General features: G+C 33.2%; 32 protein-coding genes (1 of these 32 cut by a window edge). 15 read left to right on the top strand and 17 right to left on the bottom strand.

The features are described from left to right. Nucleotides 1-283: 283 nt before the first annotated feature. The 5 genes from ACSVH2_RS13890 to ACSVH2_RS13870 are packed head-to-tail and all read right to left on the bottom strand — an operon-like array spanning nt 284 to nt 2,445. Nucleotides 284-553: an endonuclease III domain-containing protein gene (locus ACSVH2_RS13890; protein WP_438093785.1), complete on the bottom strand. Its 270-nt coding sequence runs from the start codon at nt 551-553 to the stop codon at nt 284-286. Then, the gene (locus ACSVH2_RS13885; protein ID WP_438093784.1) at nt 550-735 is read right to left on the bottom strand and encodes a hypothetical protein; all 186 of its coding nucleotides are present in this window, start codon (nt 733-735) and stop codon (nt 550-552) included. Before ACSVH2_RS13885 ends, ACSVH2_RS13890 begins: the two co-directional genes overlap by 4 nt. 18 nt (nt 736-753) lie before the next feature. Next, nucleotides 754-927 (bottom strand): hypothetical protein, encoded by a 174-nt coding sequence (locus ACSVH2_RS13880; RefSeq protein ID WP_438093783.1) that lies wholly within the window; start codon nt 925-927, stop codon nt 754-756. Between the two features lie 9 nt (nt 928-936). Beyond that, a complete protein-coding gene (locus tag ACSVH2_RS13875) occupies nt 937-1,572 on the bottom strand; it encodes a hypothetical protein (RefSeq protein ID WP_438093782.1) in 636 nt (211 codons plus the stop codon). Nucleotides 1,573-1,581: 9 nt separating this feature from the next. Beyond that, on the bottom strand, nt 1,582-2,445 hold the full coding sequence (locus tag ACSVH2_RS13870) for an alpha/beta fold hydrolase (protein WP_438093781.1): 864 nt from the start codon (nt 2,443-2,445) through the stop codon (nt 1,582-1,584). A gap of 74 nt (nt 2,446-2,519) precedes the next feature. Between ACSVH2_RS13870 and ACSVH2_RS13865 the strand changes: the two genes are divergently transcribed. From ACSVH2_RS13865 to ACSVH2_RS13810, 12 genes are all read left to right on the top strand, one after another. Continuing rightward, nucleotides 2,520-4,460 carry an alpha-1,4-glucan--maltose-1-phosphate maltosyltransferase gene (locus tag ACSVH2_RS13865; RefSeq protein ID WP_438093780.1) on the top strand — a complete coding sequence of 647 codons (1,941 nt, stop codon included), beginning with the start codon at nt 2,520-2,522 and terminating at the stop codon, nt 4,458-4,460. Nucleotides 4,461-4,483: 23 nt separating this feature from the next. Further along, complete coding sequence (locus tag ACSVH2_RS13860; protein WP_438093779.1) at nt 4,484-6,106, top strand: maltokinase N-terminal cap-like domain-containing protein; 1,623 nt, start codon at nt 4,484-4,486, stop codon at nt 6,104-6,106. Nucleotides 6,107-6,246: 140 nt separating this feature from the next. Next, nucleotides 6,247-6,558 (top strand): GIY-YIG nuclease family protein, encoded by a 312-nt coding sequence (locus ACSVH2_RS13855; protein ID WP_438093778.1) that lies wholly within the window; start codon nt 6,247-6,249, stop codon nt 6,556-6,558. Between the two features lie 121 nt (nt 6,559-6,679). Beyond that, nucleotides 6,680-8,584, top strand: a complete 1,905-nt coding sequence (gene glgB / locus ACSVH2_RS13850; protein ID WP_438093777.1) for a 1,4-alpha-glucan branching protein GlgB — start codon at nt 6,680-6,682, stop codon at nt 8,582-8,584. Between the two features lie 168 nt (nt 8,585-8,752). Further along, nucleotides 8,753-11,152 carry a glycoside hydrolase family 31 protein gene (locus ACSVH2_RS13845; RefSeq protein WP_438093776.1) on the top strand — a complete coding sequence of 800 codons (2,400 nt, stop codon included), beginning with the start codon at nt 8,753-8,755 and terminating at the stop codon, nt 11,150-11,152. 78 nt (nt 11,153-11,230) lie between these two features. Continuing rightward, nucleotides 11,231-12,049 carry a M48 family metallopeptidase gene (locus ACSVH2_RS13840; protein WP_438093775.1) on the top strand — a complete coding sequence of 273 codons (819 nt, stop codon included), beginning with the start codon at nt 11,231-11,233 and terminating at the stop codon, nt 12,047-12,049. 71 nt (nt 12,050-12,120) lie between these two features. Continuing rightward, nucleotides 12,121-13,440, top strand: a complete 1,320-nt coding sequence (locus ACSVH2_RS13835; protein WP_438093774.1) for an MFS transporter — start codon at nt 12,121-12,123, stop codon at nt 13,438-13,440. A gap of 41 nt (nt 13,441-13,481) precedes the next feature. Beyond that, nucleotides 13,482-14,375 (top strand): DUF6252 family protein, encoded by an 894-nt coding sequence (locus ACSVH2_RS13830; RefSeq protein WP_438093773.1) that lies wholly within the window; start codon nt 13,482-13,484, stop codon nt 14,373-14,375. 215 nt (nt 14,376-14,590) lie between these two features. Next, nucleotides 14,591-17,041, top strand: a complete 2,451-nt coding sequence (gene lon / locus ACSVH2_RS13825) for an endopeptidase La (RefSeq protein WP_438093772.1) — start codon at nt 14,591-14,593, stop codon at nt 17,039-17,041. A gap of 130 nt (nt 17,042-17,171) precedes the next feature. Further along, nucleotides 17,172-18,203 carry a type IX secretion system protein PorQ gene (porQ, locus tag ACSVH2_RS13820; protein ID WP_438093771.1) on the top strand — a complete coding sequence of 344 codons (1,032 nt, stop codon included), beginning with the start codon at nt 17,172-17,174 and terminating at the stop codon, nt 18,201-18,203. A gap of 18 nt (nt 18,204-18,221) precedes the next feature. After that, nucleotides 18,222-18,914, top strand: coding sequence for a (d)CMP kinase (gene cmk / locus ACSVH2_RS13815; RefSeq protein ID WP_438093770.1), 693 nt, complete (start codon nt 18,222-18,224; stop codon nt 18,912-18,914). A gap of 68 nt (nt 18,915-18,982) precedes the next feature. Further along, the gene (locus ACSVH2_RS13810) at nt 18,983-20,236 is read left to right on the top strand and encodes a nucleoside permease (protein WP_438093769.1); all 1,254 of its coding nucleotides are present in this window, start codon (nt 18,983-18,985) and stop codon (nt 20,234-20,236) included. A gap of 65 nt (nt 20,237-20,301) precedes the next feature. On the opposite strand, the gene ACSVH2_RS13805 is transcribed toward ACSVH2_RS13810, so the two are convergent. Then, a complete protein-coding gene (locus tag ACSVH2_RS13805) occupies nt 20,302-20,739 on the bottom strand; it encodes a hypothetical protein (protein ID WP_438093768.1) in 438 nt (145 codons plus the stop codon). 320 nt (nt 20,740-21,059) lie between these two features. Between ACSVH2_RS13805 and rpsA the strand changes: the two genes are divergently transcribed. Next, a complete protein-coding gene (gene rpsA, locus ACSVH2_RS13800) occupies nt 21,060-22,835 on the top strand; it encodes a 30S ribosomal protein S1 (RefSeq protein WP_438093767.1) in 1,776 nt (591 codons plus the stop codon). A gap of 59 nt (nt 22,836-22,894) precedes the next feature. Here rpsA and ACSVH2_RS13795 read toward each other — a convergent pair whose 3' ends face one another. From ACSVH2_RS13795 to ACSVH2_RS13760, 8 genes are all read right to left on the bottom strand, one after another. Next, nucleotides 22,895-23,467: a hypothetical protein gene (locus tag ACSVH2_RS13795; RefSeq protein WP_438093766.1), complete on the bottom strand. Its 573-nt coding sequence runs from the start codon at nt 23,465-23,467 to the stop codon at nt 22,895-22,897. 131 nt (nt 23,468-23,598) lie between these two features. Next, a complete protein-coding gene (locus tag ACSVH2_RS13790; protein WP_438093765.1) occupies nt 23,599-24,309 on the bottom strand; it encodes a hypothetical protein in 711 nt (236 codons plus the stop codon). Nucleotides 24,310-24,473: 164 nt separating this feature from the next. Further along, on the bottom strand, nt 24,474-26,894 hold the full coding sequence (pheT, locus tag ACSVH2_RS13785; protein ID WP_438093764.1) for a phenylalanine--tRNA ligase subunit beta: 2,421 nt from the start codon (nt 26,892-26,894) through the stop codon (nt 24,474-24,476). 80 nt (nt 26,895-26,974) lie between these two features. Further along, nucleotides 26,975-27,838, bottom strand: coding sequence for a bestrophin family protein (locus ACSVH2_RS13780; protein ID WP_438093763.1), 864 nt, complete (start codon nt 27,836-27,838; stop codon nt 26,975-26,977). A gap of 21 nt (nt 27,839-27,859) precedes the next feature. Then, nucleotides 27,860-29,170 carry a TolC family protein gene (locus ACSVH2_RS13775; protein WP_438093762.1) on the bottom strand — a complete coding sequence of 437 codons (1,311 nt, stop codon included), beginning with the start codon at nt 29,168-29,170 and terminating at the stop codon, nt 27,860-27,862. Between the two features lie 47 nt (nt 29,171-29,217). Continuing rightward, nucleotides 29,218-32,313 (bottom strand): efflux RND transporter permease subunit, encoded by a 3,096-nt coding sequence (locus ACSVH2_RS13770; RefSeq protein ID WP_438093761.1) that lies wholly within the window; start codon nt 32,311-32,313, stop codon nt 29,218-29,220. A gap of 47 nt (nt 32,314-32,360) precedes the next feature. Continuing rightward, nucleotides 32,361-33,419 (bottom strand): efflux RND transporter periplasmic adaptor subunit, encoded by a 1,059-nt coding sequence (locus tag ACSVH2_RS13765; RefSeq protein ID WP_438093760.1) that lies wholly within the window; start codon nt 33,417-33,419, stop codon nt 32,361-32,363. Nucleotides 33,420-33,545: 126 nt separating this feature from the next. Beyond that, nucleotides 33,546-36,092, bottom strand: a complete 2,547-nt coding sequence (locus ACSVH2_RS13760) for a DUF559 domain-containing protein (protein ID WP_438093759.1) — start codon at nt 36,090-36,092, stop codon at nt 33,546-33,548. A gap of 84 nt (nt 36,093-36,176) precedes the next feature. Here ACSVH2_RS13760 and ACSVH2_RS13755 point away from each other — a divergent pair, with 84 nt between their 5' ends. After that, nucleotides 36,177-38,252, top strand: a complete 2,076-nt coding sequence (locus ACSVH2_RS13755; RefSeq protein WP_438093758.1) for a M1 family metallopeptidase — start codon at nt 36,177-36,179, stop codon at nt 38,250-38,252. 39 nt (nt 38,253-38,291) lie between these two features. Further along, nucleotides 38,292-39,827, top strand: coding sequence for a YifB family Mg chelatase-like AAA ATPase (locus ACSVH2_RS13750; RefSeq protein WP_438093757.1), 1,536 nt, complete (start codon nt 38,292-38,294; stop codon nt 39,825-39,827). Here the strand turns inward: ACSVH2_RS13750 and ACSVH2_RS13745 are convergent. The 3 genes from ACSVH2_RS13745 to ACSVH2_RS13735 all read right to left on the bottom strand — a co-directional run. Further along, a complete protein-coding gene (locus ACSVH2_RS13745; protein WP_438093756.1) occupies nt 39,824-41,176 on the bottom strand; it encodes a hydroxymethylglutaryl-CoA synthase family protein in 1,353 nt (450 codons plus the stop codon). The two genes, ACSVH2_RS13750 and ACSVH2_RS13745, sit on opposite strands and share 4 nt — an antisense overlap. Nucleotides 41,177-41,332: 156 nt before the next feature. Next, nucleotides 41,333-42,190 carry a KPN_02809 family neutral zinc metallopeptidase gene (gene ypfJ / locus ACSVH2_RS13740; RefSeq protein ID WP_438093755.1) on the bottom strand — a complete coding sequence of 286 codons (858 nt, stop codon included), beginning with the start codon at nt 42,188-42,190 and terminating at the stop codon, nt 41,333-41,335. A gap of 5 nt (nt 42,191-42,195) precedes the next feature. Beyond that, on the bottom strand, nt 42,196-44,340 hold the 3' portion of the coding sequence (locus ACSVH2_RS13735; RefSeq protein ID WP_438093754.1) for a PAS domain S-box protein. The gene runs 1,818 nt beyond the window's last position; 2,145 of the gene's 3,963 nt are visible here — the last part of the coding sequence; its start codon lies beyond the right edge, outside the window; the stop codon is at nt 42,196-42,198.

Raw genomic sequence — 44,340 nt, 5'->3', positions numbered from 1 at the left:
GTTTGACTTGAATGGACGCGTGTTTGTCTCGAAAGGATGGCGATTCGGTTTTTTTGTTGGGTTGATTGGGTTATGTTTAATTAACCTGTGTAGGTCATAAAAAAAACTCCTCGTTGTTGGAGGAGTTTTGGTTTTAGATGCGGGAGAATTTTATTTTTGCTATTGTTTTGTATTGTGTGGAATTGACATCAAGGATGGTGAAGATGGAGTCTTTTGCGGTGTAGGTAGGAACTACAAAACTCATTGTGAGTGATTTTGTACTTTAATAATTACTGTTTTTATATTAGTTATTGCCTTTATAATATTGGCAAAATTGGTTTATTGGGCAGATTTCGCATTTTGGATTTGTAGGTCTGCATATTTCTCTTCCTAGGAATGATATTGCCATTCCGATTTCTCCCCATATTTCTTTTGGGAGTACTTGCATCAGTTGTTTTTCTATTTTGTTTCTATCTTTTGTTTCTGTAATTATTCCTATTCTTGGCGCTACTCGGATAACATGTAAATCAGCGATGATGCCTTCAGCGGGTTTATTTGCTTCTCGCAGGATCACATTTGCTGATTTTCTTCTATTCCTTTTAGGCTTATTAATTCATCCATTGTAAGTGGAATGTTTTTATCGTCTTGAATTGTTTTTGCGATTTCGATTATCCAACTTGCTTTTGTTCCAAAGTTTCTAACTTTTATGATATGTGGTATTAGTGACTCTATGTTGGAAACGGAAAGGCTTTGCATATTGGGGTAGATTTCGAATTAAGCTGGGGCTATTTTATTAATATTGTCATCGGAATCTTCTGCAGAGAGGATTACCATTATCATTAGTTGATAAATATTATTGTATTCTAAAGGGTGTTTTTTGCCTTTGTATTTTTCGATTAGTGGGTTTAAATTTTCTGACCAACTGTCACTAGTTTCGAATATATTCATAATTATGATTTAGATGTTTGTTAAATTAGGTATATTTTTATTTAATTCATTTATACTAAAATGGTAGTTTACTAAAACACCTTTGTGTTCTCCGTTTACAACATCTCCTAATCCTGTAGCCCTTTTGAATTTTCTTGAGTTATTACTATCTTCTTTTCTGATTCTTTCTAGCTCTATTATATTTTGATAGCAATAAAAATTTTCATTAGTGCTATTTATACAAGGTCTGTTTTTTAAACACCAAAGAATAAAAGTAGGTATTTTTTCTAATTCATAAACTTTGAAATATCTTTCTAAATCGCTTAGGTTTAAGGCTAAAGTTTCAGAGGGTTTTAAATTACTATTAGGTAAGAGCTTTTCAACGGACATAAAGGTTCTTGATTGCACTTTGATTTCAATAAAAGCAATTGGTCTTGTGATACTTGTTTTTGATATGATTTCAATATCGGGGTAACCTTCTCTTTTAGTTTTGAAAGCGAATAAATTAGAATAAGTGTTGTTTATTTCACGAATGATTTCGTCTTCGATAGTTTCTGAAAAGGAAACATCTTTTTCAAAATCATAAACACCTTTTGAAATTCCATCGCATCTTGTTGGGCAAGTTGCACAATCATAAATATTGGATGCTAATTTATTGTAAATCATGCTGTAAATTTAGTTGCTTATAAACTCTTTTATTTTTTTAATTACATTTACATCGCCTAATATTTTGCGATGTCCTAATCCTTCGGTGATTAATAGTTCGCTATTTTCCATGTATTTGTGGATATTATAAGCTGCTTTTACAGCTACATCTGTATCATTTTCATCATGAATGATGAGGACTGGAATTTTCACTGATTGTGCTGCAACGCTTGCGGCATAATTTTCCATAGGTTCTCCATATTTTTTCTCAAAATACATTTTCATCATTTGGGAAATTCTGGGTTGAAGTTCTAATTTCAATACAAAATCATCTAAAATATCTTGAATCATATCGCCACTGCCAATGATTACGGCTTTTTTAATATTCATTTTTTGTTTTATTGCATTTAAAATCGACATGCCACCTAGGGAATGGCCGATTGCAAATTCAAATGGACCAAATAGTAATTCAATCTCTAAAATTGAAGTAATAAATTCGGTCATTATGGTTGTTTTTCCTTTAGATTTTCCATGAGATGGAGCATCAAAACTTATTACTTGATACCCTAAATCTACAAATTCATCTGCAATTTTAAATAATTGTGTTCCACGACCAGACCAACCATGAACTAAGAGAACTTTTTTTGTGCCTGTTCCATAACAATAAACTTGAATCTCTTTTTTTATGCTTGGTACCCAAACTGTTTGTTTGTCGCTTTTGGAATCCATGTGCCATTCTCGCTTTGGAATTTTATGTTTTATAGGTGTTGTAAATAATTTGGCAGCAAATAAAGTAGCTAGTTTTGGTGAAATTGCCTCTAATAATTTAGCTGTAAAGAGAATTGACTTAGGAATTTTCAATGATTGTGTCTTTATTTGGGTTTTTTTTGTCATTTCAATAATTTTTATTTCTAATAGAAAGTTAAATTATTTTTTTTTAAATTTCAACATCATAAATATAAGTCAAAATGCAAAATCAAACCAGAATAATTATTGAAAATGTTAGACCACAATTGGATGGTGGTACTTTTTTTATAAAGCGAATTGTTGGACAAACTGTGGTTGTAAAAGCAAATGTGTTTGCTGATGGTCACGATGTGATTGCTTGTTGTGTGAAGTTCAAACATGAGTCGGCAAAAAAATGGCAAGAAACTAGATTGCAATCTTTAGGAAATGACGAGTGGATATCTGAATTTATAGTTGAAAAACAAGGATTTTATTCCTATTTCATTGAAGGATGGGTAGATTATGCCTTGAATTGGCAACACGGAACAGAGCGTAAAATTCAAGACAATCAATATGTGAAGTCTGAGTTATTGGAAGGAGCAGAATATTGTCAAGCTATCCTGAAGGAAGTTGATAAAGACGAAAAAGTTTTTTTGACAGCTGCGATAAAAGCTTTTCAAGACGAAAAGGCCTATGATAAAGCTATTGCTATTGCATTATCTCCAGAATTACATCATATTTTTTTAAAATATCCAACTCGAACTTTAGCCAATACATCCGCTGAATTAAAAGTGTATGTGGATAGAAAGAAAGCGTTATTTAGTACTTGGTATGAATTTTTCCCACGTTCGGCTTCGCAAGAAAAAGGGAAACATGGCACATTTAAAGATTGTGAAAAATTGTTACCAAGAGTAGCCGCTATGGGATTTGACACACTATATTTTCCACCAATACATCCTATTGGAGAAGTGAATAGAAAAGGCAAAAACAATGCTACTAATGCACAACCAGGCGATGTTGGTTCGCCATGGGGAATTGGTTCTAAACATGGTGGGCATAAATCCATACATCCAGAATTGGGTACTATAGATGATTTTAAATCATTGGTTAAAAAAGCAAAAGATTTAGGAATTGAAGTGGCGATGGATTATGCTTTGCAAGCAGCACCAGACCATCCTTATGTAAAGGATTTTCCACAATGGTTTAAATGGCGTCCTGATGGTACTGTTCAATACGCCGAAAATCCACCAAAAAAATACCAAGACATTCAACCCATTTATTTTGAAAGTGGTGACTGGAAAAATCTTTGGAAAGAATTACTAGATGTTGCTTTGTTTTGGATTGAAGAATGTGATATAAAGGTATTCAGAGTAGATAATCCACATACCAAACCGTTTTATTTTTGGGGTTGGTTGATAGCTGAAATCAAGAAAAAACATCCTGATGTCTTGTTTTTGGCAGAAGCTTTTACGGCACCAAAAGTAATGCACGAATTGGCTAAACAAGGATTTTCTCAATCGTATACTTATTTTACTTGGCGTAATACTAAAGCGGAATTGATTGAATATGTTGAGGAATTGACAAAAACAGAACAATCTGAATTTTATAGACCTAACTTCTGGCCAAATACGCCAGACATTTTACCTTATGCTCTACAAAGTGGTCACGAAAGTGTTTACCTTCACAAATATTTCTTAGCGGCAACTTTGAGTTCGAGTGTTGGGATTTATGGTCCAGTGTATGAATATATGATTTCGGAGTCGATGCCTGGCAAAGAGGAATATTTCAATTCAGAGAAATATGAATTCTATAATTGGGATTGGTCTGTTGAAAATAAATTGATTGCTGTGATTTCCCGATTAAATAAAATTAGAAAAGAACATGCTTCTCTGCAACAAACCAATAACATTGTATTTTGTGCAACGGATAGTGATCAAGTTTTGGCTTATTATAAATTTGATGATACTAGACAAGACGAAACGTTGATGATTTGCAGCATTGATCCTCATTATATGAAACAAGCTTGGGTTCAATTGCCTCTGAAATCTTTGGGAATTAATGCTGGACAACCCATAAGAGTTATAGAATTAATTACTGGCAACAGTTATATTTGGGACAAAGAATGGAATTATGTTGAACTTCATCCTTCCTTACCTTTCCATATATTTAAAATTCAGAAATAGTATTGAAAAAATACCCAGACATTATGGAAAATTCTAACCAAGATAATTATGCTAAACCATTTGTTTTTTCAACAGATTGGAAAACTGCTTTTGAAGATGAAGAGTTCGTTAAAGTATTCTCATCGGATATATTAGAAAATTATATCATCAACAAAAGATGGTATGGTGGTAAAGCGAGCACGCTAAAATATATTGAAGTTGTAGATTATTTTAAAATTTCTTCCAAAAAAAATGTCTATTATGGTGTATTGCTAGAGGTGAATTTTAAAGAAGCGTTTTATCAACACTATTTTATGCCTTTGGCCTTTATGGCTGCTGAGGAATTAGATACCAATACCGTTATTGCTCCTGTAAAAATGGGTAAGCAAAGTGGATTTCTGGTTGATGCGTTACATCAGGAAGATTTTAGAAAATTATTGTTTGACAATATTGTTCATTCAAAAAGAAATCAAGAGCATAAATTGGTTTTTCATAAAGGTTCAAATTTTGAAGATAAAGAATACAAGTCGTCAAAATTTATGGGAGTAGAACAGAGTAATACTTCTATTGTTTATAACGATGCCTATGTTTTAAAGATTTTCAGAAGAATATATGTGAGTACGAATCCCGATTATGAAATCAGTCGTTTTTTGACAGAACGTATGCATTTTGAAAATACGCCAGCTTATGTAGGAAGTATCAATTTGGCTTTGCCTGAAGGAAATATTACCCTTGGATTAATGCAGGAATTGGTTCCTAACCAAGGCGATGCGTGGCAGTTTATGTTGGAAGAAATTGATGTAGTTTTTAGTAATTTGAAAACTAAGAAGATTAAGATTGACAAGTTGCCCAACATTCCTTTGTTTAAGCGAATGAAGATTAACGAAATTCCGCCCGAGATTATCGATTGGGTTGGTTTGGGACTATTTCTTCGCATTCAAACTATGGCAAAACGAACGGCAGAAATGCACATTGCACTTGGTGGCGACATACACGATACTGCTTTTACACCCACAACTTATAACGGCGATTATACCGTTTGGTTGAAAAACAGAATGTTATATCAGTTTCAAAACCGGTTGAATATTATAGAAAATAGTTTGCATAAACTTGACGGATTGGCATTAGAGTTGGCACATCAGTTTATGGAAAATAAGAAGCTTGTTCGTAAACATTTTGTTGATTTTGATTGGACTAAAATGAAGAGCGAACGCATCCGAATTCACGGCGATTATCATTTGGGACAAATCTTGGTGAATGGAGATGATTTTTACATTCTCGATTTTGAGGGTGAACCTGAGAGTACAATTCGAGATAGAAAAGTAAAACAACCACCATTGAAGGATGTTGCAGGGTTGTTTCGTTCTTTTCATTACGCCATTTATGCTACCATTTTCAACAACAAAGACAAATATCCTTTTGACCAAGAACACCTTTTTAAAGCGGCAGAAATTCTTTTCAACTACTTTGTGGGAGCGTTTCTAGAAACCTATGTTGAGAAAGCCCAATCGGGTAATTTAAACATTGGCTATAGCCATGAGATTGAGTTTTTATTGAAATATTGTTTGCTCGAAAAAGCCGTTTATGAGTTGGGTTATGAACTCAATTCTCGACCACGCTGGGCAGTTATTCCTTTGAGAGGAATTCAGAGTATAATGGGGTATTGATAATTGAATTAGAAATTATTAATTATGAGTGTGCCCTTCGACTGTGCTCAGGGTGACAAATCGTGCTAAAAAAGACAATTGTCGTTTGAACTACTTTTTGTCATCCCGAGCGCAGTCGAGGGAACATAAACTTGATAAAAATGAAATTTTACTATGTTTATATATTAAGATGCAGTGATAATTCTCTTTATACAGGGATTACTAATGATTTGGAGAGAAGAGTAAATGAACATAATGATGGGAGATTGCCCGATGCTTATACTTTCAAAAGAAGGCCAGTAGTATTGGAATGGTATCAGGATTTTATGGAGCCAAACCAAGCTATTTATTTTGAAAAGAAATTGAAAGGATGGTCGAAAGCAAAGAAAGAAGCATTGATAATAGGAGATTTTGATATGATTGAAACATTGGCTGAGTGTAGAAATGCAACACATCATAAATATAAACCATAATTAATGAAAAGCCCTTCGACTGCGCTCAGGTGACGAGAAATAAAAAATAATAACTAACTAATATGAGGATGAGATTGATTTGCTTCGAAGCTCGCAACTCCTCGCAATGACAACAAAACTAATGAACCAAGTACAAGTACATTCGCTTTTAACCGATTTTGATATCGATTTATTCAAAGCAGGAAAACATTTTAGATTATATGAAAAACTAGGTGCACACATCATTGAAGTAAATGGTGTGAAAGGCGTTTACTTTGCCGTTTGGGCACCATCGGCGCGTTCTGTTTCGGTTGTAGGCGATTTTAATTATTGGATACAAGGCGAGCATTTGCTTAATGTTCGTTGGGATAGTTCCGGAATTTGGGAAGGATTTATTCCTGGAGTTGATAAAGGAACTCGCTATAAATATAAAATTCAGTCCAATAATGGTGGGATTATCACCGAGAAAGCTGACCCTTTTGCACTTTTTTGTGAACATCCACCAGAAACGGCTTCCATCATTTGGGATCTTGACTATAAATGGAAAGACAAAAAATGGATGGACAATCGTAAGGATAAAAACGGATTAGACAAACCCTATTCTGTTTATGAAGTGCATCTGGGTTCGTGGCGAAGAAATGCCCAAGGGAAGTTTTTGACGTATCTTGAATTGGCCGAAGACTTAGTGAACTATGTAAAAGAAACTGGGTTTACCCATGTGGAGTTTATGCCCATTATGGAATTTCCCTATGATCCATCTTGGGGTTATCAGTTGGTAGGTTATTTTGCACCAACATCGCGTTTTGGAAAGCCACAAGATTTCATGGTTTTGGTAGATAAATTGCATCAAGCTGGCATAGGAGTTATCTTGGATTGGGTTCCATCACATTTTCCTGATGATGCTCATGGACTAGGATTTTTTGATGGTTCCAACTTATACGAGCATCCAGACAGGCGAAAAGGATATCATCCCGATTGGAAGAGTTTGGTGTTTAACTACGGAAGGAATGAAGTGCGTTCTTTCTTAATTAGCAATGCCATTTTTTGGTTGAAAAATTACCATGCCGATGGTTTGCGAGTAGATGCTGTGGCTTCAATGTTATACTTGGATTATTCGAGAAAAGAGGGCGAATGGGAACCAAATATTTATGGAGGAAGAGAAAACCTAGATACCATAAGTTTCTTAAAAGATTTTAATGAAGCGGTATATACTGACTTTCCAGATACGCAAACTATTGCTGAAGAAAGCACAAGTTTTCCAATGGTTTCGAGACCTACATTTATTGGAGGTTTGGGATTTGGCATGAAATGGATGATGGGTTGGATGCACGATACACTAAAATATTTTCAAAAAGAACCTATTTACAGACGTTTTCATCAAAACGATTTAACGTTTTCAATGACGTATGCGTTTACAGAAAACTTTATGCTGCCGTTATCTCATGATGAAGTGGTGTATGGAAAAAAATCTATTCTTGGCAGAATGCCAGGAGATGAATGGCAGAAATTTGCGAACCTTCGTTTGCTGTATGGCTATATGTTTACACATCCTGGTGGAAAATTATTGTTTCAAGGTGCAGAATTTGGACAAAGTAGCGAATGGAATTTTGAAGGAAGTCTCGATTGGCATTTGTTGCAATTTGGTTTCCATAATGGCATCAAAAAATGCATCACCGATTTAAATGCTTTGTATAAAAATAACCCAGCGTTATATGAAAAACAATTTCATGTTGACGGCTTTGAATGGATTAATTATTCTGATAGTGAAAATGCAGTTTTGAGTTATATCCGTAAAGGCTTAAACCCAAAAGACGATTTGATTGTAGTGGCGAATTTCACTCCGGTTGTGAGACAAAACTATAGAATTGGTTTACCAAGTAAAGGAAAGTTAACACAAATTTTCAACTCTGATTCTGTGGAATATGGTGGAAGTGGAGTAGTAATGACTAAACCAATTAAAATCGATAAAACCTCATGGAATTACAGAGAATATTCAGCTGAAATTGTTTTGCCACCATTGGGTGTTACAGCGTATAGCATTTCATAAAAACAATATATTTTAATTTACCAAACCTGTCAGATTATTAAAATCTGACAGGTTTCATTTTACACTATCATCATCCGAAAACGTTGTAGTTAAAAACTACTTTCTTAAGTTGTTAAAAAATCAGTGTCATCTTTGTAAATTTGGCAACCTGACAAATAAAAAATCATTATGATTACTAATACCGAACTAGAGTATAAAGGCGATTTATTTCCTTCCAAAATAATTTCATTTCATCAAGAGGTTGATAGCATTTTTTTCAACACAGATAATAATATGATATTGAAAATCACGATACTTCGTGATAGTCTTATTCGTTTCAGATATACCACCAAAGGATACTTCAGTAACGACTTTTCTTATGCCATTGATAAAACACAATCTCACGGATACAATCAACTGGAAGTGTTTGAAGAAAGCACTCATTTTTTGATAAAAACCAGCAAAGTATATTGCAAAGTCAATAAAAAAGATGCCAAAGTATCTATTCACGATATAGATGGTTTTGCCATTTTGGAAGATGAAATTGGGTTTCACTGGGAAGAAAGTTATGAACATGGTGGCAATATTGTAAAAATGAGTAAACAGTCCAAAGACGGTGAAAGTTTTTATGGTCTTGGTGATAAAGCCACTCATTTAAATTTGAAAGGAAAACGATTAGAAAATTGGGCTACAGACCAATATGCTTTTCATAAAGACCAAGAGCCATTATACAAAGTGGTTCCATTTTATATTGGGTTACATCATCACAAAGCCTATGGCGTTTTCTTTGATAACACGTTTAGAACTTTTTTCGACTTTTGTCATGAACGACGAAATGTAACAAGTTTTTGGGCCGAAGGTGGTGAAATGAATTACTATTTTATTTATGGTCCAAAAATGAGTGATGTAGTAACTACTTATACTCATTTGACAGGAAAACCCGAAATGCCACCAATGTGGGCTTTGGGCTACCATCAATGTAAATGGAGTTATTATCCAGAAAGTAAAGTAAAAGAAGTGGCAAACACTTTTAGAGAATTGAAAATTCCTTGTGATGCCATTTATTTAGACATCGATTACATGGAAGGATTTCGTTGCTTCACTTGGAGTAAAGAATATTTCCCTGAACCTAAAAGAATGGTGGCTGAATTAGCTAAAGATGGTTTCAAAACTGTAGTTATTATTGATCCAGGAATAAAAATCGACAAAGATTACTCGGTTTACAAAGAAGCTTTAGAAAAAGATTATTTCTGTAAGCGTGCCGATGGTCCTTATATGAAAGGAAAAGTATGGCCAGGAGAATGTAATTTCCCTGATTATACAAAACCAGAAGTTAGAGAATGGTGGGCTGGATTGTTTAAAGAATTGATTTCTGAAATAGGCGTAAAAGGGGTTTGGAACGACATGAACGAACCTGCAGTTATGGATGTTCCTGGAAAAACATTTCCTTATGACGTTCGTCATGATTATGATGGAAATCCTTGCAGTCATAGAAAAGCACACAATATTTATGGAACACAAATGGCGCGAGCAACCTATGAAGGTGTAAAGCGTTTTTCTTATCCAAAAAGACCTTTTATTATTACGCGTTCTGCTTATTCTGGTGCACAACGATATACGTCATCTTGGACAGGTGATAATGTAGCGAGTTGGGAACATTTATGGATTGCTAATATTCAAATGCAGCGAATGTCAATATCTGGAATGGGTTTTACCGGATCTGATATTGGTGGATTCGCAGAGCAACCTTCGGGCGAATTGTATGCAAGATGGATACAATTAGGTGTTTTTCATCCTTTCTGCAGAACACATTCCTCTGGCGATCACGGAGAACAAGAACCTTGGTCATTTGGAGAAGAAGTGATTGATATTACTCGAAAATTTGTAGAATTGCGTTATCAATTGTTACCGTATTTGTACACCATGTTTTGGCAATATGTCAATGAAGGAACACCAATGTTGAAACCTTTGGTATATTTTGACCAAGATGATTTTCACACACATTACAGAACAGATGAATTTATTTTTGGAAATCAAATAATGGTTTGCCCAATATTAGAACCAAATGCTCTAGGACGAAGAATGTATATTCCAAAAGGAAACTGGTATAACTATTGGACAAACGAAGTAGTTGAAGGTAAAAAAGAACTTTGGATAAAAACTGATTTTGATCAAATTCCAATTTTCATAAAAGAAGGTTCTATTATCCCAAAATATCCTGTTCAACAATATGTTGGAGAACTTCAGTTTGACCAAATTTCCTTAGATGTATATTTCAAATTAGGGAAAGAAAAATCAGTGGTATATGAAGATGCTCAAGACGGTTATGATTACAACAAAGGGCGTTTCTCTTTGCGAACTTTTAATGCAACTGGAAAAGAAAAGGAGCTTATCATTCAACAACATAGAGAAGGAACTTTTGAAACGGCCTATTCTAAATTCAAAGTCAACCTCAAAGGATTGCCATTTAAAGTGAAGAGAATTGAGCTAGATAATGAAAAAATAACTTTTGAACAAGTTCAATTTAACGGTGGCAACTTCTTAATTGTAGATAAAGATTTTACTGAGATACATTTGTTCGGGGCATAAATTATATAAATTCTTTAGTGTAATTATGTAAGTAATCAAAAACTATATTTTGTAATTTTGTAATTAAATTTTTAAGTTATGAAAAAAAGAATTTTATTATTTTCAATATTTGCAATCATGTTGAGTGTGTCATGTACTAAAAATCCGTTTACAGGAAAAAGTACTATGGCTTTGGTAGACAACAGTGAAATATTCCCATCAGCATTTCAACAGTATGGAACCTTTTTGAAAGAAAACAAAGTTATCGTTGGTACAACTGATGCCAAAAAAGTGGAAACAGTTGGGTTGAAAATTAAAGTTGCTGCCGAAAAATGGTTGAATGCCAATGGTTATACCGAATATTTGAAAGATTACAAATGGGAATATAAATTGGTAGAAAATAAAGAAGTAAATGCATGGTGTATGCCAGGCGGAAAAATTGTAGTTTATTCCGGGATTTTACCAATAACCAAAGATGAAGACGGATTAGCAACAGTTATGGGACATGAAGTATCACATGCTTTAGCCAATCACGGGCAACAACGAATGAGCGCTGGAATGCTTCAACAAGTTGGTGCTGCTGGTGTAGCTGTAGCAACTGGTGGATCAAGTGCCGAAACTCAGCAATTAGCCATGTTAGCTTATGGTGGAGTTTCACAATATGGTGGAATGATGCCATTTAGCAGAAGTCACGAAAGTGAAGCCGATATGATAGGATTAAAACTTATGGCCATCGCAGGATACAATCCAGAGCGAGCTGTAGAGTTTTGGGCAAGAATGTCAAAAGCCTCTGGAGGACAAAAACCACCAGAATTTATGAGTACGCACCCATCAGATGAGACAAGAATAGCAAATCTAAAAAAATTAATTCCAGAAGCAAAAGCAGAAGCAGCTAAATTTGGAGTGTTTTTTAAATAATAAAAATGTTTATATTTGAATTCCGTCTTGTTAAATAAACGAGACGGGATTTTTATTTTTAAACAAGGTCTATGTCAATACTTCCTAAAGGTCATCCTAAATTACTTAATGCTTGGGCTTTCTATGACTGGGCAAATTCAGTTTATAGTTTAGTAATTGCTTCGGCAATTTTCCCTATTTTTTATAACGCTTTGTTCGATAAAGGCAATCCTTATATTATCGTTTTTGGACATAATTTTAAAAATTCAGCATTAATAAGTTTTGTTACAGCCGCAGCGTTTTTATGCGTTGCTCTTTTTTCTCCTTTACTTTCCGGTATGGCAGATTATATGGGAAACAAGAAAATATTCATGCGTATTTTTAACTATATTGGTGCTTTATCCTGTATTGGTCTGTATTTTTTTGACTTGAATAATATCCTTTTAGGCTTAACATTTTATTTTTTTGGGTTAATAGGGTTTTGGGGAAGTTTAGTTTTTTATAACTCTTATTTACCTGACATAGCTTTTGTTGAGCAACAAGATAAAATAAGTGCTAAAGGATATTCCTTGGGTTATATTGGAAGTGTGATTTTATTGATATTCAATTTAGCAATGGTCATGAAACCTGAACTTTTTGGAATAACAGGTACTCCAGGCGAAGCCTCCATTAAAGCCATGAGATATTCTTTTGCTATGGTTGGTATTTGGTGGATAGTTTTTAGTCAATACACCTACTTTTATTTGCCAAAAGGAAATTCTAACAAACATAAAGTGAATTTAGCTATAATTTTTAATGGTTTCAGAGAGTTGAAAAAAGTTTGGAATTTACTGCAAACTGAAATTCCATTAAAAAGATATCTATTAAGTTTTTTTGTTTTCAGTATGGCAGTGCAAACTGTAATGCTTGTTGCGACCTATTTTGGTGCTCAAGAAATTTTATGGAAAGATGCTGAAGAAAGTCAAATCGGATTGATTACGTGTATTCTTTTAATTCAATTAATTGCTATTCTTGGTGCCTTTTTAACCTCGAGAGCTTCCGCCAAATATGGAAATATTAAAGTGTTGATTGTTTTGAATGCTTTTTGGTTGGGATTGTGTGGTTTTGCCTATTTCATTACATTGCCTATGGAATTTTACATTATGGCAAGTTTGGTTGGATTAGTAATGGGTGGAATTCAATCATTAGCGAGATCTACTTATTCTAAGTTTTTGCCCGAAACAGAAGACACTGCTTCCTTTTTCAGTTTCTATGATGTTTCCGAAAAAATTGGGATTGTAATAGGGATGATGGTTTATGGATTAATTGACCAAATAACGGGTAGTCCTAGATTTGCCATTGTCTTTTTGGGTGTATTTTTCCTTACAGGTTTATTGTTATTATTGAGAATACCAAAAAAAGCCTTGTCATAAGTTCAAAAAAAATTATATTTGAACTTTATTTATAAATTGTTATGAAAAACATTAAATTTTTTATCGGATTATTTTTGATTTTTACCGCTTTCACATTTACATCTTGTGAGAACGAACCCATTGATAGTGCTATTGATTTAGATGATTTTAATAATGGTGCAAATGGTCCAGCACTATTCAAAGCAGATTTTAGCGGCGCAACTTGGACAGCAACTTCAGTTCAGGCAGTTATTTCGGGTAATTTCATAACTATTTCTGGAGTTAAAGCAAACGGTGAAGGATTTGGTTTTCTAGTCGAAGCTACTACAACTGGAACTTATCCAGCGAATACTAATCTTTTAGCTTACACACCAGCAGGTTCTGAATATGGTTATTGGTCAACAAATTTTAATAATCCTGAAGAAAATACCGGTTCAATAACAATATCGAATATAAATACAACAAACAATACTTTGTCAGGAACATTTAATTTTAAAGGTTATTGGTCAGATACAACTGTTACTTCCATATTGCCGGTTCAATTTACGAATGGTGTTTTTCAAAACATTCCTTTTATAACTCAAGCGCAAACTGGAGACTCTTTCTTTGCAAAAATAGGCGGAACAGAATTTGTTGATGTTGATATTTTAGCAACTACCATTTCTGTTGGAAGTCAAGAATTTATTAGTATTGGAGCTCAAAATGCAGCTTTAAATTCTATTACAGTGTCTGTTAAAAGTTCTTTAGGAACTGGCACATATCCTATAACTGGTAACGCTACAACAGATGGTGTTCAAGCAATTTATGACTTTAATGACACCAATTACAATGCCGTTTCTGGCTCAATTACTGTTACTTCTAAGACGGCAACTAGAATCAAAGGAACTTTTAATTTTGTAACTTCAGGAGCAACACCTTTCACAGTAACAGAAGGAGCATTTGATGTGGAATATTAACAATCAATAATAGAATAGAATCCGTCAATTTGGCGGATTTTTTTTTGGCATAAAGATTGACTTAACTGTGTGCTAGTCGATATAAAAGGTATTTATATCGATTTTAGTCTAAATCAAATGCTATTTATCGATTTTAATTTATTTCTATTAAAAGTTGCCCTACATTTGTTTAGCATTATTAATAATTAATGTCAATTTGACGAAATCAAAATTACATGTCAAACCACAATATTTTATCTTTTGACAATCTGTCATTACAAGAATTCGATACAGAAACCGATTTAATTCCGCTTTTAACTCCAGAGGATGAAGAGGAAATGAATAAGGAAGAACTTCCAAGTTCGTTACCCATTTTGCCTTTGCGAAATACGGTACTTTTTCCTGGAGTAGTAATCCCAATTTCGGCAGGAAGAGATAAATCGATTAAATTAATCAACGATGCCAATGCTGGAAATAAAATTATTGGTGTTGTAGCTCAAAAAAATGAAGAGGATGAAGATCCAACAAAAAATGACATTTACACTGTTGGAACTGTAGCACAAATTCTGCGTGTACTCAAAATGCCCGATGGAAATATCACTGTAATCCTTCAAGGAAAAAAACGCTTTGCTATTGATGCCGTTACAAACGAAAAGCCATACTTAAAAGCAACAATCAAAGAAGTTGAAGAAATAAGACCTGGCAAACACGACACCGAATTCCAAGCTATTGTTGATTCTATTCGAGAATTAGCCATAGAAATAATTAAAGAAAGTCCTAATATCCCAACCGAAGCGACTTTTGCAATTAAAAACATAGAAAGCCAATCGTTTTTAATCAATTTTGTTTCTTCCAATATGAACCTTACGGTAAAGGAAAAACAAGACTTATTGATGATTAATGCTTTAAAAGAAAGAGCTCTTGAAACTTTACGTTTTATGAATGTGGAGTTGCAAAAACTGGAGTTAAAAAACGATATACAATCGAAAGTGCGTTTTGATTTAGATCAGCAACAACGTGAATATTTCTTGCACCAACAAATGAAAACCATTCAAGAAGAATTGGGTGGCGTTTCTAATGAACAAGAGATTGAAGAAATGCGTCAAAAAGCCAAAACTAAATCTTGGGACGAAAAAACAGCCAAACATTTTGAGAAAGAAATTTCCAAAATGCAACGAATGAATCCTCAAGCACCTGATTTTGGTATCCAACGAAATTACTTAGAATTATTTTTAGAATTGCCTTGGAATAAATTTTCCAAAGATATTTTTGATTTAAAACGCGCCCAAAAAATATTAGACAGAGACCATTTTGGTTTAGAAGATGTTAAAAAGAGAATCATAGAACATTTGGCAGTTTTAAAATTGCGAAATGATATGAAATCCCCAATTATTTGTTTAACTGGACCTCCAGGTGTTGGTAAAACATCTATTGGAAAATCAATTGCTGAAGCTTTAGGAAGAGAATATGTTCGAATTTCTCTTGGAGGTTTACGTGACGAAGCTGAAATTCGAGGACACCGAAAAACCTATATTGGTGCTATGCCAGGAAGAATTATTCAAAGTTTGAAAAAAGCGGGAACGTCAAATCCTGTTTTTGTTCTAGATGAAATTGACAAATTGTCTAATTCTCATCAAGGCGATCCATCATCTGCTTTACTAGAAGTTTTAGATCCAGAGCAAAACAATGATTTTTATGATAATTTCCTAGAAATGGGATATGATTTATCGAAAGTCATGTTTATTGCAACCTCTAATAACATGGCAACTATTCAGCCAGCATTATTAGATAGAATGGAAATTATAAGAATGACAGGTTATACTATTGAAGAAAAAATAGAAATAGCTCGTCAGCATTTATTGCCAAAACAATTAAAAGAACATGGCTTATCTTCGAAACACTTAACGATTGGAAAAAAACAATTGGAGAAAATTGTTGAGGGATATACTCGTGAATCTGGAGTTCGAAGTTTAGAACAAAAGATTGCTCAAGTGATTAGAAATGCTGCCAAATCGGTTGCAATGGAAGAAGAGTATAATAAAAAAGTAACCGATGAAGATATTGTTAAAATTCTTGGTGCACCAAAATTAGCCCGTGATAAATCAGAAAGTAATGATGTAGCTGGTGTAGTTACAGGTTTGGCATGGACTTCTGTTGGTGGTGATATTTTATTTATAGAATCTCTAATTTCTGCAGGAAAAGGAACATTAACCTTGACTGGAAATTTAGGCACGGTAATGAAAGAATCGGCTACAATCGCATTGGAATATATCAAATCAAATGCTGAAATTTTTGGTCTTGATCCAGAAATGATTTCCAAATATAATATTCACCTGCATGTTCCAGAAGGTGCCACTCCAAAAGACGGACCAAGTGCCGGAATTGCTATGTTAACCTCTCTAGTTTCGCTTTTTACTCAAAAGAAAATTAAGAAAAACCTAGCCATGACAGGCGAAATTACTCTTCGTGGAAAAGTATTGCCTGTAGGCGGAATAAAAGAAAAAATTTTAGCAGCCAAAAGAGCTAATATTAAAGAAATAATTTTGTGTCATGAAAACAAAAGTGACATCGAAGAAATTAAACCAGAATATATTGAAGGGTTGACTTTTCACTATGTAAAAGAAATGAGCGAAGTCATCGATTTTGCGCTGACAAATCAGAAAGTGAAAAACGCAAAAAAACTATAAATCCTTTGTTGTAGTTTTCTCAAAAGGCATGAGTAAATAACGCTTATGCCTTTTCTTTTTATCTTTTTTACTAGGATATAAAATAATATCTTCGCATTTCCGTTATAGTATCTAGTGTAAGCTATTTTAAATGTTTAAAAAAATACTTTGTATTGTTATTTGCCTCACCTGTTTGACAAGTTTTAGTCAAGTAGGAGGAAAGTCAGTATATCAGTTTTTAAACTTAGTCACTTCACCAAGACAAGCAGCAATAGGTGGAAAAGTAATTACTTTTTATGACAAAGATGTCAATCAAGCGCATTTTAATCCGGCCTGTATCAATGCAGAGATGGACAACAAACTTTCATTGAACTACGGAAGTTATTTTGGAGAAGTGACCTATGGAACAGCATCTTATGCTTATACTTATGATAGACACGTGCAAACTTTTTTTGCAGGTGTAAATTATGTCAACTATGGAAAATTTGACGGATATGATGAAAATGGTCAACAAACATCAAATTTTACCGGTAGCGAAATTGCGTTAACTTTTGGCTATGCTTATAATATTCCTTTTTCTGATTTTTATATTGGAGCCAATGCCAAGTTAATTTCTTCCACATTAGAAAGTTATAATTCTTTTGGAGCAGCCGTTGATTTAGGCGCTTTGTTTATTGATGAAAGAAACGATGTGAATTGGGCCATATCAATAAGGAATTTGGGAACTCAAATAACGCCTTATCAAGAAACCAGAGAAAAATTACCACTTGAGATACTTGTTGGAGTTTCGCAATTAATGGAAAACGTTCCCATTCGTTGGCATTTAACTTTGGAAAATATGCAACAATGGCAATTGGCATTTTCAAATCCAAACCGAGCAGAAGGTTCTTTAGATGGTAGTTCAACTCCTGAGAAAGTTTCTTTTTTCAATAATGCTTTGCGCCATGTGATTGTTGGCGCTGAATTGTTTCCCGACAAAGGGTTTAATATCAGATTGGGATACAATTTCAGAAGAGCCGAAGAATTACGTATCTTAGAGCAACGAAATTTCTCTGGAATTTCTGTTGGTTTTGGATTAAAAGTAAATAATCTAAAATTTAATTATTCCTATTCACGATATACCTTAGCGGCCAATACCAGTATGTTTGGTTTGACCATTGATTTTGCCGGAAATAGATATTAAAACAATTAGCATTTGCATATGAAAAAAATTACTATCGCCATTGACGGATTTTCTTCCACAGGAAAAAGCACCTTAGCAAAACAATTGGCCAATCACTTGGGTTACGTTTATGTTGATTCGGGTGCGATGTATCGTGCAGTAACATTATTTGCTATGCAAAACGGTTATATTGGAACTGATTTTTTTGACAAACAAACTTTAATCAATAGTTTACCTTATATAAAATTACATTTTCAATTTAATCCCGACTTAGGTTTTGCCGAAATGTATTTAAACGATGTCAATGTTGAAAAAGAAATCCGAACTATTGAAGTTTCTAATTTTGTTAGTAAAGTAGCTGAGGTTTCTGAAGTTCGCTCAAAATTAGTTGAACAACAACAAGAAATGGGTAAAAAAAGAGGCATTGTGATGGACGGTCGAGACATTGGAACCGTTGTTTTTCCTGATGCGGAACTTAAAATTTTCATGAATGCTAGTCCTGAAACTCGTGCTCGAAGACGTTATGATGAGTTGCAAAGCAAAGGACAAAATGTAACTTTTGAAGCCATATTAAAAAATGTAGAAGAAAGAGATCATATCGATACTCATCGTGACGACTCGCCTTTGCTAAAAGCAGATGATGCTATTGAAATGGACAATTCCGCACTTACTAGAGAAGAACAGTTTGAAGTAGTTTTAGAATTAGTTCTAAAGGTGACGAAATCGTTGTAACTTTTTGTTTATCTCAATTTAAATAGTAGATTTACGAGCTATTTTTTAACTAAATCAAAACTATTTTTATGAGTATAAAATTCAGATTAACATTAATGAGTTTCCTCCAATTCTTTGTTTGGGGTGCATGGTTGATTACTGTTGGAAATTATTGGTTTGCTACAAAACAATGGAGTGGAGAACAATTTGGAGCCATCTTTTCAACTCTTGGTATATCATCTATAGTTATGCCAGCGATTACAGGAATTATTGCTGATAAATTTATTAATGCGGAAAAACTGTATGGAATTTTACACATACTAGGAGGAATTGCGCTACTTTATATTCCTCAGGTTGATAATCCAACTACTTTTTATTGGGTGATTTTTGCAGCGATGCTTTGCTATATGCCAACAATATCATTATCTAATTCTGTTGCTTATACTATTTTAAAAAACAATGATTTTGATGTAGTAAAAGTATTTCCACCCATTAGAGTTTGGGGAACAATAGGTTTTATAGCTGCTATGTGGTTAACCAATTTGTCTGGAAATAAAGCATCTGCCAATATGTTTTATATATCTGCTATTTCAGCTGTATTACTTGGAATTTACTCTTTTACTTTACCGAAATGTCCACCACAAAAACTAATTTCTGAGAATGCTACTTTGGCACAAAAACTAGGATTAGATGCTTTCAAATTATTTGGAACCTATAAAATGGCATTATTCTTTTTGTTCTCTATGTTTTTAGGTGCAGCATTACAATTAACCAATATGTATGGTGATGTCTTCTTATCGGAATTTGGTAAAATGCCAGAATATGCTAATAGTATTATTGTAAAAAAGTCTACATTAATTATGTCTATTTCTCAAATATCGGAAACGGTATTTATTCTTGCAATACCGTTCTTCTTGAAACGATTTGGAATCAAACAAGTAATGCTAATTTCAATGTTTGCTTGGGTATTGCGTTTCGGGTTATTTGCTTACGGAAATCCTGCAGATGGATTGTGGATGATAATTATGTCTTGTATTGTATACGGAATGGCATTTGATTTTTTCAATATCTCAGGTTCATTATTTGTGGAAACTACAACTGATTCTAAAATTCGTTCTTCGGCTCAAGGATTATTCATGATGATGTCCAATGGTTTTGGAGCTTTCTTCGGAGGTCTAGTTAGCGGTTATGTTATAGACGAGTTTTTTACTAATCAAGGAACAAGAGATTGGCACAACATCTGGTTGGCATTTGCCGGATATGCTTTAGTCATCGCCATTGCTTTTGCTGTAATGTTCAAACACAAACATGATCCAAATGCTGTGGCGAATGTTAGTCATTAATTAATAATAAAAAAAAGAGCTTGTTAATAAAGCTCTTTTTTTTATAAATGTGATAATTTTTTTATTCATGAACTTATTCTTTCATGCAATATTTTTTCGCCTTCATTTAGAGTTAAAATTTCAATTTTTATTAGATTTAATATAAGAGGTTTCAATTCTTCTACCTGATTTTCATATTCAATCTTAAAAAATAATTTTATTTTCTCTCCATTTTTTAATTCCAAATCTAAAAGATTATTTGTTCCGTTGGACATTGGAATTGTGGTTGTTGTAAGACCTCTTTTTCTTCCAACAAAATCATTCACTCTTAAAAATATTTTTTTTATTTCAGCTATTTCAATTTTTCTTTCATTTATTAGGATTTCATTTTCATTAAATACTAAATTACCTGTAAATTTTCCATTTAAAAATTGATACCGAAAGCATTCTGTTAAATAATAAATAACATAAACAAGCATTGATAAGGCAGCTAAGTATTTGAAATAAATTATTTTATGTTCCAATAAGTAGTTTAAAGATATCATTATTAGCATAAATAGGAATAATACATTTCCTTTCGTTAAATGAAATGTTTTAGTATCTCGTTCAAAAATTTGAAATGAGTTGTACATCAATAGTTTTTTTCAAAAATAGCATTCTTTTTTCTTTCTTCTTTTCTCTATTTATGCAATTAATTATTTTGTAATTAAGAAATTATGATTACTTTTGCAATCCTTTTGGCGGTCAGTATTTCCTCTAGGGTTCAATTAATTATACAAACAACTTCTGTTTTTTTACCGCATAATGAAATACAGAGAAAACAGAATACAAATTTTTTATCAGCATGTCTGAATTAAACAAAGAACAACAAGCGTTTTTAAACGATTTTAACTGGCACAACTACGCAGAAGGAATTGATGCAGTAGACCAAAAAAACTTGCAAGAGTTTGAAGATTTAGTAACTAAAACTTTTATTTCAACAGATCAAGAAGAAGTAGTAGAAGGTGTAGTAGTAAGAATCACTGACAGAGACGCTATTGTTGACATTAATGCAAAATCGGAAGGTGTTATTTCATTAAACGAATTCCGTTACAACCCAGGATTAAAAGTGGGTGACAAAGTTGAAGTATTAATTGACGTTCGTGAGGACAAAACAGGTCAATTAGTATTATCACACAGAAAAGCTAGAACTATCAAATCATGGGATAGAGTTATTTCTGCAAACGAAACTGGAGAAATTGTTCAAGGTTTTGTTAAATGTAGAACTAAAGGAGGTATGATTGTAGATGTTTTCGGAATTGAAGCATTCTTACCAGGTTCACAAATTGATGTGAAACCAATCCGTGATTACGATGTATATGTAAACAAAATGATGGAATTTAAAGTTGTGAAAATTAATCACGAATTTAAAAACGTTGTTGTGTCTCACAAAGCGCTTATCGAAGCGGATATCGAAGTTCAGAAAAAAGAAATCATCGGTCAATTACAAAAAGGACAAGTATTAGAAGGTGTTGTTAAAAACATTACTTCTTATGGTGTGTTTATTGACTTAGGTGGTGTTGATGGATTAATTCACATTACTGACCTTTCTTGGTCAAGAATTAATCACCCAAGTGAAGTTCTTGAATTAGATCAAAAATTAAACGTTGTAATCCTTGATTTTGATGATGAGAAAACAAGAATTCAACTTGGTTTAAAACAATTAAATGCTCATCCTTGGGATGCTCTTGATGCTAAATTAGCAGTTGGAGATAAAGTAAAAGGTAAAGTAGTTGTAATCGCTGATTATGGTGCATTTATCGAAGTAGCTGAAGGTGTTGAAGGTTTAATCCACGTTTCAGAAATGTCATGGTCTACGCACTTGCGTTCGGCTCAAGATTTCGTAAAAGTGGGTGATGTTGTAGATGCAGTTATCTTAACTCTTGATAGAGAAGACAGAAAAATGTCACTAGGGATCAAACAATTAACTCAAGATCCATGGACTGATATTACGGCTAAATATCCTGTAGGTTCTAAACACACAGGTATCGTTAGAAACTTTACTAACTTCGGTATTTTTGTGGAATTAGAAGAAGGAATTGACGGTTTAGTATATATTTCTGATCTTTCTTGGACTAAGAAAATCAAACACCCATCAGAATTTGTTAACGTAGGTGACAAACTTGATGTAGTAGTATTAGAGTTGGATGTTGATGGACGTAAATTATCTTTAGGTCACAAACAAACTACTGACAATCCATGGGATAAGCATGAAGATGCTTTTGCTGTTGGAACTATCCACACAGGAACTATCGCTGAGATTGTTGACAAAGGTGCAACTGTAGATTTTGGAGATGATGTAGTTGCGTTTATTCCAACTCGTCATTTAGAAAAAGAAGACGGTAAAAAATTGAAAAAAGGTGAAGAAGCTGAATTCAAAGTAATTGAGTTCAACAAAGAATTCAAAAGAGTTGTTGCTTCTCACACTGCCATTTTCCGTGAAGAAGAAGAGAAAAATGTAAAAGCGGTTGCTGAAGCTGTAGCTTCTAATAACAATGCACCAGCTTCATCTCTTTTAGATGCAAATGATGTTCTTGCTGGTTTAAAAGCAAAAATGGAAAAAAGCGAGAAAAAGAAATAATTCTTTTATTGTTATAAATTTGAAAGTCCCGATATATATCGGGACTTTCTTTGTTTATATTAGTTCGTTGGTACTAATATTCCAAGTTTATATAGAAAATAAGTAACATTAAGCAATAAAATCCATAACCCGATAATAAATAAAAGAAGGGCAAAAATATAACTACTTGGCGAGGAGTATTCTTTTATGATAATAAATAGATTTTCTTTTGAAACTTCATTTTCTAGCAAAGAAATTAATTTTGATGTTGAATTTTTTACAACTATTTTTTCTGGGTGATTTATTATAATGGTATAATCACCAACTTTATTTATGCAAAAATTATAATAGTAAATCCCAAATTTTCCTTTTCTAAAAAATCTATGCTTAATAATATGTTCTGTAGTGGCAATGTTTTTATTTTCTATTTCAGAAAGGATGCTGACTGAAAAATTATTAATTAAACTACCTCCTACAATACCGATTGTATAATTACCTGCTTTTGCAAATAAAATTGATTTACTATTTTGGCTTAAAGGATACAAACAAATTTCTTTAGCGCTATTAAACTTTTTGTATTTATACCAACCTAAAACAATAAAGAATAATCCAATTATAAATATTAAAATAAACAATAAATAAATACCTGCCATGTGATTTGTTTTATCTAGCTAATATAAAAAAATGCCCGAATTTCTTCGAGCATTTCATATTTAATTTGTCATTCCGACGAAGGAGGAATCTAATTGTACAGATTATCATTAAATGATTCCTCAATTTTTATTTAATTGTTATAGTATTTACGTTGCCAAATTTCTTCATTAAAGTTTTTTCCTGCCATGAAAAAATAGTAGGCAAAAACAGCAACAATTGATTTAAAGGCAAAAAGGAACACAATCAATGGCGCCAAAGGAACCGATTTACTCAAGTTATTTTCGGGAACAAGTAGCGCAACAATTAGACTTATAAGAATACTAGTTATAGTAAAATTGCTCAAATTTTTAACTGGCCAAACCAGTAGTTTTCTATACCAATTAAACTCATCTCCCCATTTGTGAATTAAGTAATAGTAATCGTTCCCAATGGGAATAAATAGTAATGGATCATCATAATTTAAAAGATGAAAAGCTTTACTTGGAGCTACTATTTTAAAACCACTTAGTTTTGTGTTGTGCTCTTTTTGTAAATTTTTTATTTTACTGATAGCTTCCTCTGGAATGGAATTTTTAAATAAACTGCTATCTAGAAAACGAAGTCGGTAATCAATACAAATCTTTTCAATATGATTGAGATGAAAAATATTTTCAGTTTTAAGTAAATCGAAGACTAATGCATTTTTAGTTGTCTCTTCACTCTTGAGTGATAAAGCATTTGAAATCTCATTCCTAGAGATTTCATCTTCAAGAAGTATCTTTTCAACCTGCAACAACAAGTCACTATTTTTCTCTTTATCTCTAATAGTTCTAAGTTTCAATTCAAGATTTACATTTTTCATAATAGCTCTTTTTTTTCAAAATTAAAAAATTTTGAAATGATATAGTATTAAATTTCAATGTTTAACAATTGTTCAAATAAGAAATGCCCGAATTTCTTCGAGCATTTTTTTTAACTTGTAATTTTGAAACTTCAGTATCGGAAATAAAATAATAAATGAATTACTTACCTCAAACTCGCACCCAATTCATTTTCCATATTCTTTTGTAGCTTATTCATGATTTTATCAATTTGCTCATCAGTCAATGTTTTGGAAGTGTCTTGCAATGTGAAACTTACTGCATACGATTTTTTTCCTTCTGGAAGATTTTTTCCTTCGTAAACATCAAACAAATTAATGTCTTTCAATAACGATTTTTCAGTTTGACGCGCAATGTTATATATCGAGTCAAAAGCTACTGAATTATCGACCAATAAAGCTAAATCTCTGCGTACTTCAGGGTATTTAGGAATGTCAGTAAACTTAATTTTACTTCCAATTAATTTTAGAATTAAATTCCAATTGAAATCAGCAAAAAATACTTCTTGTTTGATGTCAAAATGTTTTAAAATCGATTTCTTCACTGTTCCAAATTCCACCAATGTATCGTTGCCACAAGCTATTGCCATTCCTTCTGCAAAAATGTCATTAGCAAACGGTTTGTTCTGAATTTTATTGATACCCAAACGTTCTAAAACGGAAGTTACATAACCTTTGAACAAAAAGAAATCAGAAGGTTTTTGAGCATTCGTCCAGCTTTCCTCACTTCTGTTTCCAGAAACGAAAAGGGTTAAATGTTTCGGTTCATCATAACCCGAAGGCAATTTGTGATAGGTTTTTCCAAACTCGAATAATTTTAAATCGCTATTTCTTCGATTGATATTATAGGAAACAGCTTCTAAACCAGAGAATAGTAACGACTGACGCATCGCCGATAAATCATTACTCAAAGGATTTAACATCATTACATTATATTCTTCTTTTAGCATTTCAGATAAGCCAATGTAATCAGGTGATGTTAAAGAATTCGCCATCATTTCATGGAAACCTAAACTATTCAATTGCGTAGCAATGATATTTTGTACTTTGTAATCTTCGGTTCTAGCAGAATTGGAAACCGTAGCGTTCAATTTTTTAGTAAAATTGATGTTGTTGTATCCATAAACTCTCAGGATTTCCTCAATCACATCAATCTCACGTTGTACATCGACACGATAGGAAGGAATAATTAATCCCAAACCTGCATCTGAAACAGTAGTTACTTTGATATCTAAAGAAGCTAATATTTTTTTGATGGTTTCTTTTGATAATTCTTGTCCAATTAATTTAGTGGTTTTATCAAAATTCAAGAAAACTGGAAAATCTTCAATCTTTTTTGGGTAAATATCTACAATATCAGAAGTGATTTCACCTCCAGCAACTTCTTTTATCAAAAGTGCTGCACGTTTCAGTGCAAATTCAGTAATATTTGGGTCAATTCCTCTTTCAAAACGGAACGAAGCATCCGTATTCAAAGCATGACGCTTGGCTGATTTTCTTATACTCACAGGATTAAAGTAAGCACTTTCTAAGAAAATTGAATTGGTAGTTTCACTAACTCCTGAACTTTTACCCCCAAAAACACCTGCAATACATAAAGGTCCTTTTTCGTCACAAATCATCAAGTCTTCTTCGTGTAACGTTCTTTCTACATCGTCAAGTGTGGTAAATTTTGTTCCTACAGCTACAGTTTTTACAATTATTTTTCCAGTAATTTTTGAAGCATCAAAAGCATGAAGCGGTTGACCTAAATCATGTAAAATATAATTAGTAACGTCTACAATATTGTTTTTTGGCGTAAGCCCAATAGCTTTCAAACGGTTTTGCAACCATTCAGGAGAAGGTTTAACAGTAATTCCAGAAAGTGTTACACCACAATATCTTGGCGCTAACTTGCTGTCTTTTACATCAACATCAATTTTCAAAGTTCTTTTGTCAATTCTGAACGTACTTACTGATGGCGTAATTAACTCGATATTACTATTTTTTTGCAATAAACTAGCACGTAAATCACGGGCAACGCCATAATGAGACATGGCATCAGCACGATTTGGCGTTAAACCAATTTCAAAAACTTCGTCATTTTCTATATTGAAAACTTTTGCCGCTGGAGTTCCTGGTTTTAAATTTGAATCTAAAACCATAATCCCATCGTGACTGGTTCCAAGACCTATTTCATCTTCGGCGCAAATCATTCCGTGACTTTCTTGTCCACGAATTTTTCCTTTTTTGATTTCAAATTCAACACCTGCTGCGTCAAATAATTTTGTACCAATGGTTGCTACAGGAACTTTTTGACCTGCAGCTACATTATTTGCCCCACAAACAATTTGTACCGGATTGCCATCGCCAAGATCAACTTTAGTCACTTTTAATCGATCTGCATCAGGATGTTTTTCACAACTTAAAACATGACCAACAACAATACCTTCCAAACCACCTTTTACTGATTGGTAGTTAGAAACCACTTCTACTTCCAAGCCTAAGTCTGTAAGTAGAGAAGCTGTTTCCTCCGATTTTAAATCTATTTTAATAAATTGCTTTAACCAATTGTAGGATATCTTCATTTTTAAATTTTTAATGAGGTCGCAAAGATAGGTATAATCAAAAAATATAACAATTTGAGAGTTGTAAAATGTAGATTTATTTACAACAATTCTTCTACATGTTTTTTTATATTTTCGGCAATTTTAAGGGTTGGTAAATCATTGGAATCAACACCAAATGGATCTTCAATTTCCTCGGCTATCAATTCCAAACTTGCCAACACATAAAAGATAAAAATTACCACAGGAATAACAAAATAACCCAAAGTAAAGACATAAGTAAAAGGCAGTGTCAGTACATAAATAAAAATAAATTTTTTAATAAATGCACTATAAGAATAGGGAATTGGTGTGTTTTTGATTCGTTCGCATGCACCACAAATATCTGTAAACGATTGAAGTTCGTTATTTATTATGATAAGTTGGTCACCTGTAATTTTTTTTGCAACATACAAATCATTTATTTTTTGAAACATCATTTTGGCTACATGATTCGGTTTATGTTTGTGATGGTCAATCTTCAAATCGACATCATCAAACAATTGTTTCGCAGTTTCATTATCCGTTAAATGTTTTTGTAAAATGGAAGCATAGGTTGGAATCATTTTTCTAAAATAGGCTCTATCATTTTCTGAAGTGATAATGGCAGATAACTTGATGGCTAAATTTCGGCTACTATTCACTAATCCACCCCATAATTTTCGTCCTTCCCACCAGCGGTCATAAGCAGTATTGGTTCTGTAAGCTAATAATAATGAAATCACAAAACCTAATAAACCGTGCATTACAGAAATATTTTTGACATGACTATCTTCAGGTAGATGCCAATATCCGATTTCCAAATAAGCAATAATTCCAGAGTATATTCCAATGAGAATCATTATCGGAATTAATTTTCGAAAAGTATCCGCTTTGCTTACGTTGAAGATAAAGCTAATCCAATCTTTTGGGTTGTATGAGGTCATAGTGTTTTTAACAAAAATAAACTAAAAACTCATATTTCCAGCCAATTCTTTTAAAGCAATTTCAGATAATTTGGCCTGAAATTGAGCATTGCTGTAGCGCACTTTGGCATTAATATAATTTAACTGTGCTGCTCTAAATTCAATTGTAGTAATAGTTCCAATACGAAATTTGTCCACCGTGATGTTTAAATTTTGTTTGGCAATTGTTTCGTTTGTTTCTTCCAATTGAATTAATTCTAAGTTGGTTAAATAGGTTTTAAAAGCAACGGTCAATTCTGAATTCAATAAAAGACTTTGCTCTTCGATGGCTATTTTGGAATTTTCAATTTGAATTTTAGCAATTTTTTCATTTCTGTTTTGGGAAAACCCGTCAAATACATTTAAGGATGCTCTAAATCCATAATTGAGACCTTGAGCCACAAATTGTGCGGTGAAACCTAAACTAGACTGATTATTTGTAAAGTTATATCCCGTATTCAAGTTGATGGTTGGATAACGATCTCCTTTGATTTGTTTTAATTCTAATTCAGAAACTCTTTTGTTTATAATTTCAGCTTCCAATTGTGGGTTTTGTTTTTCTGCCAAAGCAATTAATTCTGCTAAGATTAATTTATCATCGACCGAAACTACATCTACTACCTTGAAATCTATAGATGCGTCTCTAGCCAAAATTTGGTTTAAAGCTATCTTGCGGTTAGCATAGGATTCTTTTTGTCTCAAAAGTGCCACTTTATCAGTATTTAAATCGACTTGAGCATTCAAAACTTCCAATTTTGAAGCTTTACCAATGTTAAATCTATTTTGTGCCAATGTCAATCGCTGGGTTGATATAACGATTGTCGTATCCAAAGCCGCTAATTGCTGTTGTTGCTGCACTAGATCATAATACACTGCATTAACAGCACTTATTTTTAAAATAATAGTGCGTTTTAAATTAGCTTCCCCTAATTTTTGTAATTCTTTCAATTGGTCCAATCGAGCAAACATTCTGAAACCATCAAAAACAGTCCAATCAAGCCCAACACCATAGGATAAGGTATTATTTTTGGCATTGTCTAATTCGTTAACAGTACCATTTTGAAGGGTTTGTGAACTGTTTTGGATACTGTTTGCATCGGTTACTGTTGCATTAACTCTTGGTAACATTCCGGCATTTCCTATAGCAACATTGGTTTTGTCAATAGTCAAATTATTGGAAGCCATTTTGATTTCAAAATTATTTTCCAATGCTATTTTTAGCGCGTCTTTTATAGTTAATACTTCTTGAGCATTGACTTTTACAATGCAAAAGAGAAAAAGGAACAAGCTGCGAAATAGAATTTTAGTATTCATAATCTATATTTCTTTTGCCACAATTATACTATTTTATGGCTTATGAGTTATTTACTTTCTTTTTCGTATTCTTCGATATGATCAAATTCGGGATAATGTTTTCTCGCTTTTGACCACATTAAATACAAAGCTGGGATGATAAACAAGGTTAAAACCAATGAAAAAATAGTTCCTCCAACAATGACAACTCCCATTCCAATTCTACTTGTTGATGCTGCGCCAAGTGATAATGCAATAGGTAAAGCACCCAGTGAAATCGCCAAACTAGTCATCAAAATTGGACGAAGTCGTGCTTCTGAAGCTTCCAAAATTGCCTCTAATTTTGATTTTCCTTGTTCTCTCAATTGGTTTGCAAATTCAACTATCAAGATTCCATTTTTGGTAACCAAGCCTATAAGCATAATTGTTCCAATTTGGCTAAAAATATTCCAAGTTTGTCCAAAGAGCCACAATGAAAATAATGCACCAGCAACTGCCATTGGTACGGTTAAAATAATGATAAAGGGATCGATAAAACTTTCAAATTGTGCTGCCAGAATTAAAAATATCAACAACAACGCCAGTCCAAATGCAAAAGAGGTATTCGAACTACTTTCGACAAAATCTCTAGATTCTCCACCTAAATCGGTTGTAAAAGTATCATCGAGTACTTTATCTTTTATATCATTCATAGCATCAATTCCGTCGCTGATACTTTTTCCGGGTGCAAGTCCAGCTGAAACGGTTGCCGACATGTATCGGTTGTTATGATACAATTGTGGTGGATTACTTTTCTCTTCAATGGTTACGACATTGTCCATTTGAATCAATTCTCCATTTTTATTTTTGACAAACATAGAGGTTAAGTCTAATGGTTTTGAACGGTCTTTTTGATCAAATTGTCCAATGACTTGGTACTGTTTTCCGTTTCGCATAAAATAACCAAAGCGTTGACCACTCAAAGAAAGTTGCAAGGTTTGTGCAATGTCAATGACCGATATGCCCAAACTCTCGGCTTTCTCTCTATCAATGGAAACATTAATCTCGGGTTTGTTGAATTTTAAATTCACATCAGTCATGGAGAAAGTATCATTTTTAGATGCTTCGTCCATGAACAATGGAATTTTTTCTTGTAGTTTTTCAAAATTTGGTGCTTGAATAATATACTGAATAGGCAAACCACCACGTCTATTTACTGAAATCGTAGGCTGTTCTGTCACTGATACCTTTGCTTCTGAGTATTGATTGGTCCATTTTGTTAATTTTTCGGCGATCTCTTTTTGAGAACGTTTTCTATCCTCAGGTTCTTTTAAAGAAATTCGGATAAATCCATTGTTTGCCGAAGCTGCCATAAATCCTGGAGAGGTAATTACAAGTGCTACTTTTTTTTCTGGAATAGAATCATCAATAAGTCTTGAGATTTCTTGCATGAATCTATCGGTGTATTCATAAGTCGATCCTTCTGCAGTGTTTGTTCTTATAGACAAAGAACTTCTATCATCATAAGGTGCAGTTTCTTTTTGTAATAGATTAAAAAAGATATAAATCAAACCAAAACAAGCGATTAGAATTGGAAAGCTCAACCATTTTCTCTTCATGAAACGTTCTAATGAATTGGCATATCCTTTGTTCAGTTTTACAAAATAAGGTTCCGTCTTTAGGTAGAACTTTGTTTTTTTCTGTTCACCGCTTTTCATCAAATAGGCATTCAACATGGGTGTAAGCGTAAGCGAAACAAAGGCCGAAATTAATACGGCCGCACCAATGACGACTCCAAATTCCCTAAATAATCGCCCGACAAATCCTTCAAGGAAAATCACAGGAAGAAAAACAGCCGCTAAGGTTACAGAAATGGATATTACCGCAAAGAAGATTTCGTTCGACCCTTTTATAGCGGCTTCGATAGGTGTCATTCCTTCTTCTACTTTTTTGAAAATATTTTCGGTAACAACAATTCCATCATCAACAACTAATCCTGTTGCCAACACTATAGCAAGTAAAGTCAACACATTTATCGAAAATCCAAACAGCCACATGATGAAAAAAGTAGCAATCAACGAAACCGGAATATCAATCAAAGGTCTAAAAGCAATTGCCCAGTCTCTGAAAAATAAAAAGATAATCAAGATTACTAATAGTATAGAAATCCCTAATGTTTCGGCTACTTCAATCACAGATTTTTTTACAAAAAAAGTTGTGTCTAACGCAATGTTTAATTTGATGTCTTTTGGTAAATCTTTTTTCAGCTTTTCAAATTCTTTATAAAATTGCTCTGAAATATCTAGATAGTTTGCTCCAGGAAGAGGGACAATGGCAACACCTACTAGTGGCAAACCAGATTGTGTCATTTTGGTTTCCAAATTTTCAGGTCCTAAAACAGCGTTTCCAATATCACTGAAACGCACAATTTTTTCACCATCAGAACGGATGATGATGTTGTTGAATTCTTCAACATTAGAAAGGTTTCCAACAGTTTTTACGGTAAGTTCGGTATTGGCACCAGTAATTTTTCCAGATGGTAACTCAACATTTTGTTTGTTTAAAGCATCCCTTACTTCAGAAACAGTACAGCCATAGGAAGCTAATTTTATGGGATCAATCCACAAACGCATAGCATATCTTTTTTGCCCCCAAATTTGAACGCCACTCACACCAGGAATGGTTTCTAGACGTTGCGCAATAACATTTTCAGCAAAATCACTTAATTCCAATGGGTTTCGGGTATCGCTTTGAACGGTCATTGAAATAATGGCATCACCATTGGCATCGGCTTTTGAAACTACTGGTGGCGCATCGATATCTTGTGGCAAACTTCGTATTGCTTGAGATACTTTATCTCGCACATCATTTGCCGCTTCTTCTAAATTTTTATCCAGATTGAATTCGATAGTGATATTGCTATTTCCTTGTGTACTCGATGAAGTTACATTCCGAATCCCATCAATCGAATTAATAGCTTTTTCAAGTGGTTCCGTGATTTGAGACTCGATAATATCCGGATTGGCTCCGGTATAACTAGTACGAATAGAAACTTGTGCGGGGTCAATCGAAGGGAATTCCCTAACACCCAGAAAAGTGTAGCCAATAATCCCAAATAACACAATCAATAAATTAATGACAATGGTAAATACGGGTCTTCGTATGCTTGTGGTTGATAAACTCATTGAGATTTTGGATTTTGGATTAAAAAAATGGAATCCGTGTGCTTACATTATTTAATATTCACCTTTATTGGTGTGTCTTCTTTCAACGACATAACACCACTAGTTAAAACAGTATCACCTGCTTTCAGTCCAGAAAGCACCAAAATAGAAGCGTCTGTTCGTGTTGCTGTTTCAACCTTGACTTCTTTTGCTTTTCCATTACTTGCAATAAATACTTTTTTCCCGTCTTGAATTGGAATTATGGATTCCGTGGGAACAATTATTGCATCTTTAATAATGTCCAAAGGTAACTCGACGTTAGCAAAAACGCCTGGTAATAATTTCCCATCTTTATTTTCGGCAAGTGCACGTACTTTCAATGTTCTAGTTGAAATTTGAATTTCGGGTTCTATGGCATACACTTTAGCCAAATATTTTTCGGTTGAACCTGCAACGGTAAAACTTAAGTTGGAATTTGGTTTTATCTGATTGGCATATTTTTCAGGGATAGAAAAGGTGATTTTGAGTTGGCTACTGTTTACTAATTTTGCTACTAATAGAGTAGGAGTGATATAAGTTCCTGGTGATATTGAACGCAAACCAATTTTTCCCGAAAATGGCGCTTTAACAGCAGTTTTCGCAATTTGAGCTTGTATCAATTGAACTTGTGCTTGGGTCAATTTAAAATCGGCTCTTGCGATGTCATATTCTTCTTGACTGATGGCTTCTTTTTGAAGTAAAAGTTTAGCTCTTCTTTCGTTTTCGGAGGCCAATCCTTGTTTTGTTTTGGCTTGCTGCAATTGCGCTTTCAGTTCTACATCATTTACTTTGAAAAGTAATTGTCCTTTGGTTACATTACTTCCTTCTTTAAAATAAATTCCTTCAACTATTCCTGATATTTCACTACGAATTTCAACTTGTTCGTTTGGTTCAATAGAACCAGAAAGTGAAAGATTGTTATCAAATGTTTGCGTTTTCACAACAATTCCACTCACAGTCATTGGTGTATTTTTCCCATCTTTTCCCTTTGGATCACTGTTTTTACTCTGATTTGACGAAATTCTATAGGCAATGAAACCACCAATTCCAAGGATTAATAACAAGTATATAATGTTTCTAACTTTCATAAATTGTAGTTTGAAGTGGAAATAAACGCCACTGAATAGAAGTAATGACGCAAAAATAGTTTTTAAGAATGGGATAGCTTTGGTAGTTAATTTTTATTTAACGTTTGTAGGTACAAATGTTAACGCTTAACTTATATAATTCCAGATATTTTTCTTTTTAGTCATTTCTAAAAAAACCATTCTCATAGATTGATGTTCGGGTAAACTCATCGAAGGATCTTTTTTTAATAGTTTTATAGCTTCATTTCTTGCAACTAAAAGGATGTCTTTGTCACGAACTAAATCAGCTATTTGAAGATTAAGCACTCCACTTTGTTGTTTTCCCATAATATCTCCTGGACCACGAAGTTTCAAATCGACTTCGGCAATTTCAAAACCGTCATTGGTTTTACACATGGTTTCCAATCTGATTTTACTATCATTTGATAATTTAAAAGATGTCATCAAAATGCAATAGCTTTGTTCAGCACCACGACCAACTCGACCACGCAATTGATGCAATTGAGAAAGTCCAAAACGTTCGGCACTTTCAATAATCATCACGCTGGCATTTGGGATATTAACACCAACTTCAATAACAGTTGTTGCGACCATAATATTGGTTTTCCCTTCGGCAAAACGTTTCATTTCAGCATCTTTATCGGCGGGTTTCATTTTGCCGTGAACGATTGAAATACTGTATTGTGGCAATGGAAAATCTCTTGAAATACTCTCATAACCATCCATCAAATCTTTGTAATCCATTGTTTCACTTTCTTGAATTAATGGATAGACAATATAAATTTGGCGTCCTTTTGCAATTTCATCTTTAATGAATTTCCAAACTTTCAATCTATTACTATCATAACGATGCACGGTTTGAATGGGTTTTCGCCCTGGAGGTAATTCATCTATAACAGAAATATCTAAATCGCCATATAAACTCATCGCCAAAGTTCGAGGAATAGGCGTAGCCGTCATTACTAAAATATGCGGCGGAACAATAGCCTCTCCAACCTCTCCAAAGGAGAGGCTTTCCAAAGTTTCGCTTATTTTTTTAACTACGTTATCTATATTCCCAATAACTTCTTCATTAGAAAATCGTATGACTTTGAAACCAATTTCATTTAGAATTTGTGTACGTAGTTCATCTGCTTCTTTTTGTTCTGCAGTATAATGATAACCTCCATCGACTTCAATAATTAGTTTTTTTTCTAAACATATAAAATCAACAATAAACATGTCAATTATATGTTGTCTTCTGAACTTATAATTTAGATTTTTGTTTCTCAAACATTCCCATAAAATTGCTTCCACTTGAGTATTGTTTTTTTTGTTTTGATTTTTAAGTTCTTTTAAAAGGTTGTATGTTGATGGTCTAGCTGTTTGATATTTTTGTTTTACACTATCCACTTCCTTCCTTTGGAAGGATTGAGGAAGGCTTCCTTTTTGCCAAAGTTTTGAGCGTTGTTCTACACCAAAACGATGTTGTTCATCAATAATAGCCAAGCCTAAATTGTGAAACTGAACTTTGTCTTCCAACAAAGCATGAGTTCCGATTAGAATATGCAAACTGCCATTTTCTAATGCTTCGTGAATAATTTTACGCTCAGCTGTTTTAGTTGAACCAGTGAGTATTTTTATATTGATATTTAAATCTTTGGCTAATTCTGTTAATCCATTAAAATGTTGGTTTGCCAAGATTTCTGTTGGTGCCATCAAGCAACTTTGAAAACCATTATCCAGTGCAATAAGCATTGCCATGAGTGCCACAATGGTTTTTCCAGAACCTACATCGCCTTGTAATAAACGGTTCATTTGGGCATTCGTTCCCATGTCGTTTCTGATTTCTTTCAATACTTTTTTCTGCGCATTGGTGAGTTCAAAAGGCAAATGATTTTGATAGAAATCGTTGAAGTGACTTCCAACAATAGTGAATGGATGTCCTTTGATTTTATGTTTTCGAACTAAGTTTTTGGTAATCAATTGTAATTGGATAAAGAATAACTCTTCAAACTTTAACCGGAATTGGGCTTTCGCCAAAAGGTCTTGACTTTTCGGAAAATGAATATTGAATAATGCCGCGTTTTTTGGAATTAGTTTTAATTCATCTAGTATATATTGTGGTAAGGTTTCGGTAAATTTCGCTTGTGTTTCAATAAAGATTTGTTGCATCATTTTATTGATAACACGATTGGAAATACCACGATTAGTCAACGTTTCAGTTGATGGATAAACGGGTTGCATTGCCGAACGTAAACTTTGTTCATGCTCTGTAAACAATTCCATTTCAGGATGCGCCATGCTGTATTGTCCATTGAAATTAGTCACTTTACCAAAAATGACATAAGGCGTATTGAGTTTTAAAGTGTCACGAATCCATTTGTGACCTTGAAACCAAGTGAGTTCCAATTGCCCTGTTTCGTCTACAAAACTGGCTACCAATCGCTTTTTTGCCTTGCCAAATTCTACCGTTTTAATATTGATAATTTTGCCTATAATTTGTACTTCGGCAACATTGTTATTCAGTTCGTTTATTTTGTAATAACGTGTTCTATCAATATACCGATTGGGATAAAAATTGAGTAAATCTTCATATTTATGAATGCCAATTTCTTTGCGCAACAATTCCCCACGTTGCGGACCAACACCTTTGAGATATTCTATTGGAGTTTGGAGAAGTTGATTAGACATTATCAGAAATTGTTAAAGCGAAGATAAGTTTTTAATTTGAAAATTTTAAAATGATTATATTCGTAATCTATAAATTTTAACCAAATGCGAATACTTTTTTTCTTTTTCTTCTCCTTTCTCTCTTTCGCCCAACAAACTTCTAAAGTTGATTTTAAAACGGCTAATGGAAACATTACCATCAATCCAATTAACAAAAAAGTTTTCGGTTCCGTGAAGTATGTTTTTGAAGTGAAAGAAACCATCGATACCATAAAAATTGATGCACAGAAAATGACTTTTACAGATTTAAAAATCAATAATAAATCAGTTAAATTTAAAAATTCAGGAAAGACTTTAAATCTTTTTGAAGGGTTTAAAAAAGGGAAAAATACTTTAGTTTTTTCATATGATGCGTTTCCAAAACAAACCATGTATTTTAATGGTGATTTTACTAATGCTACTATAAGTAATCAGCAGGTTTGGACACAAGGTCAAGGAAAATATACTAGTCATTGGTTTCCGAGTTTTGATGATGTCAATGAGAAAGTAATTTTTAATATGAATATCACTTTTGATAAGCGATTCAATGTTTTGGCTAACGGAGTTTTGAAGGAAACGTTTCCAAATAAAGACCAAAAAATTTGGAAATATGAAATGCAAAATCCAATGAGTTCCTACTTGTTAGCTATAGCCATTGGCGATTTTAGAAATAAAGTAATCGCATCCAAATCAGGAATTCCGTTGCAAATGTTCATTCAACCGAAAGACACTGCGAAGTTTGAAACAACGTATAAGAATTCCAAAGAAATTTTCGATTTTTTGGAAAAAGAAATTGGCGTGAAATATCCTTGGAGAATTTATAAACAAATTCCTGTGGAAGATTTTCTGTATGCCGGAATGGAAAACACTTCTGCTACAATTTTTGCTCAAGATTATGTGGTGGATGACATTGGTTTCAACGATAGAAATTATGTGAATGTGAATGCACATGAGTTGGCTCATCAATGGTTTGGTGATTTGGTTACTGCAAAATCAGGGCAACATCATTGGTTGCAAGAAGGATTTGCAACGTATTATGCTTTGCTGGTAGAGCGACAAATTTTTGGTGATGATTATTTTTATCATCAATTGTATCGTTCTTCGTTGCAACTGAGAAATGCGGCTAAAACAGATACCATTCCTGTGATGAATGAAAAGGCAAGTTCATTGTCATTTTATCAAAAAGGCGCTTGGGCTTTGCATACTATAAGAGAAGCCATTGGACCAAAATTATTTCAGAAAGCGGTTACCAATTATTTAAAGAAATACCAATTCAAGAATGTTGAAACTGATGATTTTTTAGCAGAAATAAAAAAAGTTGCTCCTTCATTTGATACCGAAAAATTCAAAAAATCGTGGTTGCAAGATTACCATTTTCAAACGGATGAAGCCAATGCTTTATTGAAGAAAAATCAATTCATACAAACGCTTTTTGATACACAGCAATTGCGCAAAAAATCATTTGTTGTGAATAAAGGTACGTTTAGTGCATTAATGCAATCCAATGTTTTTTATCCAGTTAAAACCGAAATATTATATCAAATAAAGGATATTCCATTTGATGAAAAAAAGGAGTTATTGATTTTAGCATTGCAGACTAATGATGTAAAAGTGCGCCAATCGGTTGCAGAATTCACAAGCGAAATTCCTTTAGATTTTAAGTCACAATATGAAACACTATTGGACGATGCTTCCTATGAAACTAAGGAAATTGCTTTTATGAATTTGTGGAAAAATTATCCAGAAAGCAGTAGTGTTTATTTGGCGAAAGCCCAAAATTGGGTTGGAGGAAATGATAAAAGTTTACGAATTTTATTTTTGACTTTTTCCATTGAAAATCAAAAAAGCAATAGTTTGGAATATTATCAAGAATTAGCGGATTATACTTCGTCTAATTATGAAACTTCAGTTCGTCAAAATGCAATCTTAAATATATTGGCAATTAATCCAACTGACCTAAAGGTACTAAAAAATTTAGTCAATGCAACGACTCATTATAAATGGCAGTTTAGCAAGTTTGGACGTGAAAAAATAAGAGAATTATTGAAGTTAGAGGGTTATAGAGGCATTTTTAAAGCAATGTTTGTAGAACTTTCTGATAAAGAAAAAATTGAATTGCAGCGTTTGTTGGATGAAAACTAAAAATAATATTGTAGTTTTATCTTTCAAAAAGTAAAAGCCATGTTAGTAAAAGTATTTGGAAGCGCTGTTTTTGGAGTAGAAGCCACCACAATAACTGTTGAAGTTAATATTGATAAAGGAATTGGTTATCATTTAGTTGGCTTGCCTGACAATGCTATAAAAGAAAGTAGCTACCGAATAGCAGCAGCATTAAAGAACAACGAATACCAACTTCCTGGAAAAAAAATCACCATCAACATGGCACCAGCCGATTTACGCAAAGAAGGTTCTGCCTATGATTTGACTTTGGCGATTGGTATTCTTGCCGCTTCAGGACAAATTAAATCCGATGAGGTTGATAAGTACATTATTATGGGTGAATTGTCACTTGATGGTGGATTACAACCGATAAAAGGTGCGTTATCTATTGCTATTAAAGCCAAAGAAGAAGGTTTTAAAGGATTTTTTCTTCCGATACAGAATGTGAAAGAAGCCGCAATTGTGACTGGTTTGGATGTTTATGGTATTGAAAATGTAACACAGGTTATTGATTTTTTTGAAGGTAAAGAAACGTTAGAACCAACTGTAATTAACACTCGCGAAGAATTTTATAAAACTTTGGACTTCCCTGAATTTGATTTTTCCGATGTCAAAGGTCAAGAAAGCATTAAGCGTTGTATGGAAATTGCAGCTGCTGGTGGTCATAACATTATTTTAATTGGTCCACCAGGTTCAGGAAAAACGATGTTGGCTAAAAGATTGCCCAGTATTTTACCACCAATGACGTTGAGAGAAGCTTTAGAAACTACCAAAATACACAGTGTTGCTGGAAAAATTAAAGATGCTGGACTGATGAGTCAAAGACCATTTCGTTCGCCACATCATACTGCATCGAGTGTTTCACTTGTTGGTGGTGGCAGTTATCCGCAACCGGGTGAAATTTCTTTAGCACACAATGGCGTTTTGTTTTTGGATGAATTGCCAGAGTTTAAACGAGAAGTTCTCGAAGTAATGCGACAACCTTTGGAAGATAGAGAAGTTACTATTTCTAGAGCAAAATTTACGATTACCTATCCATCATCATTTATGTTGGTAGCGAGTATGAACCCAAGTCCTGGAGGTTATTTCAATGATCCCGATGCGCCAGTAAGTTCATCGCCAGCTGAAATGCAACGTTATTTGAGCAAAATTTCTGGACCCTTATTAGATAGAATTGATATTCACATTGAAGTGACTCCTGTTCCGTTTGAAAAATTGACGGAAACAAGACCTGCCGAAAGCAGTGTTGCCATCAGAGAACGAGTTACTAAAGCAAGGGAAATTCAGTCTCAACGTTTTGAGTTGTTTGAAAATATTCATTACAATGCTCAAATGAGTTCCAAACAAATCCGAGAATACTGTCCGCTTGACGAAACGTCATTACAATTATTGAAAACTGCCATGGAACGATTAAATCTATCCGCTCGTGCGTATGATAGAATTCTTAAAGTTTCCAGAACTATTGCTGATTTAGAAGCTTCAGAAGTGGTAAATTCTAATCACATTGCCGAAGCAATTCAGTATCGAAGTTTGGACAGAGAAGGTTGGTTGGGCTAACTAAACTTATAATACCGAGCTCCAATTAAAACTGGATTTTCTTTTTCAATTCTATCTAAATAAAATTCATTTTTTGGAGCAATGACAGCTTGTTTCAATTCTTTCTTATGGAGTTTTTCATAAGTTGAAAAATCAATTGCTGAGGCTTGTTCCAATGTTTCAAAAAGTTTTGCTCTTTCAATTACCGATTTCCATTCTGCACAAACTTCGGCTTCAAAAACCTTTGATTTGGAACCGCTTCCGTAGGCAATAAATCCTAATTTTTTATTTACTAAATCTGAATTTTCTTTGAAATGGTAACACAATGTAGATAATAATCCCAAGAAAATTGAACCTGTATAAATGTTTCCAATTTGTCCAGACGCAATTTCGGAAGGTAAGATTTTATCGGTGACTAGTTCTAAATATTCTTGGCTTTTGGCTAAAGCTTTGATTTTGTCTTTGGTTGTTTCACCTATTTGAGATTTTACTAAATCTGGATTTTCTTTGGCAAAAATTTCGATAAACGTTCGTCGTCCCTGAAAACAATAGGGAAGATGCATCAAAATATTTGACCAATTTTCATAAACCTTTCCAGTTTGGTTACTTTCATTTTTAAAATGTTCGTAAGCTTCTGTAATTCGATTGATGTAACATTGATTGGAATACTGTCCGTCAAAAACAGGTTGTTCTTTGTAAATGGCAATTTCGTTTTCCAGAACTCCGTTCCATTCGGGATTATTTTCAATTTGTACTATTTCTTCTTTAGAAAAATAGCGGCGTGGTTTAAAAAAATCAAATACGCCCTGAGTTGAAACACCAACATGATTTGAAAAACTTAAAACTCTTGGATTGGCTGTGATTAACATTGCAATTGCTCCAGCACCTTGAGTGTATTCGCCAGAAGAATTCAAGTCGTATTTGGCATTATCTGAAGCGATGACAATAGCTTTTTTATTTGGATTTAATCGAATGTAATCTAAACAATTTTGTAACGCATCAATGGCACCAATGCAAGCAAAAGTCAAATCGACAACATCACAATTTCTAAAACTTCCATCTCCTAAAACTTGCTCTAAATTTGACAATACATAGGATGCAACTGGTTTTGAACTATCTACACCACTTTCCGTTCCAACGTATATTCTGTGAATTTCGTTTGGGTTAATGTTTTCTTGTTGGATTAATTTTATAGTAGCATTTGATGCCATAGTAACCACATCTTGATGCACGTCAAGGAAACTCATTTTGTGCAAACCCAATCCTTTGATAAGTTTATCAGGTTCAATGTTTCTGTTTTCGGCTAAAGTGTTTATGGGTAAATAAATTTTTGGTATATCAAACGCAATACTATCTATTCCTACTTTCATTTTTATTTTTTTTACCTTGTAAAATTAAAAAAGGCAATCTCAATTTTACTTGAAATTACCTTAAAATTTAATGTATAAACACGATTTACGAAAAATGGAAGAAATAGGTTTTTAAATTTTGAAATTATGATTTTTAAGTGTCTTAATTAATAAAAATTAGTTTAACAATGCAGAAAATGTATCACCTTGTTTAATGTCTCCGGTTTTGTAACCTTTCATAAACCATTCCATTCTTTGTTCAGACGATCCATGTGTAAAGGATTCTTGATTTACTTGACCTTGCATTTTACTTTGAATGGCATCATCACCAACAGCATTAGCTGCACTCAAAGCTTCTTCAATATCACCTTCTTCCAATAAATTTTTGTTGTAATGCGCCCAAACTCCCGCATAAAAATCGGCTTGCAATTCTAAACATACCGATAGTTTGTTGGCTTCGGCTTCACTTTTTCCTTGTTGTGCTTGTCGCATTTTTGCAGATGTTCCCAATAAAGTTTGAATATGATGTCCCATTTCATGTGCAATAACATAGGCAATGGCAAAATCGCCACCTTGGGCACCAAAACGGGTTTTTAATTCTTCAAAAAAGCGTAAATCCATATATACTTTTTTATCTGAAGGACAGTAAAATGGTCCAGAGGCAGAAGTTGCATTTCCACAGGCGGTATTTACTCCGTCATCAAAAATGACCATTCCGGGTTCTTCATATTGCAAGTTATTTTCATCGAATAGTTTTGTCCAAGTTTCATTATTGTAGACAAAACATGATTCTGAAAAATCTCCTAATTCTTTTTCTTCGGCAGAAAGTTCTCTGGTTTTTGTGCCTTCACTCTGGGTTTGGCTTCCTTGTGTTTGCTCTAAAATGTTTCCAATGGTTTGACCTGTTTCGCCACCAAACATATTTAATAATAAGATAATAATTCCAATGGCACCACCACCAAGTAATGCTTTTCCACCACCAGACATTCCTCTTCTGTCTTCAAAATTGCCACTTTCTTTTTTATCCCATTTCATAATTTTTATTTTTTTGGAAGTAGATTTTCTTCAATTATTTTTTTTAATAAATCTTTGTCAATTGGTTTTGGAATATAGTCATTCATCCCATATTCAATACATTTTTCTTTTTCACCCATAACAGTTCCAGCAGTAAGAGCAATAATAGGAATGTGTTTTGTGTTTGGTAGTTTTCTAATTTCAACTGTCGCATCATAGCCATTCATTTCTGGCATTTGAATATCCATTAAAATCAAATCAGGGAGAACATTTTTTATTTTCTCCAATGCTTTCTTGCCATTTTCAAGTTCAATTACTTCTGCATTTGGCAAAATTCTTTTTATTAATGTCTTTGCCAAAAGCATATTTATTTGATTGTCTTCTACTATAAAAATAGTTTTGTTTTCATTGGTAATCACATTGTTTTGAAGTGTTCTATTTTCGATACTATCATTTGGTTTTTCTGTTTCTGAAGTTTCATTTGAATAGTTAACTTCGAGAATAAAACTAAATTCACTTCCTTTTTCAATTTCACTTACAAGTTCTAAACGACTTTTCATTAATCCTAATAATTGGTTTGAAATTGTTAGTCCTAATCCTGTTCCACCAAATTTTTTAGATATGGAGTTGTCTTCTTGTGAAAATGCCTCAAATATTTTTAATTGTTTTTCTTTTTTTATGCCAATTCCTGTATCCTTTACAGAAAACTTTAATTGGACAGTTTCTTTGTCTATTTTTTTAAGAACCGATATTGATAAATCTATTGATCCTTTCTCAGTAAATTTCACTGCGTTGCTTAATAGATTTATTAAAACCTGCTTCAACCTTATGTAGTCAACCCAAATATAAGCTGGAACATCATTTTCTATAATTGAATTGATTTCTAAGTTCTTACTATTAGCTTCATATTGTATCAAATCAACTACTTGACTTGCAATTTCGAAAAGGTTATGTTTTTCTATATTTAATTCAACTTTTCCGGACTCTATTTTCGAAAAATCTAAAATATCATTAATTACTTCCATCAAAGAATTGGCTGATTGATTGATGGTATTCATGTATTTTTTTTGAAAATCCTCAAGATTTGTATTCATCAACAATTCAGTGAATCCAATAATCCCGTTTAATGGTGTTCTAATTTCATGGCTCATATTTGCCAAAAATTCTGATTTTGCTCTGTTGGCCGACTCAGCATAATTTTTTGCTTTGATTGCTTCTTCGGCCTCTATTCTTTGAGTAATGTCAATAAAAATACCAACGATATATTCTATTTTATCATTTTTAAAAATAGGCTCTCCAAACTCTTCCACCCAAACATGGTGACCATCTTTATGACTTATTCTATATATTAAATGAATTTTCAGTTTCTCTTTGAAAAGTTCTTCGGCTTTATTTTTTACAATAGTTAAGTCTTCTGGATGGACTAAATCAATAAAATAAATTTTATTTTGAAGAAAATCTTCTTTCGGATATCCAGTTAATTTTTCTATTTCATCATTCAAATAAATTTTAGACCATTTCTCGTCATACTTTGAAAGATGCACTGTTCCAGGAATATTGTTTGCCAATAAACTGAATTTTTCTTCACTCTCTTGAATGATAATTTCATTGATATTTCTTTCAAAAGCTGATGATATATTATTTGCTAGCGATTGAAGAATGGTTATCTCATCAATCGTCCATTCTCTTTCATAAGTAGAGTCGTCAAAGACTAAAAAACCGAGCATATTATTTTTAACGATAATCGGAAGAAATAATACCGATTTAATAGCAAAAGATTCTAAGAAATTTTTTGTTGCTTGATCCTTAATTTTTCTGACTATTGAGGCATAATAATAATCTTCGTGCATCTTTTTTATGACAAACGAAACCAATTGATTGTCTAAATTTTGCAATTCATTTTTAGTGTCAACAAATCCCTTTTCTGAGGCTAACCATCTATGTTTTTGGTAATAGGAATTGGTATTTTGAACTTTTGAGAAGAAAGATATTTTATCTACTTTCAAAACACTTCCAACTTCGTTTAAAATCCCTTTTAATATGACATCAGTATCATTTTGCAGCAAAAATTTATCAAAATTTTTGCTAATAACCGTTAAGATTTCACTTTTATAAGATAGTTTTTTGTCTGACTCTAATAATAGCTGAGACTCTAGTGCTATTGCAATTAA

It is taken from the genome of Flavobacterium sp. RSB2_4_14 (genome assembly GCF_051547085.1).
In the GTDB taxonomy this organism is placed as follows: domain Bacteria; phylum Bacteroidota; class Bacteroidia; order Flavobacteriales; family Flavobacteriaceae; genus Flavobacterium.
The sequence above is the reverse complement of the archived record's forward strand: the minus strand, read 5'-3'. Positions and strand labels throughout refer to the sequence as shown.

What these genes read in the sequence shown, in the direction of transcription:
- ACSVH2_RS13885 (WP_438093784.1), bottom strand. Translation starts at nt 735, where the DNA reads ATGCAAAGCCTTTCCGTTTCCAACATAGAGTCACTAATACCACATATC.
- ACSVH2_RS13880 (WP_438093783.1), bottom strand. Translation starts at nt 927, where the DNA reads ATGAATATATTCGAAACTAGTGACAGTTGGTCAGAAAATTTAAACCCA.
- ACSVH2_RS13875 (WP_438093782.1), bottom strand. Translation starts at nt 1,572, where the DNA reads ATGATTTACAATAAATTAGCATCCAATATTTATGATTGTGCAACTTGC.
- ACSVH2_RS13870 (WP_438093781.1), bottom strand. Translation starts at nt 2,445, where the DNA reads ATGACAAAAAAAACCCAAATAAAGACACAATCATTGAAAATTCCTAAG.
- ACSVH2_RS13865 (WP_438093780.1), top strand. Translation starts at nt 2,520, where the DNA reads ATGCAAAATCAAACCAGAATAATTATTGAAAATGTTAGACCACAATTG.
- ACSVH2_RS13860 (WP_438093779.1), top strand. Translation starts at nt 4,484, where the DNA reads ATGGAAAATTCTAACCAAGATAATTATGCTAAACCATTTGTTTTTTCA.
- ACSVH2_RS13855 (WP_438093778.1), top strand. Translation starts at nt 6,247, where the DNA reads ATGAAATTTTACTATGTTTATATATTAAGATGCAGTGATAATTCTCTT.
- glgB (WP_438093777.1), top strand. Translation starts at nt 6,680, where the DNA reads ATGAACCAAGTACAAGTACATTCGCTTTTAACCGATTTTGATATCGAT.
- ACSVH2_RS13845 (WP_438093776.1), top strand. Translation starts at nt 8,753, where the DNA reads ATGATTACTAATACCGAACTAGAGTATAAAGGCGATTTATTTCCTTCC.
- ACSVH2_RS13840 (WP_438093775.1), top strand. Translation starts at nt 11,231, where the DNA reads ATGAAAAAAAGAATTTTATTATTTTCAATATTTGCAATCATGTTGAGT.
- ACSVH2_RS13835 (WP_438093774.1), top strand. Translation starts at nt 12,121, where the DNA reads ATGTCAATACTTCCTAAAGGTCATCCTAAATTACTTAATGCTTGGGCT.
- ACSVH2_RS13830 (WP_438093773.1), top strand. Translation starts at nt 13,482, where the DNA reads ATGAAAAACATTAAATTTTTTATCGGATTATTTTTGATTTTTACCGCT.
- lon (WP_438093772.1), top strand. Translation starts at nt 14,591, where the DNA reads ATGTCAAACCACAATATTTTATCTTTTGACAATCTGTCATTACAAGAA.
- porQ (WP_438093771.1), top strand. Translation starts at nt 17,172, where the DNA reads ATGTTTAAAAAAATACTTTGTATTGTTATTTGCCTCACCTGTTTGACA.
- cmk (WP_438093770.1), top strand. Translation starts at nt 18,222, where the DNA reads ATGAAAAAAATTACTATCGCCATTGACGGATTTTCTTCCACAGGAAAA.
- ACSVH2_RS13810 (WP_438093769.1), top strand. Translation starts at nt 18,983, where the DNA reads ATGAGTATAAAATTCAGATTAACATTAATGAGTTTCCTCCAATTCTTT.
- rpsA (WP_438093767.1), top strand. Translation starts at nt 21,060, where the DNA reads ATGTCTGAATTAAACAAAGAACAACAAGCGTTTTTAAACGATTTTAAC.
- ACSVH2_RS13795 (WP_438093766.1), bottom strand. Translation starts at nt 23,467, where the DNA reads ATGGCAGGTATTTATTTATTGTTTATTTTAATATTTATAATTGGATTA.
- ACSVH2_RS13790 (WP_438093765.1), bottom strand. Translation starts at nt 24,309, where the DNA reads ATGAAAAATGTAAATCTTGAATTGAAACTTAGAACTATTAGAGATAAA.
- pheT (WP_438093764.1), bottom strand. Translation starts at nt 26,894, where the DNA reads ATGAAGATATCCTACAATTGGTTAAAGCAATTTATTAAAATAGATTTA.
- ACSVH2_RS13780 (WP_438093763.1), bottom strand. Translation starts at nt 27,838, where the DNA reads ATGACCTCATACAACCCAAAAGATTGGATTAGCTTTATCTTCAACGTA.
- ACSVH2_RS13775 (WP_438093762.1), bottom strand. Translation starts at nt 29,170, where the DNA reads ATGAATACTAAAATTCTATTTCGCAGCTTGTTCCTTTTTCTCTTTTGC.
- ACSVH2_RS13770 (WP_438093761.1), bottom strand. Translation starts at nt 32,313, where the DNA reads ATGAGTTTATCAACCACAAGCATACGAAGACCCGTATTTACCATTGTC.
- ACSVH2_RS13765 (WP_438093760.1), bottom strand. Translation starts at nt 33,419, where the DNA reads ATGAAAGTTAGAAACATTATATACTTGTTATTAATCCTTGGAATTGGT.
- ACSVH2_RS13760 (WP_438093759.1), bottom strand. Translation starts at nt 36,092, where the DNA reads ATGTCTAATCAACTTCTCCAAACTCCAATAGAATATCTCAAAGGTGTT.
- ACSVH2_RS13755 (WP_438093758.1), top strand. Translation starts at nt 36,177, where the DNA reads ATGCGAATACTTTTTTTCTTTTTCTTCTCCTTTCTCTCTTTCGCCCAA.
- ACSVH2_RS13750 (WP_438093757.1), top strand. Translation starts at nt 38,292, where the DNA reads ATGTTAGTAAAAGTATTTGGAAGCGCTGTTTTTGGAGTAGAAGCCACC.
- ACSVH2_RS13745 (WP_438093756.1), bottom strand. Translation starts at nt 41,176, where the DNA reads ATGAAAGTAGGAATAGATAGTATTGCGTTTGATATACCAAAAATTTAT.
- ypfJ (WP_438093755.1), bottom strand. Translation starts at nt 42,190, where the DNA reads ATGAAATGGGATAAAAAAGAAAGTGGCAATTTTGAAGACAGAAGAGGA.